The sequence below is a fragment of the Sphingobacterium sp. N143 genome, from assembly GCF_030325625.1.
In the GTDB taxonomy this organism is placed as follows: domain Bacteria; phylum Bacteroidota; class Bacteroidia; order Sphingobacteriales; family Sphingobacteriaceae; genus Sphingobacterium.
Genome location: NZ_JACAIS010000001.1, coordinates 1 through 57671, shown reverse-complemented (window position 1 = coordinate 57671; position 57671 = coordinate 1). Strand labels below are relative to the sequence as shown.

The following is a 57671-nucleotide window of genomic DNA, read 5'->3' as shown; positions in this document are numbered from 1 at the left end:
CCTCATCCCGGGTATAGTTTAGATTATAAGTGAGGCTTCCATCCTTATCGCCGCCGGTCATCCCCAGACTATAGTTCTGTTGCAGTCCCGTATTGCCATACAATTTATCCTGCCAATTGAGTCCTGCTTTGGACTGGTAAATATCCACATCCTCCCAGAGTCCATACATGGAGTTAAAACTATTGTTTTCCGCCATGGAAGGGTCCAGTTCACGTTGCCAGTAAACATATTCATAAGGGGACAATACTTCGGTCAGGTTGTATACTTTACTTGCTGCCAGGTAAGAACTGAACGTAATCTTGGGGCTGCCACCTTTTCCAGATTTCGTTGTAATCAAGATTACCCCATTTGCCCCTTCCGAACCATAGATTGCCGTGGAAGCCGCATCCTTGAGCACATCGATATTTTCGATGTCCGTCATCGGGATATCATTGATGTTCGCCACTCGAAAACCATCGACAATATATAAAGGTGAGTTATCCTGGGTAATAGAATTACCGCCACGTACCCGTACTTTTATTTCAGCATCCGGAGAACCTTCTGTGACAGTGACATTGACTCCGGGCAACCTCCCAGAAATCGCCTGGAGTACAGAAACCGTGGGCAAATCTTTCAGCTGCTCCGCATTGATTGAAGCCACCGAACCAGTCAGGTCTTTGCGTTTTGTCGTTCCATATCCTATGGCGACAACCTCATCCATCATCAGCGTATTGTCCACTAAGACCACATCTATTTTAGTCCGTCCATTGACTTGAATTTCCTGACTTTTCTTTCCCACATGTGCAAATACAAGAATAGCATTCGCGGGTACCTCCTTAAAAACATAACTTCCCGACTGATCGGTTGATGTCACCTTATCGCTGGATTTTATGCGCACCGTCACCCCGGCCATCGGGGCTCCCCGCTCGTCTAGGACTTTCCCCCCAACAGCAACAGGCTGCCAGTCTATCCATTGCTGGTGCAGATCAGTCTTATCCCGCACAATGATGGGTGCCGCATAGCTATCGTTTGCCTGAATGGCCACCGACAGGAAGACCAGCAAAAAACCGATATTCGACCGGCCCAGACGATCGTAGTAAGGGACATCGCTGACTCCATCTGAATGCAGCAGATTGCTCTGCCGCTCAGTCGCACGGAACAAAGAAAACTTCCTTCCGTCAAATGGTTTCAATTGGTTATTTCTCATAAGATTTGATTTATAATTTCTTGGCTATTCAGTTCAGCAGGAGTTTTTATGGGATCAGTCCCATGTTACAGTTTTTGAAACGATAAATTTGCGGGGATTCCACTGGTCATCGCCCAAGATCACTTGATCATAGGTATAGCTGGCAGCCTCCACATCGCTGAGTACTGCTTTGGAAACTCCGGTCTCGTTATTTCGGTTTTTATAATGAGTCTTACGCGCATGTATATCGATGGTCCTTCCAGTTGCGTCTATGCTTTTATAGTCGGCAAATATGCTGGGGATCCCGCCCATGTCTGTCCAACCTTCTGCCGCCACCGGGATCTTCATCTTAGTGTGAAGAAAAACAGTTTTCGGTCTATGATGCCATGGTCGGCCCAGTTTTATTTTACCATCTGCCGCGGCCTGATTGCCATCGATTATACAATGATTGAATACATATCCCCATTTGGTTTCCTCCTTATGACTGGGTGCCACCATGATCGATCCACTGCGCACATTGTACAGTGTACTATGCTCGACATACGCATTTCCCCCACCATAGAAATAATCCACCGCACCTTCAATCCAACAATTGTATACATAGAGCCGATCGTTTGGTTTGCGGGTACTGGTCATCCAGGTATCCTGGAAAGAACGGAAAATGCAATTATTAAAGGCTGCCCGGTCTGCCTGGATACACATGGCCAACGATTGTGGGCCACTTTGCTGCTCCAGTCCCCAATCGTTAATAAAGCTGATGTTTTCGGCATAGAAATCATCGCCCTGGACTGTTACCACTGATCCTGGAAAGCGGTATACCGGTGCTTGTGGGTTGTGCACAGAAAATTTCCAGGCCGCTGTGTCCGTTTTATACCACTTTGAATCCGGCTTAGGTAAAGCCTGTACATTCAATTTATAGTGGATAATTGTCCGCTGTTTATCCTGCCCAATTAAATGAATGAAACTCTTCGCCTGGGGTATCACCACCACTTCGTTGTAGTGGCCATTTTTTACATAGATCAGGTAAGGTTTTTGGCGATGTTGCGGAGCCTGGTCAACCGCCTGTTGAATGGACCTGAAATCCCCACTAGCATCGGTGGCTACCACCGCGTCATATATGCTATCGTTTACCGTAGTCCGGCTGATACCTGCCCGGGTCTCAAAAAAGCAGCCGAACTGAACACAGGTCAATAGGATCGCTATAAGAATTTTTCTCATCATCTAAAGTCTATAATTGGTTCGATTAACATTGGTCTTGCCAAACCCATCGCTGGCAATAATCAAAGCTACTGGAGCGCAACAAATTATAGGTTCAATAATTGATAAAAAAGGTTCATTTTTTATACAATACTAATTGCCAGTACATTAACAAGATACTATTGGATCAAAAACTAGTCTTTATGCAGCGCTACAAAGTTTTATCTTTCCTTTGCATGGCATATTCTTTGGGGGAGATCCCAAACATTTCCTTGAAACTTGTGCTAAAATATTTGGGATTATTAAAACCGACCCGGTAAGCCACTTCAGAGACATTTTCCAGTCCGGCATCAAAATAGCGTTTTGCTTTTTTCAGCCGTAGCTGACGCACAAATTCAACCGGGGCCATATCGGTCAGGCTTTTAAATTTTTTGTAGAAAGTATTACGGGCCAAATTCAGCTGTTCGGCGATCAGATCAATATTAAAATCCGATTGATTCATATGCTGGTCAACCACTGTCACGACTGTTTCCAAAAATTTCTTGTCCCTGTCGTCGATCTGCACCTCCGTCGCCAGTATCGTAGGGACATGCTGTCCGCTCACCTGTTCAAAATAGGATTTTCTTTTCTGCAGCAAATTGGCAATCGCGGTCAACAAAAAGGCCGGTTCAAAAGGTTTGGTGATATAATAATCGGCCCCATAGCCCAAGCCTTCTATTTGGGTTTCTATAGCATGTTTGGCGCTCAGTAGCACAAAAGGAATATGGCAGAGCCGCGCGTCCGATCGTACTTCCTTCAACATTTCAATACCATCCATCTGTGGCATCATCAGATCACTAAGAATAAAATCAGGTAGGATCGCTCGGGTCTTTTCCAAGCCTTCACAACCATCTGCTGCCACCTCAACATGGTAATACGGCGTCAGTTGCTCCTGTAAAAACAGACGCAGATCCGCATTATCCTCCACCAATAACAATGTTTCCTGCTGTTCTGTCTTGCCCTTGTGCAAGCCATTGGCCGCATACTCACCCGCTTTGGGTTTTGCATGGTCAAAGGCAAGGTGATCGGTAAGGCTTCCCCGCAGGCCGGAAGCATTCGGCATAGGGATTTCGACCGTTACCTGAAGACCATGGTCCGGTCTGTTGGCGGCATAGATATGCCCCTGGTGCAACAGCGCAAACTCCTTGGCCAGAGCCAGGCCTACCCCAGTACTTTTTCTTTTATGTACCCCATTGTTGTTTTCGCTGTAAAATAAATCAAAAATGTAAGGCAGTGTTGCGCTGGGTACCCCGGGCCCCGCATCGGCGATGTCGATGTGCATTTTTTGCTGCCGCAGGTCCAACTGGATCTCCACTGTGCTGCCCTCAGGTGCATATTTTAGTGCATTTGACAGCAAATTATACAGGATAATCTCCATTTTTTCCTGATCCAGGTACACCCATAGTTCTTTAAAAGGCGTCTCTACTTTAAAACACACCTGCTTTGCCTCGGCCGATGCCATAAAGGCAAGCAGCACATCCGAGAGCAGTACGACCATATCAAACTGCGTTATGTTCAAGTGATGCTTGCTTTCCTGTACCTTGCGTAAATCAAGCAACTGATTGACGAAAAGCTCCATTCGGAGTGCATTCCGATGAATGATATCCATATACACCTGCTTTCTCCCTTCCGTTTCCTCACCCATCAATTTCTTGACAGGACTCAAAATGAGTGTCAATGGTGTACGTAGTTCATGCGAAATATTGGTAAAAAACTCCATCTTCAGCGCACTTAGATGCTGTTCAATCAACACTTTTTGTTTTAGGCGCAGTAACTGTAATATAAGTCTAAAAGTTCCGTATGAGACCCCGAGCAACAACAGCGCATAGGCCAAATAAGCCGATCCCGTCTTCCACCAGGGTGCGTTGATCGTAAAATCGACCTTTCGATAAGGGCCACCATCATAGAGATCATCCTCCCCTTTAATTTCCAGGGTATAGTCGCCCGGGTTAAGGTTGGTGTAGGTGATACGAGCGATCTGATTGTTCAGGTGCCAGGTGGTATCGACCTGCATAATTCGGTATTGAAAATTAGGATGCATATGCCGGGGATCCGAAACCGAGACGTCAAAAGAAAGATTATTCTGGTTATGATCTAAAATAAGCCGATCGGTATACTGTATACCGGTCTCCTGTCCTTTCTTTTGCGGATTCAGTACAAACTCCTTATTATTGATCAACAGCCCTGTCAGCAGGAGCTGTGGCCTACTACTTTTCTGCTTGAAGTATTTGGTATCAAGCCAGAGCATACCTTTTGTTGTCCCCCAGACTATCCGTCCATCCTTCCGCTGTGCTACTGTCTTTTCAGAAAATCGCATATTGCCAAATCCGTCACTAGCATTTAAATTAACGAATTTCTTTTTTTGGAGGTCAAACTTAGATAGCCCCCCTTCCGTTCCTAGCCAAAGGTTATTGTCCGCATCCTCTATACAACTCAGTACATAATCATTAAAAAGTCCATCCTTAACGGTATAATGTTCAAATTGAAGTCCTTTGAAAGGGTCTCCGTAAGATTTTGTCAGCCCGCCCCCCGAGGTGCAGATCCACATGGTTCCGCTATGGTCTTTGTACAGATACTGCACATCATTGTCAGCGACCTGATCGCCACTGTAATGCACAAAATAAAAATGGTCCCTCTTTCTGCTGGGGTTTACCACCAGCAGCCCATAGGTAGTAGCAACCCATATCATCCCTTTTTCATCCAAAGACAGCTGCCGGATTCTACTGAAGGCATCCTTCTGCAATCCAACTTTACGAATCGCTATTTGCTCAAAGACCGGTTTACCATTGACCTCCGTGGCCCGCAAAAGCCCCTGACCATAGGTTCCAATCCAGATAGCCCCCTGTTTATCTTCCAACAGCGTGTACACCTGGTTACTGCCCAGTTTTTTATTACTGGTACTGAACTGCTCCAGTTTATAAGAGGTACCTGCCTTATTTTGGGGCACAGCCATTAATAAGCCATGTTTCTTGGTGCCCATCCACATTGTTCCCCGGCGGTCTTCCAACAGACAATAGACAGAAGACAGCGCTTCGGGATCGCCACCGATGAAAGAAACCGGCAGGAGCTTCCCCTGATCAAATACCGCTATACTGCCAAATTTTTTTCCCACCCACAGCCTTCCCTGCCGATCAAATAATAGACTTCGAACCTCGGGATCAGTTGTTTCCCCCTGTTCATTGGCAAAAGATTGAAAGGACATCCCATGATTTTCAAAAACCACAGCCCCCATCCCCTCACCTTCAACCGCAAACCATATCACACCAGCCGGATCATATACAATATCATGGACAAAGCGTGGAAAATCGATCCGCTTCCCATTGATCGCCTTGAAAGAAAAATTGATGACAGCCTGCTGTTCATCGAAAAAGCCAAATCCGCCGCCACGCATATTGATCCAGACCCGATGCTCGGCATCTTCAAAACATTTAAAATTTGCTGTCGAACTTTTTTTGAAGAAAGGCGAGCTAAAATAGGTACTCTTGAGATGATTCAGATCCAGCATGACCACACCATTTCCCGCAGATTCCAACCACAGGCGCTGCCTGCTATCCTCATATATGCCGGCCAGTCCGGTCCGGAAACGCAATATTGTCTGTCCGACCCGTTTTGCCAGGTCAAATGCAATAAGCTCACCTACCGAAGTTGAAATAAAAAGCCTTTTTTTATCGCGGGACATCCGCATATCATTGATGCTACCTTCAGTTAAGGTCAGTTGCTCCACATCTTTTTTCTGCTTATCAAACACCAGCAGCTTATTTCTCAAGGTGGAGAAGAACATAAAATCCGGAGCCTCGGCAATCTTAAAGATACCGTCCGACCTTAAGTCAACCGACTGGACCACCCGGAATGAATTTCGCTCCTTCGGATCCACTTGGAGCATATGCAGTCCCTCTCTCGTTCCTATCCATACCTGCTGTTGGGCATCCCGATAGAAATAGGTTAGCTTATTGGATGATAAACGTTGCCTGAACGTCTTGTTCTCTGCACTAAAAATGGAATAGTGATATTTTTTATCAAGAGCATCTATGCAAAACAAGCCATTGTCTGTACTTCCTACCCATACCGATTGTGCGTCGATCGCTAAAATCTTGTTAAACTGAACCGGTTTGTTTTGTGCTGACTCCACCACCTCCGATACAGAAAAAAATTCTTCTGAAGCCTTATCAAAACGATACAACTTCATGTCATAGGTTAAAAACCAGATGTCGTTGTTTATACCGTCAATCATCTGGATGATGCGACGGCTTGCCACGGCATGACGTTTTTGCTCAGTGGTATTATAAGTTTTGAAACGCTGACCATCGTAGCGGTTGATACCATTCCAGGTACCGATCCAAAGAAAACCATCCCTATCCTTCATTAACCCCGTCAGATTGCCATGGGACAGGCCTTTTTCCCCACCAAAATAATCCAATCTAAAGTTTTCCTGCGCGCCAACATACTGTCCATTTGCCAGAACAAACAGGAACAACAACAGCCACAAGGTACTAGATTTTATCATCATATAGATCAGGACTCCCTATTGCAGTTTCAGGAAATTTGGTTATCACACTAAATTAACGTATTATTTGCATACGGCGAGGACATTTCTACGCAATCGATCTCAATGGTACATTTCCACTTTATGCACCTTGCCCTATACTGGCCTGGGGTCTTGGGGGCAATAACCTAATCATAACAAAAAATTAACCTTATCAAAATATAGTATAAATAAACATTGTTTAGTATTGTAAAACATATGTGCATTTATATTGGATGAAAAAGCTAGCAACATACTATGTATTCAACGAAGCGTTGACCCCACTTTCCGAGGTGGAGAAACCGCTCCCACCTTTAAATGATGGTGAACTTTTGGTCGGCATCCGTTACACGACATTGTGCGGGAGTGACCTCCATACCTATTGCGGTCTGCGCAATGAACCCTGTCCGACCATATTGGGGCATGAGATCGTGGGTGTCATAGAAGCGCTGTCGTCCGGGCACAGTGGACTTGACGCACAGGGCCATCCATTACATATCGGCGACCTCATCACCTGGACGGTTTTTGCCAGCGACCCCAATACCAGCAGCTATCAACCTGAAATCCCACAAAAAAACGAAAACCTTTACAAATATGGACATCGTCAGATCAGTGATCAGGATACATTCCACGGCGGATTGGCAACGCATATCATCCTGAGGCCACATACCTGTATTCGTGTCCTTCCCAAGGATATAGACCTCGCTGTTGCCGCAACCATCAATTGTGCTGTGGCAACTGCTGCTGGCGCACTCCGCCTGGCCGACAGCATTACCGGAAAAAATGTACATATTGCCGGCATGGGCTTGCTGGGTCTGGTCACAGTCGCTATGTGCCGGGAATGGGGCGCAAACGAGGTCATCGTATCCGATATCAATCCCGACCGTTTGCAGCTGGCCAAAAGCTTTGGTGCATCACATACCGTTGATCTGGGTGAATCAGAAAGTAGGTGTGTCCTGCAGACCTTCAGTATTGACCGTTTCATCGACATGAGTGGCTCCCCAAATGCGATGGAGCTTGGCTTCGAAACCCTGGGTCTGCACGGATGTGCCGTACTCGTCGGCGCCGTATTCAACCAACGAAAAACTGGGATAGATGCTGAAAAAGTAATCCGCAAGATGCTCACTATCAAAGGGCTTCACAACTACAACTATACTGATTTTTTCACTGCCGTGGACTTTATCGTGGAAAACGGACAAAAATATCCTTTTGCATCACTTATCGAACGTGAATTTCCCTTGGCTGAAGTCAACGAAGCCCTGGAATATGCCACCACACACAAGCCTATACGGGCCGGATTGTTTATCAACCCCACCACCGAACAAATTTAATGGAAAAGCACTTTAGAAAAGATCAATGGAAAATGCTGCTGGTGACCATGTTCTGCTATTTGTTCTTTTATACGGGGCGGCATAATTTTGGCTGGGCCTCAGCAGGCATTGTTAAAGAACTTAATATCAGTTTCCAGCAGGTAGGCTGGATCAGCTTTGCCATGCTCATGGGCTATGCCATCGGACAGCTGATCAATGGCAATCTCGCTGACCGGCTGAGCCCAAAAATCATGATCCTGATCGGAGGTGGTTTTTCCATCCTCTGTAACCTTACCATCAGCTTCGCCAGTGCTTACAGCATGATCCTGATCCTTTGGACCATGAATGGCTATTTTCAGTCGATGGCCTGGGGTTCGGGGGGCAAACTGATCGCTAACTGGTGGAACAATGCCGAACGGGGGAAGGCATTTGGTTTTTACACCATGGCTGCAGGAAGTTCTTCCGTTCTGACTTTCTTGATGGCCTTGGTCCTAGTCCAGCAGGAACAAAGCTGGCGCAGCCTCTTTCGCTATCCCATCCTTTTTCTGGCCATGGCCCTGCTCATCTTCCTCTTTGTTGCCTACAGTGATCCCAAAAGAAAGGGCTACTCGAACACAGAACAGGAGGACTCCACCAGTCAAAAACAAGAAAATTGGAAGAAATCTTATCAACATGTATTTCAGAACCGCAACTTTATGGTCGCATCCCTGGCCATTGGTTTTCAGAGCATGGCACGCTATGGCCTGATATTCTGGGTACCGATCCACTTTTTGGGCAGCAATTACAAAGACTCGTCCGGCAATATGTGGCTTACACTGCTCATCCCCATCGGGATGGCCTTGGGTGCACTCTCCTTTGGTTATATTTCAGATAGGCTATTCAATAAAAACAGGAGCAGATCGATCTGCACTGGAATGATCATCAGCTGTGTCATTGCCCTGCTCATTTACTGGGTCCCCATACATCATCAGGGCTTGATCAGTATACTCATGTTTGCCTCAGGTTTCTTTGTCTACGGGCCACAGGCCAATTTTTGGACCCTAAGTCCTGATCTACTGGGAACCAAACTCGTGGGTACAGGGATCGGCATCATGAATATGTTTGCCTATGTATTTGCAGCAGTGGGCGAACCTTTATTCGGCAAATTAATCGATTATACCGGCAATACAGCCAACATTTTCTTGTTTGTCGCGCTCATATGCGCACTATGTGCCCTGATCGTCAGCTTTGTCCATACCAAAGCCCCTGTTTAAACCCTGCACAACAATTCATTTTAATGCTCCTTTCCCTGCTCAGTGGCGGCGGCAGCCCCATCATTCATTCCTTCGATCCCCCAATTGGACAAGCCATCTATCGGGCAGTGGCCGGAAGGAACTGGCCTAAACAATTTCAGTGAATATGTTAAACTTTCTCAATTAACATTATTTAACTGATATATCATGTAGCTTAGCACTTTATAATTATTTACATCAACCAAAAACAATGCCCTTCTTAGATCATGTACTTCAAATGCCTACCTACGGGTGGAAAGACAGTAACGGAAACCTTGTTAAGCCCAGTACAAAACAAATACTCAGCGAGTTTTTCAACAGATTAAATATCGTTAAGGACCAGCGCAACTGGCTTCCTTTTTTTAGCTGGCTCAAAGTAGCCTGCCTTGTTCCTTTTTTCTTTATTTTTTTGGCAAATCACCTCAGCTGGTGGACACTTGTTGCTGCCTTTGTCTACAGCATGGTCATTATGGGCACCCATGGTACCATCTGGCACCATAGATTTGCCACACATGGTGCCTTCAAGTTCCGCAATTCTTTTTGGCGTTTTTTCACCCAAAATCTGACCATCAATGTCATCCCCGAGGAGATTTATGTGATTTCGCATCATGTGCACCATGCCAAATCAGATCAGCCAGGCGATCCATATAATGCACAGGCCGGGTTCCTTTACTGCTTTCTGGCGGATGTCAACCATCAGCCCATCGCCAAGGATCTAACCGAAAATTCATACAATCGGGTCAAGTTGCTCATGCGTCATACCGGAGTAACGGCCAATACCTATGCACAATATCAAAAATGGGGATCCTACGTCCACCCCATCCATGCCATAAGCTCCTGGGTACTGAACTGGTCTTTTTGGTACCTCGCTTTCTACCTGATCGGAGGTCACGCCTTAGCCTGCTGTTTATTTGGTGCCGCTGGTTTCTGGGCCATTGGCGTGCGTACCTTTAATTATGAAGGTCATGCCAAAGGGAAGGATAAACAGCGCGAGGGCATTGATTTTAATGAGAAAGATAAATCCATCAACCAGTTGTGGCCGGGCATTGTTGCCGGCGAATGGCATAACAACCACCATCTGTATCCCAAAAGTGCAAGAAGCGGGTTTAAACCACATCAGATCGATCTGGCCTGGTGTTATATCAAAGTCATGCATAAAATCGGGGCCATAAGCAGTTACCGCGATGACAAGAAACGCTTTGACGAACAATACCGCAACCCATACCTTAAAAACAAGCCTGGCAATAAGTAGCACCGGACAAAGAAAGTACATATCCGAACTGGGCAAAATCAATTGGTCAGATACAACAACGCCATAAAGCTACCCAAAGCAGGTAGCTTTATTTTTGTAATAGCCACAGGCTATCTGCTTTAGAAATTAAACTGGCATAAAAATAGCGGCTTTATGATTTATGGAAATACGACCAAAAAGTTTACGGATTGCCATCAGCGCCGCACTCTTCGCTACAGCATGTGGCCATGGCAGTCCGGCGAAAAGGACAGCTTCAACCGCAACGGCCCTTCCGAGTGAAAGCCCTGCCCCGGAGCCAGACTCCAGCAGAAACAAGCTTTCCAGCAGCAATCAGACCATCGTGCTGATCCAAGCATCACAGGAGATTCCCGGAATCATCAAGAGCGCTGCCCTGGACAGCCTTGAGGAGCCCCTACGTGCATTGGCGGCGCTCTATGCAGCCACGGGTGGGTCTGACTGCGACGGGGAAAACTGTGCATTGACCACAGCTTTAAAACTGGGCAAGCAGGGTTCAACAGCACATAAAGCGCTTATCCAGAACTATTTCCCCACCGATACAGTAGCTAAGCTGGCCCTGGCACAGGATTGCTACCTACGTCCCAGTGGTGCATCCAGCTTTACGGACTACGCTGCCCTTTCCTTTGGCATCCAACAAGATACCGTTACCGTAGATTATAAATTGCTGCACTTCAATCAGGGAAAAACAAGCTGGAAACAAGGGCCGGACAAATACATTTTCCATGCGGGAACCTTCAGCCGTCTCAACCGGACTGACTAAAGGCTTATTGGATAGATTATCGCCAATGCAGCATCAGCATTTTTCCTTTGAATTATCTGGAGGAAAGCTCTTTTGATCCGCTTCTTATTCAGCCAGTTGTCATACCACTTAAACGTTCATTATCGAACAATACATCGTTCGATAATGAACATATCCATCAGCCCATAAATACATAAAACACTATATTTCAATATATTGAATCATTGGCAAATAAATTGGTTTTTCTTTTCAGAACTGATTTTTTTAATTGACAACATCAAATCGCGCCAGGTATTATGTCCCGACTGTTTCAGGCAGATCACCTGCAGGCTACGATGCAAATTTCAACACGAAGGTTATGCTAAAAACAGCTTGGAGATCCTTATTAAAGACCAAATCACTGAGTGCCATCCACATCATTGGATTGGCTATTGCAATCACCGCCTCAACGGTACTGTTTTTGACAGCGATGTTCGAACTATCTTTTGACAATTTTCATTCGGAGAGCAACCGGATTGCCATGATATACAAAAGTTCGGAACCAGCAACCGGGCAGAAAAGGGATGCAACCATGCCAGCACCATTGGCTCCACAGCTGAAAAAAGATATTCCAGGGATCGAACGTATTACGCGCTATGCCAACAGCACCATCTTCTTAAAAAATGGCGACAAAGAGTTTTCGGCAAACAATAAGTTTGTCGACCCTGACTTTTTCGCGATGTTTAATTTCCCATTCGTTAGGGGTAATCAGCAGGCCCTTTCCGACCTCGGAAATTTGGTATTGACCGAAAGTATGGCCAAAAACCTATTTGGCAGTACCGATGTCATTGGCAGGCAGCTTGAGGTCAACAATGGTGGCAATTGGCAATCGGCCACTGTCAGCGCCATTTTAAAGGATATTCCGGCCAATTCCACCCTCACATTTTCTGCCCTATTCAGATTTGAAAATAAACCCGGTTATCAAGAGCAGATGAAACTATGGGACAATCTGGACCATCAAGTATTTGTCAAAATGAAAACCGATGTGGAAGACGTCAACTTCGCGCAAGTAACCAAAGCATTTACCGCACAGTTCTTCAAAACCAATATCGACCGTCTGAAACGCGACGGCGGCAAAGCCGATGCTGCAGGCAATTATTACAGCTTCCATCTCTTGCCACTATCCAAGCTTCACCTGAATGACTTTACTCAGGGATCCTCCATGTCGTCCAATTTCCCCTGGGTATTGTTGCTTATTTCCGGACTGATCTTATTTATTGCCGCTTCAAATTTCATCAATCTTTCCCTGGCAAATTCCATCACTAGAAACCGGGAGATCGGAACCCGAAAGACCTTGGGTGGTACCACTTGGGCTATTGTCCGGCAACTGACCTTGGAGTCCTTTATCCTCTGCGTCATTGCCCTTTTAATCGGCTTGGGCATGGTTTACCTGCTCCTGCCGCAGTTTAACGCCACCATGAACTACCAGTTAAAGATCAGCCAGCTTTTCAACATCCAGAACCTCGTTATTTTTCTCTTGGTATTTTTAGTCTTATCGCTTATTGCGGGAGGCTTGCCTGCATTTAGGGCCGCGCGTTCCAATATCATCCAGTCTTTGAAGGGTGCCAACAAACTTAAGTCATCCAACCTGCGAAGCTCCTTGACGGTACTGCAATTTGTGATCTCAATTATCCTCATTATAGCGACCATTGTCATCAGTGCACAGATGAACTATATTGCCCACAAGCCATTGGGATTTAACAAAACAGAAGTCGTCAGTATCCCGATCGGTTCAGGCATCAACAAACAAGATGCCCTCAAACGCATGCGTCATGCGTTGGCCGCACAGCCCTGGGTCAAATCGGTCAGCGCCTCGGATATCAATATTGGTAAAGGCCATGACGGATCGCTGTCCAAGAGCATCTTTGGCTTTGAGTATGAAAATAAAGAAATCAATACCAATTACATGGTAGTGGGTTATGACTACCTGAATACGTTGGGCATCAAATTACTTGCAGGCCGGGACTTTGATCAAAGCTTTGCTACCGACAGTACCGCACTCATTATCAATAAGGCTATGGCCGCACAACTTGGGGGAATTGATCAAGTTCTTGGTAAAAAGATCGATCTCAACGGTGGTGGTACCGTAATCGGGCTGATGGATGATTTTAATTTTCAGGATTTAAAGGCACAGGTTGAGCCACTAACCATCTCTGTCAACCCCCATGTTTTTGATGTAGCCTATATCTTTGTCCGGGTAGAAACCCAGCAATTTGCCGAAACGTTGGATAAAATCAATAGCATCTGGAAGCAGGTGAATCCTAAATCCACCATAAAAGCTTCCTATCTGGATGAAAACACACAAAATCTCTATCAATCGGAACAGACTTTCTCCAAGATCGTGATCTGTGGAACAAGTATCGCAATCATCATCTCTTGTTTAGGCCTGTTTGCGCTGGCTTTACTGACGATCAATACCCGGGTAAAAGAGATCGGTGTGCGAAAAGTATTAGGTTCTTCTGTCTCCAGCATTGTTGTACTCCTCTCCAAAGATTTTATCAAGCTCGTCTTAATCGCATTTTTGGTGGCCGCCCCACTGGCCTGGTTGATCATGAACAACTGGCTGCAGGCTTATGCCTACCGCATTACGATCCAATGGTGGATGTTTGCCCTGGCCGCGGGACTCGCCCTGCTCATCGCCTGGTCGACCATCGCCTGGCAGGCATTTCGGGCTGCCAGCACCAATATAGTGGATAGCCTGCGGGATGAATAACATCTCATGAAAATAAAAATTGGCAAACATGCTGCTCATCTTTTTGTTATCTATACAACATAGGTGTATGAAGTAAGGCTGTTTTATGGAGCAGTTTTCATACGATGTATCCAAAAAAAGTAAAGCATGTATAAAATCACGACTTGGACCTCAGGCTTATTTTCGCTCATTTTGCTGGGCTGTCAATCGACTCCACAAGCCATTGACCTATACAATAAGGTAGGTCAACCTGCCGAAGCAAACTTTGAGTCCAATGCCAGTAAAAAGACCATTCAACATGGACATTATGCATCCAACAATGGTACATTAGAACTAGTTGATGAAGGAGAGGAAGCCAGCATCTACAATTTCGATCAGGAAAAAGCAGTTGACGTAAAATTCCAGGGTAAAGCCATCAATGAAGACTATGGAGCCAAAGTTGTTGTCTATCGTGACAGCGTAGCCTTTATCTCCATAAAGGCCCATGAGAGTGCTGTAGATGACTATTTTAGCACCTTCATTAGAGAGCTTGGGGAACCAAATGGTTTGGATGCGGACTCCATTGAGTTAAAAAGTATCGACGCCAGCGTAAAGTCCTCCCTTGAAAAAGCATTCCCCAATACAGTGCAGGTCTATAAAGATGATTTTAACACGGAAGTATTGCATTATCCACAGCAACTATTTTATGTGAAAGGAAATGTCAGTTATTTTATTTCATTGGATCCTATAGGAAATAAAGTCAACCTCAATATCGATATCATTTCTGAGAAAGCCCTAAACGATGCGGTCATTACGGGGTATCATGTATCCCAATAGCTACTCAATTTAAAATGTATGGTACAATATAGTGGACTGTACATTGATCCAGTCCTCGTTGCGCCGTATTTCATCGGAATCTGGACCAGTTTTAACGCTTTTTCATTTATTTGATAGCAAGCAATCACCGATTAAAAAATAAATGTAAAAAAAACATTTAACAATATTCCTATAATTCATATCTTTGATTTACTGGCCTACACGTTTAAAATCAGGCCACTAACCAAAATTGCAGCATCTTTTCCATTTGCTGTCCATAGGAATAATTTACAACGCCATGAAATTAATACGTATTTTTTTGTCGCTTATTTTTACCGCAGCATTTAGCTTCTCAATACATGCACAAGAGCCCCAGCAGCTTCACTATTTCGATTTACGGGATGTCAGATTACTGCCTAGTCCTTTTAAGCATGCCCAGCAGCTCGATCTATTATACTTATTGGAGCTGGATCAGGATCGTCTACTGGCCCCTTTTCTACGAGAAGCAGGGCTACCGCGCAAAAAAGAGTCCTATACAAACTGGGAAAACACGGGTCTAGACGGGCATATTGGTGGACATTACCTTTCGGCTCTTTCCTACATGTATGCTTCCACCGGCGATGCACGTATCAAAGCACGACTCGATTACATGATTTCAACGCTACAACAATGTCAGCAAGCCAATGGTAATGGGTATATAGGTGGTGTCCCCGGAGGCAAACTGATTTGGGAAGAAATCCAACAGGGAAATATCCGGTCGGGTACGTTTAGTTTAAATGGAAAATGGGTTCCCCTTTATAACATTCACAAAACTTACGCCGGACTGCGTGACGCCTATTTGTTAACAGCAGATCAGACGGCAAAGAGCATGCTCATTCGTATGACGGACTGGGCTATCCAATTGGTTTCCCAATTGTCTGAAGCACAGATTCAGGATATGCTACGTAGTGAACATGGGGGGCTCAACGAAACCTTTGCTGATGTTGCAGCGATCACACAAGATCCGCGTTACCTCAAACTTGCACGTAAGTTTAGCCACCAGTCCATTTTACTCCCATTGACACAGCATCAGGATCAGCTGACGGGGTTGCATGCCAATACGCAAATACCGAAAGTCCTCGGTTTTAAACGAATAGCTGAGCTTTCCAACGATCAACAATGGGCCGATGCCGTCCGTTATTTTTGGGACAATGTTGTCCAACATCGATCGATTGCCATCGGCGGCAATAGTGTCAGTGAGCATTTTAATCCGACAGACGATTTTTCGAAGATGGTCCACAGCATCGAAGGACCCGAAACTTGTAACACCTATAATATGTTACGGTTGACAAAAATGCTGTACCGCACAGACCCACAGGGAAAATATCTAGATTTTTACGAGCGTGCGCTATACAACCACATCCTATCGTCCCAACATCCCGAGCATGGCGGTTTCGTCTATTTTACACAAATGCGTCCCGGCCATTATCGTGTCTATTCTCAACCCCAGACAAGCATGTGGTGCTGTGTAGGTTCTGGCATGGAAAACCACGCCAAATATGGGGAGATGATTTATGCACATAAGCACGACGAACTGTATGTTAATCTTTTTATTCCATCACAATTACACTGGAAAGAAAAACATATTGAGATCATTCAGGACAACAATTTTCCACAGGAAGCCTATACCACGTTAAAAATTAATGCCAAAAAGAAAAGTGAATTTACATTATATCTACGCAGGCCAGCATGGCTCACCTCCGTACCGGTCATATCAATCAACGGCCAGGTCTACAAGGCCGTTGATTCTACTGCAACGCATCTCAAGATAAAACGTACCTGGAGCCCCGGCGACCTGTTACATATGGAACTGCCCATGGGCATCCATATCGAGCAATTGCCCGATCAGAGTCACTACTATAGTATATTATGCGGCCCTATTGTGCTTGCTGCACGTTCGGGCACAGCAGATTTGCGCGGCCTAAAATCCGATGATAGCCGAATGGGCCATATTGCATCCGGTAAGCAGATTCCCCTGCGCGAAATCCCGATATTAACAGCCGATCCAGCTGCCATTCCGGCACTTGTGCAACCGATCTCTTCCAAACCACTGCATTATTATCTTACAGGGCTGCACCGAGGAAAAGATAGTCTTAATATGGAACTCGAGCCTTTCTATGGTATCCACGACAGCCGCTACATACTTTATTGGCCACAGACAACAGCTGCAAAACTTGAGGAGCTCCAGAAGAAGATCGATCAAGAAGAACGCGAAAATCTTGCCCTCACGGCGATCACCGTGGACAAGGTAACCGCCGGCGAACAACAGCCCGAATCGGATCACTCTTTCCACGAAGAAAATAGCACCTCTGGAGTTACAGAAGATACCCGTTGGCGAGAAGCCACAGGCTGGTTCAGTTACCAGCTGAAGCATACCGATAGTAGCATCCTATATATAAAATTTCTAACCGACACTAGCCCCCGGACCACCGAGATCCTGGTCAATGGACTCCTGGTTGAAACATTAGAAAACACAGCGAATGGTCCGGGCTCCACAACCCTGAGAGTCCAACTTCCAAAAGAAGCCTTAAAGGCTCCGACGATGGAAGTAAAAATTAAGGGAACACAGAAGTCCCCTAGTCACAAAATTTTAGAAATACGAACCCTCCGGTCCGATTGACCTGTGCGATCAATTAATCACACAGGTCACTGTGGCTGGTTGCAGCCAAGGAGAAGTAAAGCGAATGTTTATTTTATCACCCGATTTACCAAGAGCCTGGACATAAGCTATCATTTTTCCATGATAAACCCGCTGTCTATTATCCGTATAGTCACCCATATCCGTATTATTTCCAGCTTCCATACCCAATAGACGTGCATTGCCGACCACAGCACAGCGGAGTTCATTTTCAGACAGGATCACCGGAAGTCCATCTTCATCCACTATCTGTAGAGCAATCTGGACAACAGCACCAGCTTTGATTGTCTTATCCCCCACAAGGCGGGCGACAATGGACGCTGGACGCTGGCTAGACTGAATGGTATGGCGGACAGCCTCTTTTCCGGTTGTATCCATCCCCACTACCTCCAACTTACCCTTTGCATAGGGAATATCCCAATAGATAATTCCTGTTTTCCCGTCATAATTTTTTTCTTCTCCAACGATCTTTCCATTGAGTTCAAGTCGGGCCCGGGCGCTATTGGTATAACAGACCACCCGGATCTGCTGACCATCCTGATAATTCCAGATTGGCCAGGCATCCATTGAAGGAGCCTCATTTTTCCAACGCCCCTGTTGTGATTCCAAGGCTGACCAAGCATCTGTCGTCCCTGGCGCCCCACCTAAGGGATAGGTACCCAGGTAAGCCATTGGCTGTTTAGTCCATAGCGACTGGCGGTAATAGCCTCGTGGTTTGACAAAGCCCGCAAAATCCAGTAGACCGGAGTAAAATCCACGCGAAGGCCAACGGCCTGATTCACCGAGATAATCGATCCCCGTCCACAAAAACTGTCCAAATATATGCGCATTGTCACGTACGGCCAACCAAGCGGAAAGATCATGTCTATTTTCACTTCCAAAAATAACACGTTCTGGATAGCGCTCATGATCCTGCTGGTAGCGGCTTTCGGTATAGTTATACCCCGCGATATCAAGCGCCCCAGGATAGGCCGTTTCGTTGGACATGGCCACACCCGCCAGACCAGCTGTCACCGCCCGGCTTCGGTCATATTTTTTTACTATCGCAGCAAGGCGCTTAGCGATATCACCCAGACGCATCGCATCCGGAGCCTCTTTTTTATAGCCCCCATACGACGCCTGTGTAAAACCACCCTCTTTTTTTTCACCGTCCAGGATAGGATGCGAATAAGGATCATTCGGGTAATCCACTTCATTGCCTATGCTCCATGCGAAAATAGAGAGGTGATTCCGGTCCCGTTTCACCATATCAGCCAAGTCCCGCTCTCCCCATTCTTCAAAAAAATCATAAGCCCCTTCAAACCCCGGTGTACCAACATTCCAGCCCTGCAGCCACTTTCTTTTCGGAAACTCCCATTCATCAAATGCTTCATCCATGACCAAGAGGCCAAGCTCATCACATAGCGCATATAAAGAAGAGGCCTGCGGATTATGGCTGGTACGTATCGCATTTACGCCCAGCGATTTTAAGGTGAGCAAGCGACGTCGCCATACTTCGGGGTAGACCTCAGCTCCAAGCACTCCAGCATCATGATGCACACAGACACCCTTCACCTTCATCCATTCATTATTTAAGGCAAAGCCCTTATCAGGGTCAAATGTAAAAGTCCTGAAACCAGTCTTTACCTCCGAGTGATCTATTGTTTTCCCATTTTGCCATAGCGTTGTCCGCAAGGTATACTGCACCGGCTGGTCTAGACTCCATAGCCTGGGATTCATGACGGTGAGCTGTTGCTGTAGGATCTTTTTATCCCCTGTGGCAACGCTAAGTTTTTGCGATTTTTTTGCGACGACCTGTCCCCGCACATCGACCAGCTCCTGTGCTACTGTCACGGGGCCGGCTGTAGTCCCACTATTGACTACAGTGACTTCCGTATTTAACAAGCCCTTTCTTCCTTTGAGTTCCGGATAGGCATACACCCCCCATTGGTCTATGTGGATTGGATTTGATTTTACGATCCACACATCACGATAGATACCCGATCCCGTATACCAGCGCGAATCAGCGCTATGGCTATGATCTACCCGGACAGCGATGTTATTTTCTTTTCCAAATTCAATATAGGGTGTTATATCATAAGAGAACGACACATAACCATTGGGGCGGTTCCCTACGGATTTACCATTGACATAAACCTCACTCCGGTTATAGACACCTTCAAAATAAAGGAATATTTTTTTTCCCTGATCTTCTGCTCGTACCGGCAGCTGTTTCCGGTACCAGCCTATACCTCCGGGTAGATATCCTGTCGCACTGGCCAGGCTTGGATTCAGCGGGTATTTCACTCCCCAGTCGTGCGGCAACCTGACCTCCTTCCATGTATGGTCACTGATTTCTTTTAAAGCCTGGGGCGCCATATCCCCCAGATGAAAGTACCAGTTAGCATTCATTTGCTCGGCAGTGCCAAATCCAGGCTGGGCATGTAAAACACCAGTCCCCATCCATATAGATGCCGATAGGATCATTATATTTTTAACTATTTTTCTCATTGTACTTTTGGTTTAGGTTTATTTGGCTAGTGGCTGGGAATGACAGGCAATATATTACCCCGGGCATCAAAATATAAACGGTCTATGCACACCTCCCTGTTAAATCCGGCGGCATCCCCCATCTCGATACCTCTTGGATAATTGAACCGGTGGTACACAATATACCACTCATCAGTACCCGGGAGCTGCAAGACGGAGTTATGTCCGGTACCATAGATCCCTTTGGCAGGATCTTTCTGTAAAATCAGATTGTTCTCAGGCACAGTTATAGGACCATAAGGCGAAGTCGAAGTTCCGTAACGCACCCGGTAATTTTCACTTCGGGTATCATCTTCCGACCAAAAGAAATAGTAAAGCCCATTGCGATAGATGACATAGGCACCTTCCCGAAATGTGCTGTCCGGTGTCAGTACTTTAATCGTGTTTTTCTTGATGGAAATCATATCCTTATTGAGTTCGGCAACTGCCAGATAACCATTTCCCCAATACAAAAAGCTTTTGTCCGATTTAGGGTCATTGAACACTGCAGGATCAATCTCCTGACCTCTTTTTATCCCTTCGGGTTTGAAATCGATCAGCGGCTTACCCGAATCTTTGAAGGGCCCGGTAGGCTGATCCGATACCGCCACCCCTATTTTCTGTGCTGCCGTAAAATAATAGTAATATTGATAAGTGCCATTCACCTTTTTCTCTGTAATGGTAGGTGCCCAGGCATTTCGAGGACCCCAAGCGACATCCTTTTTGAGGTCCAAGATGACCCCTTCATCCTTCCAATGTACAAAATCAGTGGAGGAGAAAGTCTTAAAATAAAAACCACCCCAGCCATCAAAGCTGTCGCTAGTCGGATAGATATAGTATTTTTTTGTTTTATTGGAATACAGAATATCTGGATCGGCATAAAAGCCATCCAGCACCGGGTTCTTTTTCAGTGCCAGCCGCATGTCTTTGGGTATGCCCCAATGTGAAGTCAGCTGAATGAGTTCCTGCCTGGTCACAGGGATGATCGTCCCGTGCCGAGGATGGAAATCCATCTTGATCTCATGATCAATTACCTTAAAGCGATCAAGGTCATCTGAGATACAAAATTGATATTTTCCTTTTCCGTAGACATCATACATGAGGATATATTGATTAGTCTGGTTCAGCTTAAATACGCTGGAGCCTTCTACAGCATCTTTGGTCTGCTGTTTATATCCTGGCTGTTCGGTCCATTTGCCCGATGTCAGGAGGTCCGTTGTAGCGAGCTTGATCCCGTTACCATGACCTTCAGTTTTATAAAACAGGTAGAATAAGCCATCCTTTTCCATGATATCCCCATCGATGCAAGATTTACCATTTTGAGGAAGGAACAGTACCTGTGGTTCTGTTTCAAAATCCGTAAACTCCTTATTGGTATAGGCATAATAGATGATATCCGGTCCATTTCCATGTTGCATGGACCAGTAGACCATATACTTTCCGGCTGCAGGATCAAATATGGTCTGGGGAGCCCATACGCGTTTTAAATTTTCCTGTCCATGAAAGCGTTGCTGGATATCGATCGTCTGATGCGACCAATGCAGCAGGTCATCAGATTTAAGCAAGACCATCCCCCGGTTGGAGTCCCAGCCTTTGGATGAGGTCATATCGGTGAGCACCATATAGAAAGACTTTCCATCCACGCCCCTTAGGATATGTGGATCCCGCACACCACCAGTTTTGCTGATGGTTTTCGAGTCCAGTACTGGCCGATTATCATTCAGGGCCCGATAATTATAGCCATCCGTACTGATGGCAAAGCACACCGCCTCATCCGCTACGGCATTTCCTTTGAAATAGGCAAAAAGATAACCAGCAAAGTCTTTGTCCGCCGGACCATATTGATAGGGTTGAGCGGAGACAGTTGCCCCGATATGTATCCATAAGAGTATTATGATTGTAATTCGCATGTATTAAATTATTTGTAAAAACTTAGTTTTTCTATGTATCATCTTCCCGGCCCATTCCACAGCCGGGAAGACGATTAATAACCTGGATTTTGCTCCAGCTGTCCATTAGATGACAATATTTCACTACGTGGAATTGGAAGCCAATAGTGTTTTTCTTCAAACAGGCGTCCAGACAATGCCTCTTTCCGTTTATAGGTCAGGCCATTGTTTCCCTTTGTTATTGTCACCCCATATGCCGGAACATTCTCCGTTTCCATGGCGATCTTCCATCTCCGGACATCATAGAAACGATGTTCTTCAAATGCCAGCTCCACCCGACGTTCATAACGTACATTTTTTCTAAATTCCTCCTTCGATTGTCCTACCGGAATTGCAGGCATCTCCACTGAAGGTCTAGCCCGTACCAGATTCAGTGCCTGTCTGGCAGTCAGGGTTCCACCGGTAGGAACGACATCCGGGCCATAGGCCTCATTTGCAGCTTCGGCATAATTCAATAAGATTTCGGCATAGCGAAAATAATTCCACGGTTGGAATCCAGCATTTCCCCAAGGATTCTGCAGTGGATAAGCGTCGTTCATAAATTTACGCAAATAATATCCTGTTTTTGAGGTATTCCAATTATCATTTCCTTCTGGACTATCCTGTCCCCCAGGTGTAAAGGTTTCAACAGCCCTTCCCCGATACATTGAACCATTATATAAGATGGTTGCCTCAAAACGTGGGTCACGGTTGATATAAGGATTCTGAGGATCATATCCCGACGCGGCATTGACCGTACCATCTTCATGAAAGGGAGCTTTCCCATTTTTCATTTCATAAGCATCAACCAAGTTTTGGTAAGGTGTATTGCCACCCCATCCACCATAACCGTTCGGCCCATTAGCAATTTCCAGATGCACGTGATTTGCATTTTTTGTATAGTAACGGGCGAAGATGGTTTCAGGGTTTCGGTCTGTCAAAAACAAGGATTGATATCCACCAGTATACAAACTATATTTATGGAGTGCTATGAGGTCCTGCGCAGCTTGCGCTGCTGCTGCCCAGCTGCCTGCAGCATAGAGCGGGCTTGCCGCATAGAGCAGCAGTCTTGATTTCAGTGCCATTGCCGCTCCTTTTGTCGCGCGGCCGGTTACCCAGTTTCCATCGTTGTTGTCCATAGGCAATTTTTCAATTGCCGCATTCAGTTCATTGATGACATAGTTTATTCCTTCCTGAATGGATTTTCGCTCAAATAGGCGCGCAGTGGTCAGGTCATCTTTCAAACCATAAACGGTATCTCCCATCAATACGACACGACCAAAATTTCGAATCAGGTCATGATAGCGGAATGCCCGTATAAATTGAATTTCTCCTTCCAGCTGCCGCTTATGTGATGGGCTCATTGGTATCTTGGCCAATACTTGCTTCGCATAATTGCACTCCCGGATACTGCGGTAGCTACGTGCCCAGAGCGAACCTGCAGCGCCTAGATTTTCTGGAGACAACTGTCCACGGATAATGAGCCAGGTGTTGTCATCATTGGTATACATCGATTCGTCTGTCAGCGAGGACCAAAGAGCATATTCAAAGCCCCGCCCAAACCCCGGATTGGTCCCATCCGCTTCGTTGGATATGACCCGTTCGCCGATATATCTATTGATGATAAAAGCTTCCAAAACGGCTGTATCCGTCTCTATAGCTTCGGTTGAAATACGATCTGTGGCTGTTACGTCCAATAGGTTTTTATTGCAAGCCGAGAAGATCGTCGTGCCCAAAACTAGGGGCAGCATATATTTACTTAAAGATTTCATCTGTTATCTTCCTCCTTAGAATTTTAAATTTACACCTACATTGATAATCCGTTGCTGCGGATAAAATTGACCGCTGCCGCTATTTCCTTCTGGATCATAGTCCTTGACTTTCGTCCATGTCAGGAGGTTGAATCCATTCACGTAAAACCGGAGCCCCCCCAGCTTGAGCCGCGACAGTGCCTGACTTGGTAAGGTATACCCGATTTCCACATTTTTCAGGCGCAGGAATGAAGCATTGTTCAACCAAAAAGTATTGCTATATAGACCGCCACTGACGGCCGAAGATGCGCGTTCGGACACTTTTGGATAGGTTCCATCGGGATTGTTGATATCATTAAAGCGATTATCCGCCCAACTGCTGTAGAAGTTGCCTACCGTTCCCGATTCAGGAAGCACATACTGGCTTACTTTTGCCTGTCCGGCAAACAAAACGGAGATGTCTACATTTTTGTAAGCGGCATTCAAGTTGAAACCATAGGTAATCTGTGGGATATTACCATATTTGGTCCGCAGCATATCATCGGCTGTTATCTTGCCGTCTTGATTATAGTCCTCATAAATCAAGTCTCCGATTTGAGCCCCTGGCGCCTGCGGTGCTCCTTCAAGGTCCGCAGCAGTCCTATTCAAACCAACGGCGTGATATAATAAATAGGTCCCCAGTGGTCTTCCGGTCTGGCGCTGATGCTCCAAGGTGCCGCTAGCTTCATCAATGAAGACTATTTCACTTTTAGCGAGGGTAAAATTACCCGATGCACCCCAGCTAAAATCACCAGGTTTTTGATAACTCAGTGTTGCTTCTATCCCTTTACTATTTACTTTACCTATATTTTCAGAGGGTACAAGCGGATCGGCATCATAAGGGTTAACGATACCTGATATCGCAGGTATAGACGCGTTGCGGGTCGTTAGGATATCAGACCTTTTCTGTTGAAAATAGATCGCTTCTACGCTGAAGTTTTTTAAGAATTGTGCATTTAGGCCAACATCCAGTTTCTTGGATACCTCCCAGGTTATTCCTGGGTTAGCCAATTTTGCCAATTTAACATTTGGTGTGATCTGGCTTTTATCATTTAAAAGAGCCACCAGGCCATTGCCGACCAAGGTATAATTGTCAAAATACTGGAATCCATTGACATTGTCATTGCCCAGCGTACCATAAGAAGCCCTGATCTTCACATCATCGAAAAAGCCGACATTATCCGCAAACCAGTCTTCCTTGCTGATACGCCATCCTGCCGATACGGAAGGGAAATAGCCCCATCTTTTGCCATCGGGAAAAATAGATGATCCATCTGCCCGCAGCTGACCTTCAAAGAGGTATTTTTCCCCATAATTATACGCGATACGGCTAATGATACTTTGCCTTGTATAATTGGTACTATACCCCGAATTCAAATAATCTGTGGAAGCCGATCCCCCCTGTGAGAGCTCAGGCAACTGGGTTGAAAGATAATTGAATCGCTGGGCATCAAAATATTCCAGATGCCGTTTACTTTGCTCGTACCCGACAAAGGCATTGATTGCGTGATCACCAAATTTTCTATCAAAGTTCAGCTTCAGGTTACTTGTGATCAACGATTCATTGGTATGTGATTCAGTCAAGGTAGCCTTATTGTTGTTCCCTCCCACGATTGACTCCTCGTAAGTATCTTTCCCCTGGTTGTAGGTATTGAGAACATAGGGAACACTAAAGTTTTTTCCAAAATTTGTCGACTTATCCACTGCAAAAAAGCCATCCACAGATAAGCCCTCTACCCATGGGAGCCGGTAACTCGCTTTTAGAATACCATTAAACACCTGCTTTGGGTTATCTACTGTCCCACCGATATCCGTTACCATCAAAGCCGGGTTAGATCCTTCGATTCCCCTGGTGGGCAATCCATTGGGATAATATGCGCTGACAGTAGGATAAGCCCGGTAGATCGAACGAAAGATATCACCAGCCGAGGCAATTGGAAATTTACGGTCTTCCTGTCTGCCCGACAGGGACAGTCCTACCTTAAACCGATCTGTAATATCAGCTTCAAGATTTGTCCTAAAATTATATTGCTTGTACTTGGTGACACCATTTTTGTACAGCCCATCCTGACGTACTGTTCCCAGAGACATAAAGTACCGTATATCTTCAGTACCACCCGCCACTGACAGGTTATGCTGACTTTGTAAAGCTGTATTTTTCAATGTGATATTCGCCCAATCGGTATTCGGATACAGCAAAGGATCCGAACCATCCCTAAACTGTTGAATTTGTTCTGTCGAATAAATCTGATTCATTCCTTCGGCCGGACTATTGCCATAGGCTATTTCATTGCGTAGTATGGCGTATGTTGCTGCATCAGCCATCTTCGGCAGTCGTGTTGGTGAGCTGAATCCCTGGTTGCCACTATAAGTGATCGCGGGTTTACCACTTTTTCCACGTTTGGTAGTCACTAGAATAACACCATTGGCTGCTCGATTACCATAAATAGCCGCTGAAGCATCTTTTAGGACCGAAATGCTTTCAATATCATTGGGATCCAAACGCTCCAGACCACCTACCTGTCCAGGTACACCATCCACCACGACCAACACATCGTTACTTCCCGTTGTCGCCTGTCCGCGTACGGTAATGGACGAACCATCATAGCCTGGCTCGCCACTACGGTTATTGATCACCACACCTGAAAAACGTCCGGCGAGCGAATTGGACAGATTCGGCTGCGGGCTTTTCACCAGGTCCTTGCCCTTTACCTCCGAAATAGAACCCGTCACTGTAGCTTTACGCTGTGTACCATAGCCGACGACCACAACGTCTTCCAGCACATGATCATCATTTTCCAGCCGTATTTTCAGATTTGTCGTTTCACTGAATGGTACCCGTTGCGTTTTGTAACCGACAAAAGATACAATGAGGATACCTTTGCTGGCGTTCAGTTCAAATTTCCCCGATCTGTCTGTTGAAGTCCCCTTTCCTCCACCATCGACAACCACGCTTGCACCTATAATAGGTTCATTGGCATCATTCAAGACCTGCCCTGTAATTTTCCCCTGGGCGTATAACAATGTTGGCGCAACGCTCAACATCGTATACAAAGAAACAATTTTTAGGTTGTTCATAAATTTCTATACGATTAAACATTAAATAATATAATCCAGTCAGAAAAGACAATGAGGTGATAAACTATAGTTTACATGCGTTACATGAGTCGCATTGCTGCTCCCTACCCAGATTTATAATTGATTATACGATCAAACTTAGGGGATTTTAAAGCATCAGACCGTATACAAATCCGTCAAATACCATATAATTTTCGGTCAAAAAGCAGGTTTTCGCAGCAATTGGCGTCTATTTCTAACATTTCAGCAATCTAACGACTCCATGGTCAGGTCTTCATATCGGACTTTTGGTATTCTGATGGGAGCTGTCCAAATTCTTCTTTAAAGCACTGTCTAAAATAGATGGCACTATTGATTCCTACCATAAAGGAGACTTCAGTCACATTGTACGCCCCCGACCGAAGCAATTCAGCGGCCCGGTGTATCCGTATTTTACGCACCAGCTGATTGATATTCTTGCCTGTGATGCCTTTGAGTTTTCGGTATAAGGTCGATTGGCTCATATTCATTCTTTCGGCCAAGGTGGCCGCATCCAATACCTCATCCTGCATATGTTGCTCCACAATAGACACAAAATCCTGTACAAATACATTTTCACGCCACAATGCATCTTTTCTCTCTACCTGCCTGTTTGGTCCATCTGCTGGCTCATCGGATTTTATTTTCTGTAAAATCCAACTATTCATAGCTCTCTGCTTACGCAATAGGTTGTCGATACGTTTAAACAGCAGGGCCCCTCCGACCGGTTTGATCAAGTAAGAATCAACCCCAAGATCGTAGCCCCGCTGACGGTCCAGTTCTGTATCCTTGGCCGTCAGTACAATGAAAGGGACATGGCTTGTCGCCCGTTCGGTTTTCAATTTTTCTGCCAGTGTAAAACCATCCATGTCCGGCATCATTACATCACTTATGATCAGGTCCGGTACATTTGTTTGAGCCACTTCAAAGCCAATAGCACCATTTTCTGCCAACAAAACATCATAGTTTAGCTGTAGCGTATTTCCCAAATATTCACGCAGATCAGCATCATCTTCAACCAAAAGAACAAGAGGCCGGGCATTTTCCATTACATCGGGTTGCGCTTCCAGGTCTAAGTCTGTCTCATCCCCCTTGTCAGCCACAACTTTATTTGCCAGGAATCGCAGTGATACCTTCGTCCCCACACCTTCGGTACTTGTTATATGGATCTTTCCTTGATGGATGGCCATGAGTTCTTTCACCAGGGCCAGCCCTATTCCCGTACCCTGAACTCCTGCACGTGGTATTTGATAAAATTTATCGAAAATCCGGTCTATTTCTTCCGCGGGAATGCCGCAGCCAGTATCCTCTACCGACAATACAGCCCAATTGGACAGATTCGATTCTTCATATTGCAAGCTCAGCTTGATATACCCAGAATCCGTGTACTTATAGGCATTGGACAGGAGATTATCCAAGATCAACTGTACAATTTCAGCGTCAAACAAGGTGCGGACATCCCTGTTGGGTAGGTCCGACAATAGCTGGAGCTTAGACTTGGTATTCAAGGTTTTATACTTCTGCACAATGTCGACCAGCATATCACTCAAGTAACCAGCCTCCAGTACAAGAGGTTTAAACTGCGATTCAACCTTTCTAAATTCCAGCAGCTGATTGACCAATGTAAACAGCCTGTTCGCACTTTTCTGGACGGTCTGTACCAGACCTTTATGTTTGGCGGACAGTCGACTCTCCTGCGACAGATCATCAAGCGGGCCTAGGATCAGCGTTAACGGTGTCCGGAGCTCATGGGTGATATGCGTAAAAAAATTCATCCGTTCCAAATGCAGCTGCTCATCCTGTAGGTGCTGACGCTCTTTAAGTTTCAGTTCAGACTCAGCCTTCATTCTCTTGATATAAAAGAAAATAAGCGCATATACAATCAACAAAAAGATTAGAAAATAAATCATTTTGGCGGCCATGCTTAAATAAAAAGGAGGAGTGATCTTGATCAGCAAACGCTGGTATGTCTGCGACCACTGTCCATTTTTCATACGTGTCCGGATCAGTAGCTCATGATCCCCATAAGGAATATTACGAAAATCAAGATTGGTCTCGTTGCCGAGAAAAATCCAATCATTGTTCAAGCCCTGTAACTGATAGCCAAATTCGACCAGTCCATCCAGGGCATAATCCATTACCGCAAGTTCAATACGAAAGCTGTTTTCATTATGATCCAGTCTGATCTCCTGGGACTGTGAGGGGTATTTATCCTGCTGCGCATTTAATTCGCCAGATCGGAATACGATAAATCTGCTGATCAGTACTGGTGATGTCGGTAGATTAGACGGAATTTTATTGGGTTCAAAATAACATATCCCGTCCTGCATCCCAAAAAACAGCCTACCCGATAAATCTTGCCCTACACTTCCATTGATAAAGCCCCCCAATGGCAGGCCGAACGACTGATCATAGGGAAGAAAACGCTTCTCATGAGGTAGGTAGCGCAACATGCCCGATTTGGTAGAGCACCAGATATGTCCATGCTGGTCTTCGGCTAGTCCATTGACGAATAACCAGGCATTGCCACCCGGCATGGCAGGTACTTTCAGTGTCCCTATTTTCTGCTGAGCCTCCTGGAGCACTAGCCCTTGATTGGTGGCTATCCAGATGTTGTTGTTCCGATCCCGCAGCAGATGATTGATGGTGTTGTTGTGCAATCCATTGCCACTGTTCATTTTCCGAAGTAATTTTCGATGGCTATCATAGACATACAACCCTTGTCCATAGGTCCCCACCCACATATTATGCTGTGCATCTTCGACAAGTGCTCTAGGGGCATAGTCGCCCAACATAGGATCATTGATCAATAATTTTTGTACTGTATGGTTCAGTGGATCATAGATAAAAAGCCCCTGATATGCGGCAATCCAAATTGCACCACGGTGATCTTCAAACATGGCCCGTACCTCCGATACAGGTTCCCCCAGATCAATTTCATGCCATTTGGCTGTTCCGGCATACTGAACCGCCACACCACCCTTTCTCAGTCCCAGCCAGATATGCTGGTGATGATCCTTCAGGGCCGTCAGGACAAAATCGTCAGGACTGCCGTTCTTCTGTGTCATCTGCTTGCGCAAATGCCCCGATTGATCCATTTCCACAATTCCGGAGCCTTCCGTCGTTAACCACACTGTCCGATTGTCACGCACAATAATATTGCTCACTGTGGCCAAACGGTCTGAAAGCATTCCTTCTCGTGGGAAAACATTGAAAAAGGGTTGAATATGGCTGACTACGCCTACACCGCCACCATATACCGCAAGCCAGACATTGCCAAATCTGTCGGGGGCAATATGCTGCACCATCGCATTATTTCCCTTTCCCAGATTATAGACCTGCAGCTGCTTGACACCTTCAACCCGTTTGTCGTATCCATAAGCCGCCTGTAATACAAAAAGCTGGGATGATTCAGCTCCGATCCAAATGGTATCTCCGATTTCCTTAATCGCATAAACAAAGGGCTCATTTCCATTTTTCGACGACTTCAACAAGGGAATATGCTTAAGCTGACCACTTGCGGCATGGTACACCGCAAGCCCCTTTCGTGTGCCGATCCAAATATTGTCAAAACGGTCACAAAACAAGACTTTGACTTCGTTGTTGGGCAACTGTCCGGTGGTATTTCGACTGGTCAATCGTTTTAAGGAGCGATGCTTCGGATCCAATATCGTAAGCCCTTCCTTGACATGTCCAATATAAAGCATCCCACTACCGTCTTCCGCTAAAGACCATATACTATTTTCAGGAAGCCCTACCAAGTTCTTTTTATTGAAACGACTAAACTCCTTTTTGGCCGGATCGAAATGCTGTATCCCCTGATGATAAGTCGCCAGCCACAGTGTTCCATCCTTTGCCTTGATCATATCCGTTATATCATTGGTGGCAATGGACTTTGGATCTGCCGGATCATGCAGGTAGTAGGTAAATTTATTGGTGTTCAGGTCGAGTACATTCAGGCCATTGGAACGGGTACCGATATACAATTTTTTATCCGTATACAACAAGGTATTGATCTCGTTGCTATTGACAGATTGTCCGTCCTGCTTTTCAGCAGCATAATAAGACTTAAATGCCTTCCCCGCAAATCGGTTTAACCCCAGTTCTGTCGCTACCCACATAAAACCGTTATCATCATGTACCACATCCAGTACTTGCTCGTTGGTCAGCCCATCCTCGAGAGAGAAGAAACAAGCCCGGTTTGGTTGTGCGACCAACAGTTTGCATTGACATAAAATAACGAGAACAATCAACAATTTTTTCATAGGACCACAAAAAAGGAAACAACAACAAGATAACTATTCACCGTACAACAATGCCCCACCATTCGGCTGTACCGTCAGTCTAATCGTCTTATCTTTTTTGGGCCGTACCGTTTCCTGCCTGGATTTACGGTCATCCGTATCATTGATCAATTGTAATGGTCCTCCTGAAAGCATGGGTAATTGTAGCTCAATGTCCTTTGCCTTTTGTTCTGCGTTAATTGCAGCGATATACCAACGTTCTTGGTGTCTTCTGGCCAAAACGACATATCGGCCCGGATAGCCATCGATAAAGACCGTCTCGTCCCATGTGGTCGGTACCTGTTTCATAAAATCGATGACATGCATTGGCATCTCCTGCAGATTATTGGGTGTAATACCAAAATTCTGTACCGGAGTTTGAAACAGGACCGCTGTGGCCAGCTGAAATGTTTCCGTTGTCCTTCGGATGGTACCCCCGTTATTTTCACGGTTGTGACGTTTATTGAGCAGCACAGGACCAAAATCCATGGCTGCCACGGTATTCCGGATAAAAGGATGCAAAGTTGCGTTGAGCGCTTCAGTATCATTGGCCTGTTGCGTAAAGATCAGATTTTCAGAAGCCAGTACCGCCTCACTTCCCACAAAATTTGGATACATGCGTTCCCATCCCCGGGGCAAGGTACAGCCATGAAAGATCACAGCAAGACCATATTCATTCGCATCTGACAAAATATCTTCGTACAGTTTTAGCGTCTCCTGCTTATCGCCGCCAAAAAAATCCACTTTAATGCCTTTAATACCGATGGACCGCATCCAGGCCATTTCCTTTTTACGTGCGGCACTGCTGTTCATTTTGTTTTTTGGTGTTTGGGGAGCGTCATTCCAATAGCCATTGGAATTGTACCATAAGCAGAGGCCCACACCTTTTTGACGGCCATAGTTAGCCAGTTCTTCGATTTTCTTGTGTCCGATCTGTGCGTCCCACCAGTTGTCTACCAACACAAACTCATAGCCCATGGAGGCTGACAGGTCAACAAATTTTTTCTGGTCTTCAAAATTGATGCTTCCATCTTGCCATTCGAGCCAGCTCCATGTTGCCCGTCCGAAAGAATAAGGCTTAGACGCGGCGAATCGTGCTTCGACAACATCAAACGGAACCGTCGTTTCTACGATCGGTTTTAAGGTATTACCTACCGTCAGGGTACGCCAAGGCGTATAACCGGGCAAGGCCAAGGTTGGGTTGGCCTTGCCAATCCCATTATTTTCCCCTGCTTCAGGAAAAGCTATTTTATACAACCCCGCTTTTGTCCCCTCATTGAGCTTGGCACCACAGTAGCTGGCATCCAGGCCGGTTTCGGAAAGCAGCACCCAACCGCGTGTACCTACGTGGAAAAGTGCAGGGAAAGTATAACCGACACCATATTTTGAAGCGGTTCCCATAGCCTCATCCAGCCCATAGGGCTCTTCATAACTCGGTTTTGTCTTCTTCCACCCGATCATGGGGTTCGCTTGTGCCGTGAGAAAAGTTGTTGTTGACTCAGGGAACTTAAAACCACTCATTTCCGCGGTAACCTTGAGGTTGGCAGCTTCGCCCACCTGTGGAATAAAATAACGAAAAGCAATATCATTGTTGCTGACCCGAAAGATCACGACAAGTTGTTGTTTTACATCATTCTCCATGGTGCAGCGCAGCTCATTTGCCTGATAGTGCACGTTTCGGCGCTTGATCTTGGGTTCTTGATAATGCACATCAATGACCTGTGTTGCTGAGTCAAGCACCCGAAGGTTGTTGGCCAAATCAACATGCTCTCCCTGTAAACCCAGGGGTGACTTTTCCAGCATCACCTTTCCTTCCAGATCTACACGATAATACAGCTTGCCCTGATCCAGTGAGAGATGTACCTCCAGCTTTCCATCGGGGCCATTTATCTTAAGTTCTTGTGCGGCCAGTCTTGAAAATAAGACTAATAATAATCCGCAAACCACAATTATTTTCTTCATGGCAAAAAATACGTTACCGGGTCGGAAGTTTGATCAGGGTGAATGAATAAGGCGTTAAGCGCTCTGTCAGTTTACTTCCTTTATAGGCGATAGGTTCCTGTCTTGGCTGTATGTTCAACGGTTGATCAATGCTGTTGCTGGCATTCAGATCCTTTCCAGCCAATATTATTTTCTGTCCTACCTTTGCAAATTTCTTCTTCGTAGGAATATCCAAACTTACCTGTACAGGTTTGCTGTTGTAATTGACGATCTTGACAATCAGCTGGCCCGCCTGCTGATCATATACAGCCGAAGCATAGAGGCTATCCTTTCCGGCTACTGCCTCGCCATCCCGTTTGATTGGGATAATATCCGATCCCTTATTCGTGGAATATAATTTCTGGACCTGATAGCTTGGCGTTCCATAGACCTGCAGATTGTCTACCCAGATTAAATCCGGCGACCATTGCCAACCATCCACGTGGCCAAATAATGGGGCATAAGATGCCATTTCTACCAGGTCAGCATTTCGCTCCAAGCCAGTCATGAATGCCGCTTCGGAGAGCGCAGCCTCCCAGGTACTTTTTCCGGGGCCATTTGGTCGGGTGGTATGTGAAGCATATTCTCCGGCAAAAATCTTTGGTCCCTTGCGGTCATAATGATCGTAGCGGCTGGCACTCGATAAAAACCAAGCTGGTGGGCGATAATAATGCTCATCAATGATATTGATAGACATCGCCCGTAGCTTATCGTCCAGAAAATCAAAGCGGTCCCCCTCAGGATCCGTTCCCGAGCTTGCAATTATTGCTATTTCGGGATGTTTCTCATTCAGTGCCTTTTTAAACACAGCAAGGCGTTCAATATATTGCGGTCCCCAATTTTCATTACCCACACCGATCATCTTCAGCTGGAAGGGTTCGGGATGTCCCATGTCTGCCCTTAATTTTCCCCATTTTGTAGCTGTTGAGCCATTGGCAAATTCAATCAGATCTATTGCATCCTGTACATATTCATCCAGCTGATCCAATGGCACGAGTTCTCCCGTATTGAACTGACAGGCCATACCACAGTTGAGAATCGGAACTGGGGCAGCACCAATATCTTCGGCCAGCAAGAAGTACTCATAAAAGCCCAGGCCAAAGGTCTGAAAATAATCAGGCGTGAGCCGGTGCTTAAATTCGGTATTCCAGCGATTGATGATCAATTCACGTTCGCTGATCGGCCCAACCGTTTTTTTCCACTGGAACCGGTTGGCCAGATCCCTTCCCTCCACGATGCAGCCTCCCGGAAAACGAATAAATCCAGGTTTCATATCTGCCAGCATCTGAACCATGTCCTTACGCAATCCTTTTGATCTACCTTTCCAGGTATCCATCGGAAATAAGGATAGCATATCCACATCAAGTGTCCCGGTACCAGTAAACCAGACATTCAGTTTTGCTTTGGCAGAGGTAGCCTTTACCCGAAATTTGGCAGCCCCCTCCTTCCATACTCTTGTCGAATCCAATGCAAGTTCGGTCGCTCCGATCAGGTTATCCTGTTCATCCAGTACCTCCACATGTATTTGCATATTGGCACTGGAATTCCGATACTGCAAGCTAAATTCATACGTACCGTCAGCCTTTACCCCCATTCCACGAAAACCCGCATTCTGTAGCCCTAATCTCAGATCCGACCCATTGTTTAATCTCAGGTAGCGCTTATTTCCTTTTCGCTGATTATCGTTCAATAGTAAGTATGTCCCCTCATTCCCATCGACAAGTTTCTTCCACCCCATCCAAGGCTGATCAAACTCAAATGATCTATTTTTCACCAATTCAGCATAGATTCCACCGTCAGCCCCGAGGTTAATATCCTCAAAAAAAACACCCCACATATGTGGCGATACTTTTCCTTTTGGTTTGTCCAACTGTATCGTTAGTTCAATTGGCGACTGTGCGATTGCCGCAGCACTTAGCCCGGTGAGCAACAGCATCATTGACACAACTTTCTTCATCTGTATAATTTGATTTTTATCCCTAACATTTTATATTAACTACAATTTATATTAACTACAATACAATCACCTAAACCCCATATTGGCCCCAGTCTGCGAGTTCTTGTACTTGACATTCATCAAGGTCAGCGCAATTTCTATTTTTAGCTTTAATTTTATCATATCAGGTTGTATTGATTTAGGTTTCTCATTATTCTTGCTCAACTGCTGTTCCGCTTTTATCCGAATTGCTTTATCAATCCATCCGCAACAAAACAGCTAGATTGGTCTGCCCAGTTGTGGCAAGGACCATTTCGTTGCCAGTACGATGTACCGAACAAGCTACCTCTAGCTGAGTTTGGTTATTAATGTCAAATTAACACTTATATTTTAAATAAAAAAAATATTTTTACTAGCTGATGTTAAGAAAGGGCTAAATATCGCACCCCATTTTCAATCGCTAAGATAAAATAGGTAGATTTGTTTACCGTAAACATATTGACATGATTAATAGAATAACAACCTATTGGAACAGCAGAAGTACATCATGGCGCAAAGAAAGAGATGAGGCCTGGTCCCGTCCGGAGACAGAGCGCTGGCTTGAATTTTTTAAGACAGTCCGCAGTCAGGTAGCGGGCAACAAGGTTTTGGAAGTCGGTACTGCCACAGGTTATTTTGCCAATATTATGACATTGGCCGGCTTTGAAGTCACTGCTGTCGACCTGTCGCCCCAGATGATCGAGTACGCTAAACTCGTTAGCCAAGATCTGGAACTAAAGGTAGACTACCAGGTGATGGATGCGCAGGCCTTACAACTTGAAGACAACAGCTTTGACCTGGTATTCACCCGCCTGATGACCTGGACGATCCCCGATCTGGAAAAGTGCTACCAGGAAATGAAACGGGTTTTAAAAGCTGGTGGAAAACTGATCAATCTGGATGCTGATTTCGGAAAAACAGTCTTTAGCACCGATAGGCATGATGAATGCCCCTCTGGCGCTATAGCGGAAGTCAACGCGATCAAAGCGGCTCTGGAGATCAGTAATCATGAACGTCCCGCAAAGGATCTGGAGCTATTACAGGCCGTTGGGTTCGATTCAGTCCAGGTCGATCAGAATGCCCAAAACCGTATCCTGGGACTTCCCCCTGAAACAGCTGGCCTTTTTATGTTGGAAGGTACAAAAACGCGGTAAGGCCGTTACAACAAATACAAAATCGTTTATTTATATTTTCTTTGTGGGCCTGTCATGGGCCCATTTTTTAAAACATTGTGGTTTATATAGGCATAATGTTACCTTTGTAGGGTACAAGATATTCATGAGTAAGGATCAAGACATACTGGAAATACAATTATGGGAAGCCCTAAGAAGTGGAGAACAGGCTGCTTTACAGAAATTGTACATGTCTTATTACAAGAACCTGCTCCAGTATGGACTACGGTACACCGATGATCGTGATACCCTGAAAGACAGCATCAACAACACCTTTCTCTATTTTTGGGAAAAGCGCGAAAGTATAGGCACCGCCAACCATGTCGGTAACTATATTTTTAAAAGCTACCAAAGGCAATTGGTCAAAGACCTCAATAGCAGCAACAAATTTGAAACATTACAGGAAGGCAATGACCATATGGAAGCCGTGGATGTCGAGGAGTTTCAGTTCATCATCCAGCAGGAAGAAAACACCCGGGTCAGCATCCTCAAAAATGCCATCCTACAATTGCCCAAAAGGCAGCGAGAGCTCGTTCTTCTTCGTTATTATGAAGGACTGAGTTATGATGAAATTTCGTTGAAGACCAGCCTGACCAAGCGTGCTGTCTACAACCAGATCCATAGCGCCATCAATTCATTGAAGAAGGATACCAATCTCAAAAACCTCAAACAGATTCTTCCTTTACTGATCTTCTTTTAAGCTTGAAAAAATAAAATACAGAAATACAGTGTTTTATCTTTTTTATAAAAAAATAACTGGTAAAAATCCCATCGGGCAGCCTCTATCTATTTAAACGACTAATTTTTAGACCATGAATGCATACCAGTCTATTCAGGATTTTATATTGGATGAATCTTTCTTCCGCTATGCGGTAAGGCAAGATCCGTCAGAAATCGTGAAATGGGAAGGTTATTTACAACAACATCCTGAACAGGCGGCCTTGATACAGCTTGCCAAGCAGGAACTGCTGGATATGCAGAATGCGCTTTACCTGGTGGATGCCGAGCAAAACTATGCCCGGCTGATCCCACAGCTGGACACTCCGGTCAGGACAATAGTACCTAAGAAAAAATGGACGCTGTATGCTGCAGCTGCTGTCCTGCTGTGTCTGATGGCCACCTTATGGGTTTTTCAATATCATTTCAATCAGTCCCAGACGATGGCTTACCAGACTCAACCTGCTGAAAAGAAAACGATCCATCTTCCGGATGGGACCCTCGTTAAATTAAATGCTGCCAGTAAGCTGGAGGTCTCCGATGGATTTGGCAAAACGAACCGTGCCGTAAAACTGGTCGGCGAAGCTTATATGGAAGTTGCCAAAAACAAAGCATTGCCATTTACCGTGGCAACGCAGGCACTTCAGGTACGTGTACTGGGTACCACCATCAATGTCAGGGCCTATGCCAATGAAGAGCTTACTGCCGCCTCCCTGATCGAGGGCAGTGCCGAAGTTATCCTGAAGAGCAAAGCAAAATCCCCCATTCGTCTCAAGCCCAAGGACAAAGTCGTTGCGGCAGTCAAAGAGAGCACAAGCCCTAGCAAGAGCAGTGCCCCGCCCCATTCGCAGGAAGAGGGTTACAAAATGGAAACCGTTACTCAGTACGATGCCGAACAGCGGCTGGCCGAAACCTCCTGGACACAGCAGAAACTGGTCTTTGTCAACGAACCCTTATCTTCCATCGCCAAAACGCTGGAACGCTGGTATAATATCAAGATTGAATTTCAGGATGCCGACATCAGTGCACGAAAATATACCGCCGCATTTGACGATCGCGAAGAACTGCAATATGTACTCGAGAGCTTGAGAAGCAGTATCCCCTTCAGCTACCGAAAGATCGGTCCACGTACCATCAGTATTTACCTAACTAATCAATAAAATTAATCCTATGAGCGATACCGTTACATAACCCAATAGACATAAAAAAGGAGCATGCCAGGCATACTCCTAAAATCGTTAATTAACACAACAGGCTGCGACGGCGAATCTAGGCTCTGTTGTCAATTGTTTACATTAACCATGCAAACTTATGAAAAATAACGCAATTCGCGTTGAGGGAAGATATTATCCTAAACTTTTTAATGCTATCATTCTCGTGAAACTGACCACCATCCTAACCCTGCTGTTCCACCTGACTGCAATAGGTAATTCCTTGGCACAAAATGAACGGGCGACATTAAACCTAAAATCGGTTAATTTAGGCAAAATATTAAAAGAAATCGAGAGTCAAACCAAGTACCGTTTTGTGTACGGCGACGATCTTGTCGCGGGGCTCGGCGAATCATTTGGCGTACATGCACAAAATGAACCCGTCAAAGACATTCTCGATGAACTATTGCTCGATACCGATCTCAGTTTTCGTATGCATCGGGAGTACCTCATAGTCCTGACAAAAGAAGAAAAGGAAGCACAGACGGCCCAAGGTATCCTTCAGGGTATCGTGAGGGACAATCAGGGCCGCCCATTGCCGGGTGTCACCGTGAATGTCTCGGGCGAGAGCAACAACACGGTCCTGACCGACCAACATGGGATTTTTAAGATCAGGGCATCCCTTGGGCAGACACTTCGGATCTCTTATGTGGGCTATATTTCACAAACGATCAAGCTCCATGCTGCGCGCCTCCGTGAAGGGATCCAAATCACCCTGGAGACCGGTGTCAACACATTGGAAGAAACTGTCGTGGTTGGATATGGCAGTGTCAAGCGGAAGGACCTCACCGGATCAGTTGTTTCTGTTGATGTAAAGGAGATCCGTGATGTACCCTTCACCAGTATCGATCAGGCGCTGACAGGTAAGGCCGCCGGTGTTCAGGTGGTGCAGGCCGATGGCTCCCCAGGAGGTGTAGCCAAAATCCGTATCCGTGGCGGTACCTCCCTCATGGGAGGCAACGATCCACTTTATATCATCGATGGAGTGCAGATGACCGTGCAGAACCGCTATGTCAGCAACTCCGCCGAAGTGGTCAACCCCGTCGACCGCTTTGGGTCGGACGATCCAAACAGTGCCGTATCGGGATCTTTTGCCCGCGGGCTCAATAGTCTGGCCGGACTGAATATCAGCGACATCGAAACGATCGACGTCCTCAAAGATGCTTCGGCCACAGCAATTTACGGTTCACGTGCGGCCAATGGTGTTGTCATCATCACCACCAAACGTGGTAAGCGCGATCAGAAACCAACACTTGAAGCCAATTATTACCATGGTATCAGCAAGCAGCGCCAAATCAAGCTGCTCAATCGGGATCAGTATATCGCCATCATGCAAGAGGCCAACCGCAACCTCTTTGATGCCCGCAAAGCGGCCGGCGAAACGCTTACCCCCGAAGAATTGGTCGATTTTGACAACCGCATCAACAATCCCGATTATTACGGCACCGCCAATACAGACTGGCTGGACCTGGTCACCCGAACCGGAAAGTCTGACAATGCAGACCTTTCAGTAAGGGGTGGCAGCAGGGCCTCACAGTACTTCATCTCATTGGGCTATACTGGTAATCAGGGCGTCGTTGCGGGGACCGACTTCCAACGTTTGTCCGGCCGGATCAACCTAGACAATGAGATCACCAGCAAGCTCCGCACACAGGCAACCTTTGGTTACGGCTATACCATCAATAATATTACCAATGGTCTCTATGCACAAGCTCTATTTGCACCACCGACTTTTGCCGCTTATAATCCTGATGGATCCATTGCCAAATATACTGGAGATAGCCTAGATGGATCTGATTACCAAGGCTATCAAAATCCACTCGTACTCCTCGATGGCCTCAATCGGGCAGCAAGCCATTCCCTACTGGGCTCCGTGGCGGCAGACTACAAAATATTGCCGGAACTGATTTTTCGAAGTACTGCTTCGATCAATTACAACAGCACCAATCAACGCAATTATGTGACCGGGGATGCCCTGATTGCGGCGGCGAACGGTGTGGGTACCTCCAGTTTGGGTACCGGATCACAATCGCAGAATCAACTGACCGATCTATTTTTTGAAAATACCCTGACCTGGGATAAGGTATTCAATGCCGCGCACCGGTTCAATATTGTGGGGGGTACCTCTTGGCAGAAGACCCGTTCCCAGCTCTTCGGTGTCACCGCTCAGGGGTATCCGGACGACAAATACCTCAACAACCTCTCCTCTGCCAGTCTTGTGACCGCCGCGGTGGGTACCAGTGGGCAGAATTCTTTACTCAGCTTCTACACACGGGCACGCTATGCCTGGAAAGACCGTTACATTTTCACCTTTACGGGGCGTTCGGACGCATCCTCCAAATTTCCCAAAGTCAACCGCACTGGTTTTTTCCCTTCAGGAGGGGTGGCCTGGCGTCTGTCTGACGAGCCTTTTATGAAGAGTTTGAAGTGGGTAGATGACCTTAAATTGCGGGCAAGTGCCGGCTATACCGGCACCCAGAATATCGGCGATAACATGTTCTATACCCTATACAGTCCCTATGCATATGGCGGTAAGAGTGCCATGGTCCCTACCCAGCTCGGCAATGAGGATATCCGCTGGGAGTCGACCCTGCAGAAAGATGCCGGCCTGGATATCAGTTTATTTAATTCCAGGTTTGGGGCCAGTATAGAAGTTTACGAGAAAGCAACTTCAGGTATTTTATTCACCAAAGCCGTAGCGGGAAGTTCCTCCTACAGCAGTGTTATTGCCAATCTGGCCAATATCCGCAACCGGGGGCTGGAAATTGCCCTGCGCGGTACCTTTATTGACAATAAGAACCTGTCCTGGAATGGGGCTTTCAATATCTCATTCAATCGTTCGCTGGTGACCAATGTAGGCCGCGATTTTACCAATCCCAATGACATCACGAGCTATAACCTGGGCAATGCAATCGTCCGTGAAGGGGAACCGCTTGGGCTGATCTACGGCAAGGAATTTACTGGCCTGCTGCAGACACAGGAAGATGTCGATGCCTACAAAGCAAAGAATCCATATTGGGTGTATTTTGACCCTTATCTGGGCATCGGTGACCCCAGCTACAAAATTCCGGAAGGTGAGGTTTTTCCGAGCAATGACATCATTGGACATGCGGCGCCCAAGTTTTACGGTGGGTATACCAATAGTATTTCTTACAAAGGATTGAGCCTGACCACTCTGTTCACCTTCAGCTATGGCAACGATATCCTCTATCAGGGAGATATCCAGAACAATAATGTCATCAACCGCTCCAATAAAACGACCGAAATATTGGGTCGGTGGACACCTGAAAACCCGACATCTACCCGACCAAGGTTGATCTATGGCAGTAATGGAACGGCCTATACCAATAGTGCTGCCGTTTACGACGGCTCATTCCTGCGACTCAAATCACTGACCCTGACCTATGCCCTGCCAGAGCATTGGAAAAAAAGGATCGGTCTGCCGCAGGCCTCCATCTTTGGTTCGGCCACCAATATCCTGACCTGGACCAGCTACCCTGGCGTAGATCCCGAGGTCAGCAACGATCCCTATAGCCTGATCAATGGTGCCAGCGATCCGGGGACCTTTCCCGCCGTTAGGCAATTTACGCTAGGACTACGTTTTTCACTTTAAAAGAAAGAGAATATGAAAAGAAAACTCATCTATATATTTCTTGGATTAGCCTGTGCCGCGAGCAGTGTGAGCATCATATCCTGCGAGAGCCAGCTCGGGGCCCTACCCGAAAATGCTAAGGTAGATGGCAACACCGTATTGGATGCCGCCACGGCACGGATCGCCCTGAATGGTGTATATTTTCGGTTTGCCAATGTATCTACCAGCAAAAATATCACCGAATGGACAAAGAACGAACGCTTGCCCGCTCAATTGGCCGGGTATATGATGTATGGCTACGGTACCGGAGCCGGAGCTCCCGAAGATAACCAGATGGTCAGCTCCGCGGATACTTATTGGCTCTATAGCTATGGTATCATCAATGCTGCCAACTCCTTGATCGGTGGCATGGACAGGTTGCCTCAGGGACGTATTCCCGCTGCTGAGCGTGAGCCTATTGAAGGCGAAGCCCGCTTTTTAAGGGCTTATGGGCATTTTAAGCTGCTCACCTTCTATGCGCAGTGGTTTGATCATGCCAGCCCCCATGGTGTTTTATTGCGGGACCAGGCCGTCACCATCAGCAATACCCCCAAGGCACGCTCGTCAGTAACCGAAAGTTATACTTCCATCCTGCAGGATCTGGATTACGCTATTGCGCATTGCCCAGCACAACATGAAAAACATTATGCCACCAACTGGGCAGCACGGGCACTGAAGGCCCGCGTGTTGTTGTGCCGTGGCCAGGCAGGTGATTATAGCGAAGTCATCAAACTCGCAGATGCCATCATCAATGAAGGCCCCTACAAGCTGGAACCCCGCGCCGAAGATATCTTTCGCAACAAAGGTGCCAGCAGCAGCGAAGTGATACTGAGCATCGCACCGCAGCCCAACCAGCCGGCCTATGCCTACAGCCGCAGCCGGCAGTTCTACCCGGGTGCCTCATCCTTGTACTGTGCGACCAGCGCGTTACGCGACCTATTGGCTGACGACCCCAGGCAGGACTGGATGATCGGCAGTTTCCGGAAGAATTATGCCAATTATTTCTTCACCAAGTATATTGCCGAAGAAACGGTACCCACCGTTGTTTCGGAGACCTTCTATGCCATACGCCTTACCGAAATCTACTTGATGAAGGCTGAAGCCCTGCTGCGCAGCAATGGCGCTACGGCACAGGCAAAGGCAATCCTGAAGGAAATTGGCACGCGCAATGGCGTATCCGACTTTTCCAGACTCGATGCCCTGAGCAGCCGGGAAGATCTACTCCGCTACAACTATGAAGAGACCGCCAAGAGCCTTGTCTCAGAGGATGGGCAAGAATGGCTATGCCTGCTCCGCTTACCGCTAGCCACCATCAGCTCCATCCGGCCCAAACTGATCAACAAAGAGCAATACATCCTGCCCGTGCCCACCAGTGAATTTGTCGATAACCCCAAATTTGGCGCACAGAATCCAGGCTATAATATTGACTTATAATAATTACCCTTAAAATAGACAGCATCATGAACTATAAAAATTATATATTCAGCACTTTACTCCTCACAACAGCATTAGGAGCCACAGCACAAAAAGCAAAGGTTTCTGGCGAGATCAAAGGACTCGGCGAGGCACAAGTCGCCATCAGCTACTTAAAAGATGGCAATCACCAGAGCGATACCATCAACATCCATCAGGACAAATTTGAATGGGCTGCGGAGATGCCCGAGCCCCAAAAGGTATACCTGATGTTCCCCACACGTTATGCCGAACTCTTTCTGGAGGCCGGTGACATCAAAATCACGGGGCATGCCGATTCACTGCACCTGTTAAAAGTCGGGGGCAGTAAAATTCAGACTGAAGCCGAGCGTTACCGTGCGACCTTAAAAGACCTGGAACAGCAATCCACACCACTCTATCAAAAATGGGGCAAGGGTACGGAGGCGGAGCAATTAAAGCTCGAGCAGGAGCTGGAGCATATCAGCGCCGAACGCCGCGCCCGCGCCAGGGCCTATATTACAGCCCACCCCCAGAGTGTCTTTAGCCTGAATCTTGTATCTGACCGCTCTGCCATGGGCAGCTACGAAGAGGTGAAGCCCCTGTATGACATCCTCGACAAGAATGTGCTGGCAACCGGAACAGGCAAGCAGCTTACAGCCCGCCTGGAGGTGCTCAAGCGGAGTGCCCTGGGGACTCCGTTATTGGATTTCACCCAAAATGACGCCGAAGGCAAGCCCGTCAGTTTTGCCAGCTTCAAGGGTAAATATGTACTGGTCGACTTTTGGGCCAGCTGGTGTGGTCCCTGCCGTGCCGAAAACCCCAACGTCCTGAAAGCCTATAACCAATACAAAGACAACAACTTCACCGTTATCGGGATCTCGCTGGATGACAATGCCGAAAAATGGAAAAAAGCCATCAAAGACGACGGCATGCCCTGGACACAGTTATCCTCCCTTCAAGGTTTCAAAAATGAAGTATCCACCTATTATGGCATCCAGGGGATACCCAGCAGCCTGCTGGTGGGCCCTGATGGCAAAATCATTGCCCGCAACCTCCGTGGTGCCTCCCTGCAACAGAAGCTGAATGAACTATTTAATGGTCAATAACAAGATGAAATATAGCCTACTATCTGTCGTGGCCCTGCTCCTTATGCAAGGTTGCGCCAATCATAAAACAGATCAATACACCCTGCATGGGACAGTCAAGGGCGTCCCTGAGGGAACAATCAAGTTACAGCGTTTCGATGACTCCACCCGGCAATCCATCACCGTGGATAGCGCCCTGATTCAGCAGGGAGCCTTCACACTGAGCGGACGGATCGAGAGGCCCGAGATGATGTCGATCAAGATCGAACCCGGCAACTGGTCGACGCCGCTGTTTATCGAAGCCGGTGAACTGCAGTTTCAGGCTGATACAAGTGGGTCCACCCATTACGACTACAGCGCATATGGGGGCGACAAAGGAGCTACGCTCCAGCAGTATAGCCTGAGCGGATCAGAAAACCAGGATGCCTACCAGGCCTTTGAAAACCATCCCAAAAGCCTTGTCGCAAAAGCAACCTACCAGGAGCTGAACAAAAAATACCAGGCAGAGAGCGAGCCCGAAGACCAAGAAGCCATACGTGCCGAAATGGACACTTTTGGTGAAAAGCACAAAATCTGGGAATTGCACTGGATCGATAGCCTGATCCAGCAGCGCCCCTCACTGGTCGCTGGGGCCTATCTCTTGCATCGCTATCAGCTCTTCAACGAGTCGATGCCCGTGGCAGAGCTGGACCGGCGAATACACCTCTTCCAGTCCCCGGCCAAAGAATCCAGTTATAGCAAAGATCTCCAACATAAGGTAGCAGTGAAAAAGGCCCTGTTACCGGGTAAACAAACCCCGGACTTCAAAGCCTTAAAACCTGACAGCAGCGATTTTCAGCTGTCCTCCCTACGCGGCAAGTACGTCTTATTGGATTTCTGGGCCAGCTGGTGCGTACCCTGCCGAAAAGCCATCCCACACTGGAAGGAAGTCTATCAGACTTACCATGACAAAGGTTTAGAAATCGTGGGCGTCACCAACGATAGCCGCTGGGCAGACTGGCACCGCGCCTTAGAGCAGGAAAAAATGCCCTGGATTCAGGTGGCAGACGATTTTCCGGTCAAAAATAACCCCGCACGGATCGCGACATTGTACGATATTCCGAGCCTACCCACTTATGTCCTGCTGGACAAGGCGGGGAAAATTATCACCCATACCACATCAAAAGATATCGTGGATGTTAAACTAAAAGAAGTATTTCAGGCGCTTTAGCCAACCTATTTATATAGACCAAGAAGCATGAAAAAGAATTTATTATCCATCCTATTTTTAGCCATCGCCGGACAGGCTGTTGCGCAAAAAACCAATACCGTAGTGACGGGCAAGTTGGACAACCTGTCCCAAGAAGAATGGATCTATCTCTCCGGTTTCGGAAACGGGCAAAAGGACTCTGTCCGGCAGACAGAAAAGGGGTTCCGTTTTGACTTAGATATCCCCGAAGGTGAAGGCGATTTTTACATCCTTCAGGTGGGCAAGATGAGCCCTTCAGGCGAAATGAATGGCGACTTTATCTTTCTGGAAAAAGGTAAGCTGCACATCAGTGGCAAAAGCCCACAGCTGCGGGAGGCCAAATACAGTGGTGGCAAGCTGGCTGATTATCACAATAGCTTCCAGCAGCGCCAAAAAGTTGAAGGACTGGAAGACCTGCACCAACAATTCGCTGCGGCCCGGAAAAACAAAGACCAAGATCAGATGGCCACAATCCGCAAAGCCATAGATCTCAAAAATGCTGAACAGGCAACACTTGACAAAGCCTTTGTGCTGAAACACAAAAAGAGCCCGGCCATTGTATATCCACTGTTCTTCACCCTGCGCAATGGCAACAATCTGGCCGAGCTCGACAGTCTCCTGCAGCAGCTTGCGCCACAGGCCAAAAACAATGTGCCCGTTAAGACCATCGAATACAGCATCAAGACCGATAAGCTCACGGGTGTGGGCCGCCAGGCATTGCCCTTCTCCCAGGCAGATACCTTGGGCAAAACGGTGTCTTTGGCGGATTTTCAGGGGAAATATGTCCTGATCGATTTTTGGGCCAGCTGGTGTGTGCCCTGCCGCATGGAAAACCCCAATGTGGTGAGTGCCTACCAACAGTATAAAAATAAGAACTTCACTGTACTGGGCATTTCTTTTGATTATCCGGGGCAACAGCAGCGCTGGCTGGATGCCATTCATAGCGACAACCTCAGCTGGACACAGCTTTCGGACCTAAAAGGATGGAAAAATGAAGTCGGGGTATTGTACGATATCAAATCCATTCCATCCAACCTGCTGATCGATCCAAAGGGTGTCATCATCGCCAAAAACCTGCGCGGGGACGCGCTGGACAACAAACTAAAGGAACTTCTGGGTGAACCGGTCATGGACAAAAGTACGTTTGTCATTAAAGGCGAGGTCGAAAATCCCGACAAAGCCGCCTGGTTCCATATCCGTTATACGGATGCCGCAGGTCAAAACCGGATTGACAGTGCACAGATTTTCAATGGTGTGTTCAGCTACCTGGGCAAGGTACAGTCTGCTACCCAGGCCAGCGCGTATTTTAGCGATGGTAAAAGCGGTGCCCCACAGTCCTTTGAGAGGTACCTGCAGTTTTATGTAGAACCCGGGGTATTGCAGGTCAAAGGCAGTACAGGCATGCCACAGGATATCCAGCTCTCAGGGACAAAGACACAAAATGAATACAACAGCTACAGGGGCCTGATCAAAACCGAACTGGCTGCAATAAGGCCGCTGAGCAAGCAGTACAACAATAAGAATAACGAATACATCCGATTAAAAAAGCAGGGCGCAACCGAGGCGGAGCTCCAAGCCAAACTTGACGAGCTCGAAAACCTCAAGGAGGCGATGTCCCCTTATCAGAAAATCATGCGCGAGAAGCAGTTTGCCTACATCAAACAGCACCCCAACTCGCTGGTCTCCGCTTCCCAGGTGCGCTTTTTTGTGAGCAGTGCTGATCTGGCGGAGCTTCAGGGTATCTATGCGCAGATGGATACCGAGGTACAAAACTCGGCCGATGGAAAAGAACTCGCTGCGGAAATCGCCAAGTTAAAATCAGGCTCCGCCGGTGCCACAGCGACAGATTTTTCGGGAATGGATATCCAAGGGAAACCCCTTAAGCTCTCCGATTACCGTGGCAAATATGTGCTGCTGGATTTTTGGGCCAGCTGGTGCGTCCCCTGCCGCAAAGGGAACCCACACCTGTTGCAGCTCTATGGCAAATACAAAAAGAAAGGCTTTGAGATCATTGGCGTCTCGGACGACGACAGCAATGAAAAAGCCTGGAGAAAAGCCGTAGACCAAGATAAAATCGGGGTGTGGAAGCACGTCCTTCGCGGTCTAAAAAGAACAGCTCAAGGTGACTTTGACAAGTCGGAAGATAAGTCCGAAGCCTATGGCATCCATAGCCTGCCCACCAAAATCCTGATCGATCCGCAAGGTATCATCGTGGGCCGTTATGGTGGTGGCGGTGGTAGCGATGAGGATCTGGACGCTAAGCTAAAGACGATCTTTAAGTTGTAGCAGAAGAACGGTTAGAAAAAGGAGGCCGTATCGACCATTGTTGTCGATACGGCTTTTTTAGGCTTAAAATCCTGACGTTTTAAATGCTGAATTTATCAGATTCAATACCTGACTCAGTTTCTATGATGAACTCACCCTTTGGCCAAAGCAGAATCCAATCATTATTTTCGAAAACACTACACTGAGCGACGGTCTTTATTTTGCCCCGATTCGGCCAGGAAGAAATCCTTGAGGTGGTGCCTGCCATATGGATCGGCGACTGTATCTTCAGCCATCATCGTTAAAAAAAACTCAATAGGACCATAGGTTTTTGAAGAAGTAAATGTACGGGCGCCCCATAGGACAGCCTTTCTAATCCAGTCAGGCAAGTGAATAATGCGTATGGGACGATTTGAAGCGGCTAATGCCAAAGAAGCTATTTCATTCTGTGTCAAGATATCAGGTCCGCCAACCGATGCTTCCGCTACCCCTGCCAGGATCTGATCGACACAGTAGCGGGCAAGGTCCTCCCCATGGATGGGATTAAGCTTAAAATCACCTTTGCCAAAGAGAAACACCCTCCCCTGCTGCGCCATGTGCAGGAAATCATGCATATCAGAAAAGAAACCATTGGGCCTGATGATGCTGTACTTTAGCCCTGAAGCCTTGAGTTGATCGACAAAGCGCTCCTTAGCTTCAAATATCTTCAGCTCCCGGTGCTGATCACCATGGATCGCCGAAACATACTGGAAGCCCAGCACCTTGGCTGCGATCGCGGCTTGTAACAGCTTAAAATTAGCGCCATAATCCACGTCCATGTAGGAAAAACCCTCACGTTGTCTGGTAATCCCCACCGTAGAGATTACCCAATCCATTCCAGCCACCGCAGCACCCAGATCAGGTGCTTGTACAGCATCGGCTAAATACCAGTCATCAATACAGTCAAATAATTCTTTTTGTTCTTCTTTTCGGATTAAGGTCCGTACCCAGGCCCCCCTTCGTTTCAGCTCCTTAACCAAATACCGGCCAAGATAACCGGTAGCTCCAGCCACCAAAAATCTTTTATTTTCACAATCTAACATACCGACAAAATTAGCGGTGAATCAAGCAGATCTCCTTGACGTTCGTCAAGAAATCGGCTTCAGGTATGTGCGCCTTTTTATTCGGCTCAGTGTTTCGGGACTCACCCCTAGAAAGGAAGCGATATAACGCTGGGGAACCCGCTGCAGCAACATTTTATTGTTTTTCAACAGTTCCATATAACGTTCTTCTGCCGATTTGGTCACAAAAGAACTCACTAAATCCTGCATCATCATTAGTTCATTTTCCGCGGCTAACCGGGCAATGATTTCGAGCTGAGGAATCTTGCTGATGAGATATTCTACCCTGGTCCTATTCAATACAACCAACTTAGTTGTTTCTATGGCCTGAAAATTTTCCAATGCCGGAACCTGTTGTGTATAGCTTTTCCCGGCACATATAAAGGCACCTTCCGGATAAAAAAAGGCCGTTTTATCGGTACCATTGGTCCAGTAAAACATACGTACAAATCCTTCGAGCACAAAGTAAATATCATGGGACACTTTTCCGGATTCAAATATCATGCTATGCGCTTCATAGTCCCTGATTTCCACCTGCTGCTGTAAAAGTGCAACATCCGCATCAGACAATACGACATCACGTTTAATGTAATCAATCAGCTGTTTCATCTTTTATATGGCATACGGTACAGGCTACTCATTAACTCATATTCTTATTGGCATTGCTGCTGATGAACATTTCATTTTTCTCTTCAGATATGATTTCCAAAAAGCGCTCATAATGTTTCAGCACGTCACTGATCAATTCATTTTTGGTGAAATACTGTACATCGTACCCTTCACGAGCGTCCCCAAAGTATGATTTTGGAAAAAAGGTCTTTTTATCATCCACATCCGGCAGGTTTTCCTCTTCCATCAGATAGTCAGACACCACTTTTACCTGATTTTTTACACCATATATAAAATTGTTCACCACATCATGCCTGATTTCGATCTCCATGCGGGTCGGTGCTTCCAGGAGCTGTACCTTGGCTTCAATACCGTTGTCTTTAAATTCATGGCAAAGATCTTCGAAGGCCAGCTTCACGGTGTTATGAATAAAGCTATCGACAGACTCCCTGCTTTTAAACGAAACGATCTGCCTGAGGCGGTCCTTCCAAAATTCGCCCGACCATGGAATGGTGGTGACCGAAAAATCACGGTCGTAATAACGCTGGTCAATAATCAGCGCTTTCACCAGGCTGACACAAAACAGGACCATAATAATGGAAAATGGTAGTGCTGTGATGAGCGTCATGGTCTGGAGCGCTTCCAGCCCACCCGTATTGAGCAGCATCAAGGCCAATACCGCCAGCAGGGCACCCCAGAATACCATCTGCCATTTTGGAGATTTCGCCGCATTCTTGGTGGCAATGCTGTTCATGACGAAGATCCCTGAATCGGCAGAGGTGACAAAAAATATGACAATGATAAGAATAACCAGATAACTGACAAGTTTAGCTAAGGGCAAGTAATCCAGAAACCTGAACATCAATGCGTCCGGATTTTCAGCCAATGCACTTAAGGCACCTTTGGCGATGTTAATATCAAACCAGATCGCACTATTGCCAAATACCGACATCCAGATAAAATTGAATAAGGTCGGGATAATAAGCACGGCAGCCACAAACTCACGGATGGTGCGCCCTTTGGAGATTTTGGCGATAAAGAGCCCGACATAAGGCGACCATGAAATCCACCAGGCCCAGTAAAGGATGGTCCAGCTGTAAAACCAGGGCAAGGTCGCTTCGTCATAGACATGTGTATCGAATGTCAGCCCGAAGAAATTATTGATATAATTTCCGATCCCTTCAGTAAAACTGCCGATCAGGTAGACCGTAGGTCCTAGAAAAAGGACAAACAACAGCAGGATAACCACGGTGATGATGTTGATGTTGCTAAGCAGCTTCACACCCTTGTCCACACCCGTTGTCGCCGAGAGGATTGACAAGAAGGTCAGCACGGCCACAATCGCAATCTGATAGGTAAAGCTGCTTTCAGGCACCAGTCCTAAGGTCTGTAGCCCGGCATTGACCTGCACCACGCCAAAACCCAATGTCGTTGTAATGCCGAAGAAGGTACTGCAGAGCGCAAATACATCAATCGCATTCCCCCATTTTCCATTGATCTTATTTTTTAACAAAGGGTAAAAGCAGCTCCTGAGTGAAAGTGGAAGCCGGTAGCGGTAAGCGAAGTAGGACAGCGCCAGTCCGACCACCCCATAAATTGCCCAGGCATGTATCCCCCAGTGAAAGAAAGTATAAAGCTGTGCATTCTTTGCCCGGTTGACATAATGATTGGCGCCAAACACGTCCGTTGAGTAATGCTGCATCGGTTCGGCAACACTAAAGTACATCAATCCAATTCCCATTCCAGCAGCAAAGAGCATAGAAATCCAGGAGAAAAAAGAATACTGGGGCTTGCTATCGTTGCTCCCCAGCTTGATATTGCCAAACTTGCTGAACATCAGGTATACCAGGAAAATCACAAATAAGGTAACTCCCCACACATAAACCCAGTTGAGGTTGACAAAAATAAATGCTTTCACCTGGTCCAAAATGGTCACAGTCAAAGTCGGAAAAAATACCGAAAGCAGGCATATCCCGATGATAAACAGCAGGCTCGGAGCGACTATTCCTTTATTAAAAGTTGATTTTGAAAATATCACTATAATTTAATTTTTATATGTATAAAGAAGCCTAGATCCCATCATGGCCTAGGCTTCCTGATTGACTATTGCGCATTTGTGCGAATATGGATGTCACGTTGCGGAAATGGGATCTCAATACCCGCCGCATCCAATGCGGCCTTACAGTCGATCAACAATTGTTCCTGCATATCCCAAAATTTATCGTTTGAGGTCGTGACACGAACGGACAGGTTGATGGCACTATCGCCGAGCTCAGTAACGACCACCTGTGGTGCAGGTTGCTTAAATGCCGCCTCATTATTGGCGATCACCTGCAGTAATATTTCTTTGGCCTGTTTGAGGTCTGCATTATAGGCTACGCCAATATCAAACCAGGTACGGCGTGTCCCAAGCTTGCTGTAGTTGGTAATGCTGCTATTGGATAAAACCCCATTGGGGACAACGACCTCCTGATTTTGAGGGGTCGTCAATTTGGTATTGAAAATATCGATTTCATTGACCGTTCCGGAGACGTCAGCACTAGAGGTAATATAATCGCCCACCCGAAAAGGTTTCAGTAACAGAATCAGTATGCCACCAGCAAAATTGGACAATGAGCCTTGCAAGGCCAGGCCAATGGCCAACCCCGCCGCACCGATGATCGCCACAAAAGCCGACGTCTGTACGCCAAGCTGCGTAACGACCACAATAAATAGCAGTATGTTTAAAACCCAGCTGATCAGATTGCTCAAGAAACGTTGCAGGGAGACATCCATCTGGCGTTTTTTAAAAGCCTTGTCAATCATCCCTTTGATGATCCGGATAATCCACGAACCGATCAAATAAATAAGTAAAGCAGAGATTACGGCAGTAATAATACGAGGAGCCCAAGCAATGGCAGAGGAAAGAAATTTATCCCAATGCTGTTGGACTTCGTTGATTTCTAGATTGTTCATAATACTATTTTTATTGAAAATGTAAGATAAGGTGAAGAATATAATAAAAATTATATATTCCCCAAAAATATAAGACCGTTATTTACATTTTTAACAATGAAGCATCCAGATTGTTCACAAAAAAATGAACGGTTAGCTAGAGGTTATAAATTGAACAATGCGAATTCAATCATCGCTTATAGCATATTCCTATCATTGATCATCTTTGACGGTATATAAGACCGGTCCGGTAATTCACCGAATGACCACTATTTCCAAAATCTTTCCAGAATCACTCCGCATCTTTGAAGCACATTAAATAGACGATTATGAAAAAAATTTTTAATCTGTGCCTGGTTGCACTTTCCCTTATGGTGTTCTCCAATTGTTCAAAAGATGATGACTATAAGGCTAACACTGCAGCAGAAGCGAATTTCGCCAAGATGTACCCTCAGGCTTCGGGGGTAAAATGGTCCACTCAGGACAATCATAGCCTGGTAGAGTTCCGTGTGGAAAACAAGGATACGAAAGCCTGGTTTGATGGCGCTGGAACTTGGCAGCTCACGGAGACTGAAATTCCCGTTAGCCTGATCCCGACAGCCATCAAAACTGTTTTTGGCCAGAGCGATTATGCCGATTGGCGTATTGAAGATGTGGATTATATACAACGATTGAGTAACGAACCTTTCTATGTGCTGGAAGTCGAACAGGGTGAGACCGAGTTTGACCTTTATTTCCTGGAGGATGGCACCTTGATTAAGGCATTTGCCGATGACGATCATGAAAACAATTACCTACCCAACCAATTGCCAGCTCCTGTTGCTGAATACCTGGCAAAAAAACATCCAGGTTACAAATTGATCGATGTAGATATGGAGCATGGCCGCATCGAGGTCGAGTTTATCGAAGGTTCAATCAAAAAAGATAGTCAATTCAGCAGCGATGGCACCTGGATCAGAACCAGCAGTGACCTTGCCGTCAACCTGGTCCCACAGGATATCATGGACTATTTGAGTGCTAGCCAATATACATCCTATCGCATTGAAGAGGTTGAATTGGTGGAGGTACCCAACACACATTATTACGCATTTGAACTGGAATCCGGACATCATGAAGTAGACCTGCGCATCCACCCGGATGGACGGTTGGAAGTCATGCCGAACGATTAATTATTATTTTTTACTTATCCAGAAATGCCTCAAATGGGGCACTTCTTTTTATGAACCACTGGTATAACTTTGGGCCATCATACATGAAAATAAGCACTCAATATACACCTGATCAAAAATTGATACTCCCACTGAAGCCAAACTGCTTTCCATTATAAGTTGGCAATACAGCATAATTCTTCTTAGCATCCTGTACATGATGATCCATCAAAGGCAGCAGCCAATAAGCGATTTTTGTACTTAGAATACCGATCCCCGCTCCCATGGCCACATCAGATAGCCAATGTTTGTTATTGTACATCCGAAAGCATCCCGTTCCTGTGGCTACTGCATATCCAGCTATGCCATACCAGATCGACTGATGCCTATACTCCTGCCAGAGCAACTCTGCCCCGACAAATGCGGTCGCTGTATGGCCTGATGGAAAAGAATTCATCGCAGAACTATCTGGCCTCCAAACAGGAACCGTATTTTTCATGGTCATTACAGTTGCTGCCATAATCGCATGGGAGACCGCTGCTGTAAACAAACGCTGTTTCAATGTATGTTTTGCTTCAATGCCAACCGCATCCAGTAAAAAGAAACTTGTCGTCCCCGCATATTGGCTAAAATCGTCAATCGTAAACTTTCCATCGATATCTTCCATGACCTCCGCCCTGATCTCCAAATTCCGTTGTTTTAGAAAGTGGCTTTCCTGAGCAATAATCCCATACGACAGCAACGCAACAGGAGCAGCCAGCTGTATATAAGGAACTTTTTTAAGAAACTTGGCAGAATCCACGGTAGTGGCAGTATCGAGAACATGCTCTTGAGCCTTTAACATATTGAGCAACAGCAAACAGCATAGAGCGAGCACATAGCGTAGAGACATATATTACGTGTTATATTTATTTTTTCGCCCAAATATAAATCAATTTATAACCTTCTCACGCAGCTCCTATTAAATTTAACATTAGGTTTTGCAATTAACTGGCATTCAAATCAAATGATCATAAACATGTCCGTATCCTTTTTACCAATGAATACCCCTGACAAGGCAACAAGGTTTTGTCCGAAAATGGACAAACAGAACGTTCGGAATCGAACAGCACCAAACCTTAAAATCAAAACAACATGCTATATATCAAACGTTTAAATTATTGGCAAATGAATTGTTTTTTATCGTATCAAACGATCTGATATAAACTCATCTAGCCTTAGCTAGTTAAAAATTGGTAACCATGTTCAAAAATTTCTTTAAGACAGCCATCCGGGCAATTCAAAGGGATAAACTCATTTCCGTGATCAATGTATTTAGCTTAGCGATAGGGATCAGTGCATCATTGATTATTTTTCTATTTGTTCAATATGACCTTAGTTTTGACAAACATGTCCAGCATCAAGAAAGGGTATACCGTGTAGTCAGTAACGGGACCTATAAACTTGCCGGTGTCCTGGTACCCTTAGCCAATGCCCTGGAGACTGAGGTATCAAACCTTGACAAAATTGTACCTATCTATAAAAGCTACGAAGAGAAGATAAAAATAGCAACAGGCCCTTCAGCTGACTTCAGCACCTTCACCAAGGACAATAAGCTCATCTTTACCAATAGCCAATACTTTGACATCTATCCCCATAAATGGCTTTCCGGCAATGCCAGTTCATTGAGTCAGGCCAATCATATCGTATTGACGGACAAAAACGCAGGACGCTTTTTCCCTGACCTGAATGCCGCAGAGGTATTGGGAAAAGTGATCAGCTTTGGGGATTCGATTCAACTGGTCGTTTCGGGGGTAGTGCGGGAGATGAAGGAAAATTCTGACTTTAAATATCAGGGATTTATTTCAACGGCTACCATTCCACTTTATCCAACCTTAAAAAAAATATTCAGCTGGGAATCCTGGACCAATTACAATGATTCGTACAACCTACTGTTGAAGCTTCCAAAAGGGGTCAATCCTAGTTCTATTGAAAAAACCATGTTAGACCTCACCAATAAATACAAAAAGGTGAATGACGGCTTTAAGGAAAAATTTGAGCTTCAGCCCCTATCGGATGTACATTTCAATCCAGCGTATAATTATAATTCAACCAACCCCGACACGTTGAGGAATTTAATTATCCTGGCGATTTTTCTGCTGTTATTGGGTGTGATCAACTTTATTAACCTTTCCACAGCCAAGTCAACGGAACGGGCAAAAGAAGTGGGCGTGCGGAAAACCCTGGGAAGTTCAAAGGCGAAACTGACGGTACAATTTCTGACCGAAACTTTTTTGATAGCCCTCAGTGCAACCTTATTATCCGTTCTGATCACGCCGATCCTCTTCAAAGCATTTGATGGCTTTGTACCCGCTAGCCTAAAAGTTTCCAATTTATTAAATTTAAGCACCATCCTTTTTATTCTTGCACAGCTCATTGTCGTGACCTTATTGGCGGGGATCTATCCCTCCTGGATCATGACCGGATACAGTCCTGTGATGGCACTGAAAAATCAGGCCAGCAAAAATTCCAATCTATTGCGCAGCAGCTGGGTGAGAAAATTGATGACTGTCTTCCAGTTTGTATTGGCTCAGGTATTTTTAATCTGTGTCATTCTCGTTGTCAAACAGATTTCCTACATGACCCATAAGGACATGGGCTTTGAGAAAGATGCCATTTTAACATTCACCATACCCGGATTCTATCAAAATTCGGATAAAGGGAAAGTCTTAAAAAATAAGATTGCCGATTTCCCTGAGGTGCAGGCGGTCAGTTTTGGCAACCAGGCCCCGGCATTTTCGGGCATGATGACCACTTCCATTGTGGTCGACAAATCCAATGATAAAGACGGGATGAACATTGACACCAGAAATGGAGATGAACATTACCTGTCGGTCTATCATATCCCATTAGTGGCCGGCAGGAACATCCAGCCGAGGGATTCCCTTACCGAGGTCCTTGTCAATGAAAAAGCCCTTGAATTGTTAAAAATAAAATCACCCGAAGAAGCCATTGGCTCGACGCTTAACAAAGGGGCCATGACCATCGTTGGCGTCATGAAAAACTTTGATATCGGCGCAGCGCGGGGCACCTACCTGAAACCTTTGATCTATGCTTCCAATCCAGATGGTTTTATGTTACACGTCCGGCTGGACAAGCAACATCCAGAATCCTGGAAGAATACCATTGACAAAATATCAAAAAGCTACAAGGAAATCTTTCCGAATGATGATTTCGAATTCAAATTTTTGGACGAATCCATCGCAAATTTCTATCATCAGGAAAAGAGACTTTCCAAATTATTGACATGGGCAGTCAGCCTCTCGGTTATAATTGCCGTATTGGGCTTATTCGGACTTGGACTGTTCACGGCAAATCAAAAGACAAAAGAAATTGGCATCCGCAAGGTGCTGGGCGCATCCATCGTTCAGATCATAGGCCTGCTGATGAAAAACCTATTGAGCCTTGTCGGTATCGCCTGTCTCATTGCATTTCCGGTCGCCTGGTTTTTTGGCAATAAGTGGCTTGAAGAATTTGCCTACCGAACTGAATTCAGCTGGTGGTTATTTCCATTGTCGGCAATCGGACTATTGTCCATTGCGACATTGGTGTTGTTTTCAAAATCCTACTTAGCCGCTAGGGCCAATCCAGTGGATAGCCTGCGAGATGAATAAGCAGACAGATTTGAAAAGGTGGTAACGTAAATTGTTTCAACGGGTAATTCTTAGTTCATATGGACCAAGAATTACCCGTTGTTTATGCTATCCTCTCCTACCTCATCTTGAAAGCAACCTACTTTTCCAAATGTAAATCGTCAGCAAAAAGTGGACACGTTAATTTAAAATCATAAGGAGTGTTTTCATCAAAAAGCATTAGATTTAA

Annotated in this window: 32 protein-coding genes (1 of these 32 running past the window's edge); 17 read left to right on the top strand and 15 right to left on the bottom strand. The window is 46.1% G+C overall.

Features of this window, described 5'->3' with window-relative positions; genetic code table 11:
* The 3 genes from HX021_RS00160 to HX021_RS00150 all read right to left on the bottom strand — a co-directional run.
* A protein-coding gene (locus HX021_RS00160) for a SusC/RagA family TonB-linked outer membrane protein (RefSeq protein ID WP_286587346.1) crosses the window boundary here: on the bottom strand, nt 1-1186 show its start. Its footprint begins 2228 nt before the window's first position; 1186 of the gene's 3414 nt are visible here — the first part of the coding sequence; the start codon lies at nt 1184-1186; the stop codon falls past the left edge of the window.
* A gap of 54 nt (nt 1187-1240) precedes the next feature.
* A complete protein-coding gene (locus HX021_RS00155) occupies nt 1241-2386 on the bottom strand; it encodes a pectinesterase family protein (RefSeq protein WP_286587344.1) in 1146 nt (381 codons plus the stop codon).
* Between the two features lie 187 nt (nt 2387-2573).
* A complete protein-coding gene (locus HX021_RS00150) occupies nt 2574-6908 on the bottom strand; it encodes a hybrid sensor histidine kinase/response regulator transcription factor (protein ID WP_286587342.1) in 4335 nt (1444 codons plus the stop codon).
* Between the two features lie 251 nt (nt 6909-7159).
* On the opposite strand from HX021_RS00150, the gene HX021_RS00145 reads away from it, so the two are divergent.
* The 7 genes from HX021_RS00145 (at nt 7160) to HX021_RS00115 (ending at nt 17698) form a co-directional block, all read left to right on the top strand.
* The gene (locus HX021_RS00145; RefSeq protein ID WP_286587341.1) at nt 7160-8254 is read left to right on the top strand and encodes a zinc-binding dehydrogenase; all 1095 of its coding nucleotides are present in this window, start codon (nt 7160-7162) and stop codon (nt 8252-8254) included.
* Entirely contained in the window at nt 8254-9486 is a 1233-nt protein-coding gene (locus HX021_RS00140; RefSeq protein ID WP_286587339.1) for an MFS transporter, read from the top strand. The genes HX021_RS00145 and HX021_RS00140 overlap by 1 nt, the downstream gene beginning before the upstream one ends.
* A 229-nt stretch (nt 9487-9715) precedes the next feature.
* Complete coding sequence (locus tag HX021_RS00135) at nt 9716-10756, top strand: fatty acid desaturase (protein ID WP_286587338.1); 1041 nt, start codon at nt 9716-9718, stop codon at nt 10754-10756.
* Between the two features lie 160 nt (nt 10757-10916).
* A complete protein-coding gene (locus HX021_RS00130; protein WP_286587336.1) occupies nt 10917-11534 on the top strand; it encodes a hypothetical protein in 618 nt (205 codons plus the stop codon).
* Nucleotides 11535-11871: 337 nt separating this feature from the next.
* Complete coding sequence (locus HX021_RS00125) at nt 11872-14265, top strand: ABC transporter permease (protein ID WP_286587335.1); 2394 nt, start codon at nt 11872-11874, stop codon at nt 14263-14265.
* Between the two features lie 126 nt (nt 14266-14391).
* Complete coding sequence (locus tag HX021_RS00120) at nt 14392-15060, top strand: hypothetical protein (protein WP_286587333.1); 669 nt, start codon at nt 14392-14394, stop codon at nt 15058-15060.
* Nucleotides 15061-15337: 277 nt separating this feature from the next.
* Nucleotides 15338-17698 (top strand): glycoside hydrolase family 127 protein, encoded by a 2361-nt coding sequence (locus HX021_RS00115; protein ID WP_286587332.1) that lies wholly within the window; start codon nt 15338-15340, stop codon nt 17696-17698.
* A 9-nt stretch (nt 17699-17707) separates the two neighbouring features.
* Here the strand turns inward: HX021_RS00115 and HX021_RS00110 are convergent, their stop codons facing one another.
* The 7 genes from HX021_RS00110 to HX021_RS00080 all read right to left on the bottom strand — a co-directional run bounded on the left by HX021_RS00110 (nt 17708) and on the right by HX021_RS00080 (nt 35258).
* On the bottom strand, nt 17708-20206 hold the full coding sequence (locus HX021_RS00110; protein WP_286587330.1) for a glycoside hydrolase family 2 TIM barrel-domain containing protein: 2499 nt from the start codon (nt 20204-20206) through the stop codon (nt 17708-17710).
* A 26-nt stretch (nt 20207-20232) separates the two neighbouring features.
* Nucleotides 20233-22134, bottom strand: coding sequence for a glycoside hydrolase family 43 protein (locus HX021_RS00105; RefSeq protein WP_286587328.1), 1902 nt, complete (start codon nt 22132-22134; stop codon nt 20233-20235).
* 74 nt (nt 22135-22208) lie between these two features.
* Nucleotides 22209-23924, bottom strand: coding sequence for a RagB/SusD family nutrient uptake outer membrane protein (locus HX021_RS00100; protein WP_286587326.1), 1716 nt, complete (start codon nt 23922-23924; stop codon nt 22209-22211).
* Between the two features lie 15 nt (nt 23925-23939).
* A complete protein-coding gene (locus tag HX021_RS00095) occupies nt 23940-27020 on the bottom strand; it encodes a SusC/RagA family TonB-linked outer membrane protein (protein WP_286587324.1) in 3081 nt (1026 codons plus the stop codon).
* 266 nt (nt 27021-27286) lie between these two features.
* On the bottom strand, nt 27287-31303 hold the full coding sequence (locus HX021_RS00090; RefSeq protein ID WP_286587322.1) for a hybrid sensor histidine kinase/response regulator transcription factor: 4017 nt from the start codon (nt 31301-31303) through the stop codon (nt 27287-27289).
* 33 nt (nt 31304-31336) lie between these two features.
* Nucleotides 31337-33283, bottom strand: a complete 1947-nt coding sequence (locus HX021_RS00085; RefSeq protein ID WP_286587321.1) for a glycoside hydrolase family 97 protein — start codon at nt 33281-33283, stop codon at nt 31337-31339.
* A gap of 13 nt (nt 33284-33296) precedes the next feature.
* On the bottom strand, nt 33297-35258 hold the full coding sequence (locus HX021_RS00080) for an alpha-L-arabinofuranosidase family protein (protein WP_286587320.1): 1962 nt from the start codon (nt 35256-35258) through the stop codon (nt 33297-33299).
* Nucleotides 35259-35740: 482 nt separating this feature from the next.
* Here HX021_RS00080 and HX021_RS00075 point away from each other — a divergent pair, with 482 nt between their 5' ends.
* The 8 genes from HX021_RS00075 (at nt 35741) to HX021_RS00040 (ending at nt 48040) form a co-directional block, all read left to right on the top strand.
* A complete protein-coding gene (locus tag HX021_RS00075; RefSeq protein WP_286587319.1) occupies nt 35741-36430 on the top strand; it encodes a class I SAM-dependent methyltransferase in 690 nt (229 codons plus the stop codon).
* 124 nt (nt 36431-36554) lie between these two features.
* Entirely contained in the window at nt 36555-37148 is a 594-nt protein-coding gene (locus HX021_RS00070) for an RNA polymerase sigma factor (RefSeq protein ID WP_286587318.1), read from the top strand.
* A gap of 112 nt (nt 37149-37260) precedes the next feature.
* A complete protein-coding gene (locus HX021_RS00065) occupies nt 37261-38325 on the top strand; it encodes a FecR family protein (RefSeq protein WP_286587317.1) in 1065 nt (354 codons plus the stop codon).
* A gap of 151 nt (nt 38326-38476) precedes the next feature.
* The gene (locus HX021_RS00060; RefSeq protein WP_286587315.1) at nt 38477-41989 is read left to right on the top strand and encodes a SusC/RagA family TonB-linked outer membrane protein; all 3513 of its coding nucleotides are present in this window, start codon (nt 38477-38479) and stop codon (nt 41987-41989) included.
* 12 nt (nt 41990-42001) lie between these two features.
* Nucleotides 42002-43441, top strand: coding sequence for a RagB/SusD family nutrient uptake outer membrane protein (locus tag HX021_RS00055; protein ID WP_286587313.1), 1440 nt, complete (start codon nt 42002-42004; stop codon nt 43439-43441).
* A gap of 26 nt (nt 43442-43467) precedes the next feature.
* Nucleotides 43468-44547: a TlpA disulfide reductase family protein gene (locus HX021_RS00050; protein WP_286587312.1), complete on the top strand. Its 1080-nt coding sequence runs from the start codon at nt 43468-43470 to the stop codon at nt 44545-44547.
* Nucleotides 44525-45736, top strand: coding sequence for a TlpA disulfide reductase family protein (locus tag HX021_RS00045; protein ID WP_286587310.1), 1212 nt, complete (start codon nt 44525-44527; stop codon nt 45734-45736). The genes HX021_RS00050 and HX021_RS00045 overlap by 23 nt, the downstream gene beginning before the upstream one ends.
* A 27-nt stretch (nt 45737-45763) precedes the next feature.
* The gene (locus HX021_RS00040; RefSeq protein ID WP_286587308.1) at nt 45764-48040 is read left to right on the top strand and encodes a redoxin domain-containing protein; all 2277 of its coding nucleotides are present in this window, start codon (nt 45764-45766) and stop codon (nt 48038-48040) included.
* 176 nt (nt 48041-48216) lie between these two features.
* Here the strand turns inward: HX021_RS00040 and HX021_RS00035 are convergent, their stop codons facing one another.
* The 4 genes from HX021_RS00035 to HX021_RS00020 form a co-directional block, all read right to left on the bottom strand.
* Nucleotides 48217-49101 carry an SDR family oxidoreductase gene (locus HX021_RS00035; protein WP_286587306.1) on the bottom strand — a complete coding sequence of 295 codons (885 nt, stop codon included), beginning with the start codon at nt 49099-49101 and terminating at the stop codon, nt 48217-48219.
* Between the two features lie 45 nt (nt 49102-49146).
* A complete protein-coding gene (locus HX021_RS00030) occupies nt 49147-49728 on the bottom strand; it encodes a Crp/Fnr family transcriptional regulator (RefSeq protein ID WP_286587305.1) in 582 nt (193 codons plus the stop codon).
* Nucleotides 49729-49759: 31 nt separating this feature from the next.
* Complete coding sequence (locus tag HX021_RS00025; RefSeq protein WP_286587303.1) at nt 49760-51766, bottom strand: BCCT family transporter; 2007 nt, start codon at nt 51764-51766, stop codon at nt 49760-49762.
* Between the two features lie 65 nt (nt 51767-51831).
* Nucleotides 51832-52683, bottom strand: a complete 852-nt coding sequence (locus HX021_RS00020) for a mechanosensitive ion channel family protein (RefSeq protein ID WP_286587301.1) — start codon at nt 52681-52683, stop codon at nt 51832-51834.
* Nucleotides 52684-52991: 308 nt separating this feature from the next.
* Here HX021_RS00020 and HX021_RS00015 point away from each other — a divergent pair, with 308 nt between their 5' ends.
* Nucleotides 52992-53831 (top strand): PepSY-like domain-containing protein, encoded by an 840-nt coding sequence (locus HX021_RS00015; protein WP_286587299.1) that lies wholly within the window; start codon nt 52992-52994, stop codon nt 53829-53831.
* A 112-nt stretch (nt 53832-53943) separates the two neighbouring features.
* Here the strand turns inward: HX021_RS00015 and HX021_RS00010 are convergent, their stop codons facing one another.
* Complete coding sequence (locus tag HX021_RS00010) at nt 53944-54702, bottom strand: phosphatase PAP2 family protein (RefSeq protein ID WP_286587297.1); 759 nt, start codon at nt 54700-54702, stop codon at nt 53944-53946.
* Nucleotides 54703-55051: 349 nt separating this feature from the next.
* On the opposite strand from HX021_RS00010, the gene HX021_RS00005 reads away from it, so the two are divergent.
* The gene (locus HX021_RS00005) at nt 55052-57463 is read left to right on the top strand and encodes an ABC transporter permease (RefSeq protein ID WP_286587295.1); all 2412 of its coding nucleotides are present in this window, start codon (nt 55052-55054) and stop codon (nt 57461-57463) included.
* Nucleotides 57464-57671: the final 208 nt, after the last annotated feature.

Coding starts and splice junctions, on each gene's coding strand:
- HX021_RS00155 (WP_286587344.1), bottom strand. CDS start 2,386: ATGATGAGAAAAATTCTTATAGCGATCCTATTGACCTGTGTTCAGTTC.
- HX021_RS00150 (WP_286587342.1), bottom strand. CDS start 6,908: ATGATGATAAAATCTAGTACCTTGTGGCTGTTGTTGTTCCTGTTTGTT.
- HX021_RS00145 (WP_286587341.1), top strand. CDS start 7,160: ATGAAAAAGCTAGCAACATACTATGTATTCAACGAAGCGTTGACCCCA.
- HX021_RS00140 (WP_286587339.1), top strand. CDS start 8,254: ATGGAAAAGCACTTTAGAAAAGATCAATGGAAAATGCTGCTGGTGACC.
- HX021_RS00135 (WP_286587338.1), top strand. CDS start 9,716: ATGCCCTTCTTAGATCATGTACTTCAAATGCCTACCTACGGGTGGAAA.
- HX021_RS00130 (WP_286587336.1), top strand. CDS start 10,917: ATGGAAATACGACCAAAAAGTTTACGGATTGCCATCAGCGCCGCACTC.
- HX021_RS00125 (WP_286587335.1), top strand. CDS start 11,872: ATGCTAAAAACAGCTTGGAGATCCTTATTAAAGACCAAATCACTGAGT.
- HX021_RS00120 (WP_286587333.1), top strand. CDS start 14,392: ATGTATAAAATCACGACTTGGACCTCAGGCTTATTTTCGCTCATTTTG.
- HX021_RS00115 (WP_286587332.1), top strand. CDS start 15,338: ATGAAATTAATACGTATTTTTTTGTCGCTTATTTTTACCGCAGCATTT.
- HX021_RS00110 (WP_286587330.1), bottom strand. CDS start 20,206: ATGAGAAAAATAGTTAAAAATATAATGATCCTATCGGCATCTATATGG.
- HX021_RS00105 (WP_286587328.1), bottom strand. CDS start 22,134: ATGCGAATTACAATCATAATACTCTTATGGATACATATCGGGGCAACT.
- HX021_RS00100 (WP_286587326.1), bottom strand. CDS start 23,924: ATGAAATCTTTAAGTAAATATATGCTGCCCCTAGTTTTGGGCACGACG.
- HX021_RS00095 (WP_286587324.1), bottom strand. CDS start 27,020: ATGAACAACCTAAAAATTGTTTCTTTGTATACGATGTTGAGCGTTGCG.
- HX021_RS00090 (WP_286587322.1), bottom strand. CDS start 31,303: ATGAAAAAATTGTTGATTGTTCTCGTTATTTTATGTCAATGCAAACTG.
- HX021_RS00085 (WP_286587321.1), bottom strand. CDS start 33,283: ATGAAGAAAATAATTGTGGTTTGCGGATTATTATTAGTCTTATTTTCA.
- HX021_RS00080 (WP_286587320.1), bottom strand. CDS start 35,258: ATGAAGAAAGTTGTGTCAATGATGCTGTTGCTCACCGGGCTAAGTGCT.
- HX021_RS00075 (WP_286587319.1), top strand. CDS start 35,741: ATGATTAATAGAATAACAACCTATTGGAACAGCAGAAGTACATCATGG.
- HX021_RS00070 (WP_286587318.1), top strand. CDS start 36,555: ATGAGTAAGGATCAAGACATACTGGAAATACAATTATGGGAAGCCCTA.
- HX021_RS00065 (WP_286587317.1), top strand. CDS start 37,261: ATGAATGCATACCAGTCTATTCAGGATTTTATATTGGATGAATCTTTC.
- HX021_RS00060 (WP_286587315.1), top strand. CDS start 38,477: ATGAAAAATAACGCAATTCGCGTTGAGGGAAGATATTATCCTAAACTT.
- HX021_RS00055 (WP_286587313.1), top strand. CDS start 42,002: ATGAAAAGAAAACTCATCTATATATTTCTTGGATTAGCCTGTGCCGCG.
- HX021_RS00050 (WP_286587312.1), top strand. CDS start 43,468: ATGAACTATAAAAATTATATATTCAGCACTTTACTCCTCACAACAGCA.
- HX021_RS00045 (WP_286587310.1), top strand. CDS start 44,525: ATGAACTATTTAATGGTCAATAACAAGATGAAATATAGCCTACTATCT.
- HX021_RS00040 (WP_286587308.1), top strand. CDS start 45,764: ATGAAAAAGAATTTATTATCCATCCTATTTTTAGCCATCGCCGGACAG.
- HX021_RS00035 (WP_286587306.1), bottom strand. CDS start 49,101: ATGTTAGATTGTGAAAATAAAAGATTTTTGGTGGCTGGAGCTACCGGT.
- HX021_RS00030 (WP_286587305.1), bottom strand. CDS start 49,728: ATGAAACAGCTGATTGATTACATTAAACGTGATGTCGTATTGTCTGAT.
- HX021_RS00020 (WP_286587301.1), bottom strand. CDS start 52,683: ATGAACAATCTAGAAATCAACGAAGTCCAACAGCATTGGGATAAATTT.
- HX021_RS00015 (WP_286587299.1), top strand. CDS start 52,992: ATGAAAAAAATTTTTAATCTGTGCCTGGTTGCACTTTCCCTTATGGTG.
- HX021_RS00010 (WP_286587297.1), bottom strand. CDS start 54,702: ATGTCTCTACGCTATGTGCTCGCTCTATGCTGTTTGCTGTTGCTCAAT.
- HX021_RS00005 (WP_286587295.1), top strand. CDS start 55,052: ATGTTCAAAAATTTCTTTAAGACAGCCATCCGGGCAATTCAAAGGGAT.